The 48,547-nt window shown below is 66.8% G+C and carries 37 protein-coding genes; 30 read left to right on the forward strand and 7 right to left on the reverse strand.

What is annotated here, in order from left to right:
- The first annotated feature begins 139 nt into the window (after positions 1–139).
- From N5D20_RS21555 to N5D20_RS21605, 11 genes are all read left to right on the forward strand, one after another.
- Positions 140–1,078: a nucleoside hydrolase gene (locus tag N5D20_RS21555; protein WP_043400344.1), complete on the forward strand. Its 939-nt coding sequence runs from the start codon at positions 140–142 to the stop codon at positions 1,076–1,078.
- 88 nt (positions 1,079–1,166) lie between these two features.
- Positions 1,167–1,409, forward strand: coding sequence for a type B 50S ribosomal protein L31 (locus N5D20_RS21560; protein ID WP_010484049.1), 243 nt, complete (start codon positions 1,167–1,169; stop codon positions 1,407–1,409).
- A gap of 296 nt (positions 1,410–1,705) precedes the next feature.
- On the forward strand, positions 1,706–2,983 hold the full coding sequence (locus N5D20_RS21565; protein WP_019338763.1) for a citrate synthase: 1,278 nt from the start codon (positions 1,706–1,708) through the stop codon (positions 2,981–2,983).
- Between the two features lie 291 nt (positions 2,984–3,274).
- Positions 3,275–4,339 (forward strand): hypothetical protein, encoded by a 1,065-nt coding sequence (locus tag N5D20_RS21570; protein WP_197579280.1) that lies wholly within the window; start codon positions 3,275–3,277, stop codon positions 4,337–4,339.
- 440 nt (positions 4,340–4,779) lie between these two features.
- On the forward strand, positions 4,780–5,145 hold the full coding sequence (locus tag N5D20_RS21575) for a NirD/YgiW/YdeI family stress tolerance protein (RefSeq protein WP_026347019.1): 366 nt from the start codon (positions 4,780–4,782) through the stop codon (positions 5,143–5,145).
- A gap of 340 nt (positions 5,146–5,485) precedes the next feature.
- Positions 5,486–5,992, forward strand: coding sequence for a CS1 type fimbrial major subunit (locus tag N5D20_RS21580; protein ID WP_019338759.1), 507 nt, complete (start codon positions 5,486–5,488; stop codon positions 5,990–5,992).
- Positions 5,993–6,043: 51 nt separating this feature from the next.
- Positions 6,044–8,767 (forward strand): TcfC E-set like domain-containing protein, encoded by a 2,724-nt coding sequence (locus N5D20_RS21585; protein WP_197579279.1) that lies wholly within the window; start codon positions 6,044–6,046, stop codon positions 8,765–8,767.
- A gap of 206 nt (positions 8,768–8,973) precedes the next feature.
- Positions 8,974–9,894, forward strand: coding sequence for a CfaE/CblD family pilus tip adhesin (locus N5D20_RS21590; protein WP_279915040.1), 921 nt, complete (start codon positions 8,974–8,976; stop codon positions 9,892–9,894).
- 17 nt (positions 9,895–9,911) lie between these two features.
- Positions 9,912–10,619 (forward strand): pilus assembly protein, encoded by a 708-nt coding sequence (locus N5D20_RS21595; protein WP_197579278.1) that lies wholly within the window; start codon positions 9,912–9,914, stop codon positions 10,617–10,619.
- 61 nt (positions 10,620–10,680) lie between these two features.
- Positions 10,681–15,012 (forward strand): ESPR-type extended signal peptide-containing protein, encoded by a 4,332-nt coding sequence (locus N5D20_RS21600; protein ID WP_197579277.1) that lies wholly within the window; start codon positions 10,681–10,683, stop codon positions 15,010–15,012.
- 69 nt (positions 15,013–15,081) lie between these two features.
- Complete coding sequence (locus N5D20_RS21605) at positions 15,082–15,825, forward strand: hypothetical protein (RefSeq protein WP_049432669.1); 744 nt, start codon at positions 15,082–15,084, stop codon at positions 15,823–15,825.
- 176 nt (positions 15,826–16,001) lie between these two features.
- On the opposite strand, the gene N5D20_RS21610 is transcribed toward N5D20_RS21605, so the two are convergent.
- Both N5D20_RS21610 and N5D20_RS21615 read right to left on the reverse strand, forming a co-directional pair.
- Positions 16,002–16,646, reverse strand: coding sequence for a hypothetical protein (locus tag N5D20_RS21610; RefSeq protein WP_012511978.1), 645 nt, complete (start codon positions 16,644–16,646; stop codon positions 16,002–16,004).
- Between the two features lie 236 nt (positions 16,647–16,882).
- A complete protein-coding gene (locus N5D20_RS21615) occupies positions 16,883–19,306 on the reverse strand; it encodes a penicillin-binding protein 1A (RefSeq protein WP_049486874.1) in 2,424 nt (807 codons plus the stop codon).
- 219 nt (positions 19,307–19,525) lie between these two features.
- Between N5D20_RS21615 and N5D20_RS21620 the strand changes: the two genes are divergently transcribed.
- The 13 genes from N5D20_RS21620 to tkt all read left to right on the forward strand — a co-directional run bounded on the left by N5D20_RS21620 (position 19,526) and on the right by tkt (position 35,376).
- Entirely contained in the window at positions 19,526–20,584 is a 1,059-nt protein-coding gene (locus N5D20_RS21620; protein WP_010484061.1) for a pilus assembly protein PilM, read from the forward strand.
- Positions 20,584–21,474 carry a PilN domain-containing protein gene (locus tag N5D20_RS21625; protein WP_010484062.1) on the forward strand — a complete coding sequence of 297 codons (891 nt, stop codon included), beginning with the start codon at positions 20,584–20,586 and terminating at the stop codon, positions 21,472–21,474. The genes N5D20_RS21620 and N5D20_RS21625 overlap by 1 nt, the downstream gene beginning before the upstream one ends.
- Complete coding sequence (pilO, locus tag N5D20_RS21630; protein WP_049410131.1) at positions 21,471–22,127, forward strand: type 4a pilus biogenesis protein PilO; 657 nt, start codon at positions 21,471–21,473, stop codon at positions 22,125–22,127. Before N5D20_RS21625 ends, pilO begins: the two co-directional genes overlap by 4 nt.
- Before the next feature lie 26 nt (positions 22,128–22,153).
- Positions 22,154–22,660: a pilus assembly protein PilP gene (locus N5D20_RS21635; RefSeq protein WP_010484064.1), complete on the forward strand. Its 507-nt coding sequence runs from the start codon at positions 22,154–22,156 to the stop codon at positions 22,658–22,660.
- Between the two features lie 21 nt (positions 22,661–22,681).
- Positions 22,682–24,655: a type IV pilus secretin PilQ family protein gene (locus tag N5D20_RS21640; protein ID WP_197579276.1), complete on the forward strand. Its 1,974-nt coding sequence runs from the start codon at positions 22,682–22,684 to the stop codon at positions 24,653–24,655.
- Between the two features lie 173 nt (positions 24,656–24,828).
- The gene (locus tag N5D20_RS21645; protein ID WP_019659996.1) at positions 24,829–25,854 is read left to right on the forward strand and encodes a MoxR family ATPase; all 1,026 of its coding nucleotides are present in this window, start codon (positions 24,829–24,831) and stop codon (positions 25,852–25,854) included.
- An 8-nt stretch (positions 25,855–25,862) separates the two neighbouring features.
- Positions 25,863–26,792 (forward strand): DUF58 domain-containing protein, encoded by a 930-nt coding sequence (locus N5D20_RS21650; RefSeq protein ID WP_010484067.1) that lies wholly within the window; start codon positions 25,863–25,865, stop codon positions 26,790–26,792.
- Positions 26,789–27,238 (forward strand): DUF4381 family protein, encoded by a 450-nt coding sequence (locus N5D20_RS21655; protein WP_197579275.1) that lies wholly within the window; start codon positions 26,789–26,791, stop codon positions 27,236–27,238. The genes N5D20_RS21650 and N5D20_RS21655 overlap by 4 nt, the downstream gene beginning before the upstream one ends.
- Complete coding sequence (locus tag N5D20_RS21660; RefSeq protein ID WP_057501393.1) at positions 27,235–28,239, forward strand: VWA domain-containing protein; 1,005 nt, start codon at positions 27,235–27,237, stop codon at positions 28,237–28,239. Before N5D20_RS21655 ends, N5D20_RS21660 begins: the two co-directional genes overlap by 4 nt.
- Positions 28,236–30,074: a tetratricopeptide repeat protein gene (locus N5D20_RS21665; protein ID WP_197579274.1), complete on the forward strand. Its 1,839-nt coding sequence runs from the start codon at positions 28,236–28,238 to the stop codon at positions 30,072–30,074. The genes N5D20_RS21660 and N5D20_RS21665 overlap by 4 nt, the downstream gene beginning before the upstream one ends.
- Positions 30,071–31,786 carry a BatD family protein gene (locus N5D20_RS21670; protein ID WP_197579273.1) on the forward strand — a complete coding sequence of 572 codons (1,716 nt, stop codon included), beginning with the start codon at positions 30,071–30,073 and terminating at the stop codon, positions 31,784–31,786. Before N5D20_RS21665 ends, N5D20_RS21670 begins: the two co-directional genes overlap by 4 nt.
- 57 nt (positions 31,787–31,843) lie before the next feature.
- Positions 31,844–33,163 (forward strand): dicarboxylate/amino acid:cation symporter, encoded by a 1,320-nt coding sequence (locus N5D20_RS21675; RefSeq protein WP_005410848.1) that lies wholly within the window; start codon positions 31,844–31,846, stop codon positions 33,161–33,163.
- Between the two features lie 215 nt (positions 33,164–33,378).
- Positions 33,379–35,376 (forward strand): transketolase, encoded by a 1,998-nt coding sequence (tkt, locus tag N5D20_RS21680; RefSeq protein WP_010484072.1) that lies wholly within the window; start codon positions 33,379–33,381, stop codon positions 35,374–35,376.
- Between the two features lie 126 nt (positions 35,377–35,502).
- On the opposite strand, the gene N5D20_RS21685 is transcribed toward tkt, so the two are convergent.
- The gene (locus tag N5D20_RS21685) at positions 35,503–37,455 is read right to left on the reverse strand and encodes an acetyl-CoA hydrolase/transferase C-terminal domain-containing protein (RefSeq protein WP_197579272.1); all 1,953 of its coding nucleotides are present in this window, start codon (positions 37,453–37,455) and stop codon (positions 35,503–35,505) included.
- A gap of 34 nt (positions 37,456–37,489) precedes the next feature.
- On the reverse strand, positions 37,490–38,047 hold the full coding sequence (locus tag N5D20_RS21690; protein ID WP_197579271.1) for a flavin reductase family protein: 558 nt from the start codon (positions 38,045–38,047) through the stop codon (positions 37,490–37,492).
- Positions 38,048–38,165: 118 nt separating this feature from the next.
- Between N5D20_RS21690 and N5D20_RS21695 the strand changes: the two genes are divergently transcribed.
- The 3 genes from N5D20_RS21695 to N5D20_RS21705 are packed head-to-tail and all read left to right on the forward strand — an operon-like array spanning position 38,166 to position 40,325.
- The gene (locus N5D20_RS21695) at positions 38,166–38,531 is read left to right on the forward strand and encodes a BlaI/MecI/CopY family transcriptional regulator (RefSeq protein ID WP_010484077.1); all 366 of its coding nucleotides are present in this window, start codon (positions 38,166–38,168) and stop codon (positions 38,529–38,531) included.
- Positions 38,524–39,765, forward strand: coding sequence for a TonB family protein (locus tag N5D20_RS21700; RefSeq protein ID WP_197579270.1), 1,242 nt, complete (start codon positions 38,524–38,526; stop codon positions 39,763–39,765). Before N5D20_RS21695 ends, N5D20_RS21700 begins: the two co-directional genes overlap by 8 nt.
- Complete coding sequence (locus N5D20_RS21705; RefSeq protein ID WP_049481686.1) at positions 39,762–40,325, forward strand: hypothetical protein; 564 nt, start codon at positions 39,762–39,764, stop codon at positions 40,323–40,325. Before N5D20_RS21700 ends, N5D20_RS21705 begins: the two co-directional genes overlap by 4 nt.
- Positions 40,326–40,382: 57 nt before the next feature.
- On the opposite strand, the gene N5D20_RS21710 is transcribed toward N5D20_RS21705, so the two are convergent.
- The 3 genes from N5D20_RS21710 to N5D20_RS21720 form a co-directional block, all read right to left on the reverse strand.
- Positions 40,383–41,183: an MBL fold metallo-hydrolase gene (locus N5D20_RS21710; RefSeq protein ID WP_049453725.1), complete on the reverse strand. Its 801-nt coding sequence runs from the start codon at positions 41,181–41,183 to the stop codon at positions 40,383–40,385.
- An 11-nt stretch (positions 41,184–41,194) separates the two neighbouring features.
- A complete protein-coding gene (locus N5D20_RS21715) occupies positions 41,195–42,013 on the reverse strand; it encodes a S1/P1 nuclease (protein ID WP_164193057.1) in 819 nt (272 codons plus the stop codon).
- A 419-nt stretch (positions 42,014–42,432) separates the two neighbouring features.
- Positions 42,433–43,062, reverse strand: coding sequence for an OmpW family outer membrane protein (locus N5D20_RS21720; RefSeq protein WP_049437095.1), 630 nt, complete (start codon positions 43,060–43,062; stop codon positions 42,433–42,435).
- Between the two features lie 193 nt (positions 43,063–43,255).
- Here N5D20_RS21720 and gap point away from each other — a divergent pair, with 193 nt between their 5' ends.
- The 3 genes from gap to N5D20_RS21735 all read left to right on the forward strand — a co-directional run bounded on the left by gap (position 43,256) and on the right by N5D20_RS21735 (position 48,434).
- A complete protein-coding gene (gap, locus tag N5D20_RS21725) occupies positions 43,256–44,260 on the forward strand; it encodes a type I glyceraldehyde-3-phosphate dehydrogenase (RefSeq protein WP_197579269.1) in 1,005 nt (334 codons plus the stop codon).
- 125 nt (positions 44,261–44,385) lie between these two features.
- The gene (locus N5D20_RS21730; RefSeq protein ID WP_197579268.1) at positions 44,386–47,061 is read left to right on the forward strand and encodes a DUF2339 domain-containing protein; all 2,676 of its coding nucleotides are present in this window, start codon (positions 44,386–44,388) and stop codon (positions 47,059–47,061) included.
- Complete coding sequence (locus tag N5D20_RS21735) at positions 47,058–48,434, forward strand: DUF3999 domain-containing protein (RefSeq protein WP_197579267.1); 1,377 nt, start codon at positions 47,058–47,060, stop codon at positions 48,432–48,434. Before N5D20_RS21730 ends, N5D20_RS21735 begins: the two co-directional genes overlap by 4 nt.
- The last annotated feature ends 113 nt before the right edge of the window (positions 48,435–48,547 follow it).

The raw sequence follows: 48,547 nt of genomic DNA on the forward strand, positions 1-48,547 counted from the left end.
CTTTTGCCGTTGCTGTTGATGTTGCCTCTGCTGTTGCCTCGGCGGGTGCAGGGCGCAGCCCTGCCGAACCCCAACACCCCGTACTTGCAACGGTCATCATCCCGGTCCACACTTCGTTGCCGATCTGAAGACGGCAACGATGACCCACAAGATCCCGCTGTTGATCGACACCGACCCCGGTGTGGACGACGCCCTGGCCCTGCTGATGGCCTTCGCCGATGAACGGCACGACGTGGTCGCCCTGACCATCGCCGCCGGCAATGTCGGCCTCGAATACACCGTCCGCAACGCCCTCAAGCTCTGCGACATCGTCGGCCGCGCCGACGTGCCGGTGTTTGCCGGCAGCCCGGATCCGCTGCTGCATCCCTCCGTTGACGCTGCCCACGTGCATGGCCGTGACGGCTACGGCGACGTGGACCTGCCGCCGCCGAGCCGCCAGGCCGAAGCCGAGCACGCCGCGCTGGCCATCCTGCGCCTGTCGCACGAGCACGCCGGCGAACTGATGCTGGTGATGCTCGGCCCGCTGACCAACCTGGCGTTGGCGCTGAAGCTGGACCCGACCCTGCCACAGCGCATCAAGCGCATCGTGGTGATGGGCGGCGCGGTCACCTGCCACGGCAACATCACCCCGGCGGCGGAATTCAACATCGCCTTCGACCCGGAAGCGGCGCACGTGGTGTTCACTTCGTTCAAGCACCTGCTGGTGTCGGACTGGGAGGCTACCGTCGCCCACGGCCTGCCGCTGCAGGACGCCGAGAAGTGGCTGCAGGCCGATTCCGATCGCGCCCGTTTCTACGAGCTGATCTCGCGCAAGACCCGTGGCCTGTCCGAAGACAGCAAGGGCGGCCGCTGGTACACCGCCGATGCGGTGGCCATGGCCTGGGCGCTGAACCCGGAAGGGCAGCTGCAGGTGGAATCGCGTCCGCTGAACGTGGAACTGAACGGTACGTTCAGCCGCGGTGCCACCATCGTCGACTGGAACCGCCAGACCGGCCAGCCGGACAACTGCGATCTGCTGATGGCCTACGACCAGCAGCGTTTCGAGGCCCTGGTGCGCCAGGCCCTGGGCGCGGACTGAAGCCGATTGACCCGCACCGGTTGCCCCGAGCGGCAACCGGTGCTTATAATGCCGCTCTTGACCACCAGCCCATTTACGGTGTGAGCCCATGAAGGCCGATATCCATCCGAACTACCGCGACGTCGTCTTCCATGACGTCACCTCCGATTTCAAGATCCTGACCCGCTCGACCATGGCGACGAAGGAAACCATCAAGTGGGAAGACGGCAACGACTACCCGCTGGTGAAGGTTGAAATTTCCTCGGCTTCGCACCCGTTCTACACGGGCAAGCACAAGGTCATCGACACCTCGGGCCGTATCGACAAGTTCCAGAAGCGCTACGCGCGCTGATCTGTCGATCCAGCTTCGAACCGACGGCCGCGCTCTGCGCGGCCGTTTGTTTTTCCCCAACGCCAACCCAACGGGCGTTTGGATGGACGGAACACTGCGTTCGTGTGACAACACTTTTGCCGATCCGGGCCGCTCAACGACCGGCGTCTGGCCGCCTGTCGTATACGACTTCTGTCTAGCGCCGGGCAAATGCTGCTGTGCGATAATGACCTGATCCCCGGCACAGGCCGAGGACGTCATTCACGTGCCTGACCAATGCGCTTGGGCAGGCGCCTTCCCATGAAGGAGCGCACACAGTGTCCGATCTTGATCAGGTCACGCTCAACGCCGGCGATAAGTCGGTCGTTCTGCCCGTCATCAAACCCACCCTTGGCAACGACTGCGTCGACATCGCGAAGCTGACCAAGGAAACGGGGTATTTCACCTACGATTCCGGCTTCACCGCGACGGCCAGCTGCAAGTCCGCCATCACCTACATCGACGGCGACAAGGGCGTGCTGCTGTACCGCGGCTACCCGATCGAACAGCTGTCGGAAAAGTCGAGCTACGTCGAAGTGGCCTACCTGCTGATCAACGGCGAGCGCCCGAGCGCCGAGCAGCTGAAGGCCTTCACCGATGAGCTGGCTGCCGAAGCCAACGTCGACGATTCGATCAACACCCTGATCGGCAGCTTCGCCAAGGATGCCCATCCGATGGCGATCCTGACCGCCGCCATCGCGCAGCTGTCGGGCATCTATCACGCCTCGCTGGACCTGTCCGACGCCGAACAGCGCCGCCAGGCTGCCGTGCGCCTGATCGCCAAGGTGCCGACCCTGTCGGCGCTGATCTACCGCCACGGCAAGGGCCTGCCGGCCAACAAGCCGGACACCTCGCTGGACTACGTCAGTCGCTTCCTGAAGCAGACCTTCGAGTCGGCTGACGGCCAGTACGATCTGAACCCGGACGTGGTCAAGGCGCTGGACCTGCTGTTCATCCTGCACGCCGACCACGAGCAGAACGCCTCGACCTCGACCGTGCGCCTGGTCGGTTCGACCGGTGCCAACCCGTACGCGTCGGTCGCCGCTGGCGTCACCGCGCTGTGGGGTCCGGCCCACGGCGGTGCCAACGAAGCCGTGCTGAAGATGCTGGAAGAGATCGGCACTGCCGACAACGTCGAGTCCGCCGTGGTCAAGGCCAAGGACAAGACCTCCGGCTTCCGCCTGATGGGCTTCGGCCACCGCGTCTACAAGAACTTCGACCCGCGCGCCAAGGTCATCGGCGAGATGACCAGCAAGGTGCTCAAGCAGCTGGGCGTGCAGGATCCGCTGCTGGACGTGGCCGTGAAGCTGGAACAGGCCGCGCTGCAGGACGAGTACTTCGTCGCCCGCAAGCTGTACCCGAACGTCGATTTCTACAGCGGCATCATCTACAAGGCGCTGCAGATCCCGACCGAGATGTTCACCGTCATGTTCGCCCTGGGCCGTACCTCCGGCTGGGTGTCGCATTGGCTGGAACAGCAGGTTGATCCGGAAATGAAGATCGGCCGTCCGCGCCAGGTCTACACCGGCAGCGACGTGCGCGACTACCAGGGCTGATCGCCCGCGTAGGTTGTGCTGAGAACGCCCCGCATCCGCGGGGCGTTTTTTTTGCGCGGACCTGGTAGGTGCGGACCGTTGGTCCGCACGATTTCGGCGCCCGCGAAAAACCATCCACGCATGGCGTGGATCTACCACCGCATCCGCCTTCGGTAGGTGCCAACCTTGGTTGGCACGCGCTTCATCGCGCAAAGACCGCGTGATTCAAGGGTCTCGCCAGCTTCACGACCGCTCGCGCAGCCTCAGGACGCCAGCTGCATCCGCAGCACTTGAAATGGAGCGTCCATCCCGATGAGTACCCGATTCGACCCACCCGAGCGCGGCCCGCTTGGTCCCGACGTCGCCACTGTCGTCACCGCCCCCATCGTCGCCCCTCCCAGCGAAAGCGCCGTTTCCTGGGGCGCCATCTTCGCAGGTGCCGCCGCTGCCGCCGCACTCTCCCTCATCCTGCTCATCCTCGGTGTCGGCCTTGGCCTCTCCTCGGTGTCGCCGTGGTCGTTCGAAGGCGTCAGCAAGGAAACCTTCGGCTGGTCCAGCATCGCCTGGCTTACCTTCACCGCACTGGCCGCTTCCGGCCTGGGCGGCTACCTGGCCGGGCGCCTGCGCACCAAGTGGACGCAGATCCATGGCGATGAAACCTATTTCCGCGATACCGCGCACGGCTTCGTGTCGTGGGCGGTGGCCACGCTGCTGACTGCGGGCCTGCTGACCTCGGCCATCGGCGGCGTGCTCGGCACGGGCGCGAAGGTGGCGGGTGCCACTGCAGGCGCTGCCGCATCCACGGCCGGCGTTGCCGCCGCAGGTGCCGGTAGCGCCGCCGCGGCCGCACCGGAAGGCGACCTCAACTATTGGGTGGATTCCCTGTTCCGCAATGCCACCAACGCCGGTGCTGCCGATCCCGCGGCGCCGCCACCGCCGGGCGCGCCGTCGGATCCGAACGCGGCTCCGCCGCCGGCACCGAATGGGGGCCCGCGCGAGGCCGGCATGGCGCAGCCGCGCCCGATGCCGGGCCGTGCACCGGCCGGCGACCGTCGCGAACTGCGCGCCGAAGTGAACCGCATCATCGTCAACAGCCTGCAGGGCGATGGCCTCGACCCGGCCGACACCCAGTACCTGTCGCAGCTCATCGCGCGCGAAACCGGCATGAGCCAGGCCGAAGCGCAGGCCCGTGTGACCGATGTGCAGACGCGCATGCGTGCCGCGCTGGAGAAAGCCAAGACCACCGCCAAGCAGGCGGCCGACGATGCCCGCAAGGCCGCAGCGTATGCCGCGCTGTGGCTGTTCATCACCCTGCTGATTGGCGCGTTCTTCGCCAGCCTCAGCGCCACCTGGGGCGGCCGCCGCCGCGACCTGTAACCCGCATTCCATGCAAGGAGACCTGCCATGAAAATGATTCTGCTCTGGCTGTTGGGCGTGCCGATTCCGCTGCTGATCCTGTACGCAATCTTCTTCTGAGATTGCATCGTTGAGTGGGACCCGTCAGGCCGCCGTAAGGCGGCCTGATGCCATCCCGTCGTGCGTGAGCATGTGTCTGCAGCGTCGAGTCCTGCTCGACGCTACAAAAGCAAGACGCGGCAGCTGAACTACGACTCCGCGTACCGGCTCGGCGAACATCCCAGCACACGCCGGAAGGCCGCAGAAAATGCGCTCGGAATTGATGCTGAAAGAGGCGTCGGGTCCGCGATGAATGGTTTCTGACGTCGGATGTCGTTTTCACATCTTTTCGGAGTTATTGCATGGGCGTCACTATCGAGGCGAGGGAAGCTGTGGGCATTTATCCCTGCATGGACAACACCATGAACCGACGACTCACCCTTGCGCTCATCGCCACCACGTTGAGCCTGCTCAGCGCTGGGGCCTTTGCCCAGTACACCGGCCCGGGCGCCACCCATGCCGTCACCACGGTTGCCGAGGCGCGCGCTCAGCGTGACGACCAGCCGGTGGTGCTGCGGGGCACGCTGGTGGCCAGGATCGGCCACGAGCGCTACCGCTTCAAGGACGCCACCGGCGAGATCGATGTGGAAATCGACGACAAGGATCTGCCCAGCCACCAGGCCGTCAGCGCGACCACCGTGGTGGAGCTGCACGGTGAGGTGGATACGCACCGCTTCAAGCCCACCGACATTGATGTGGAGCACGTCGCCGTGGTGCCTGCGCATTGAAGGTCGTTCGCGATTTCTACACGTAGCGTCGAGCCGTGCTCGACTCATGCGCACACGGTGCGCCTCAAGCGACAGTCGAGTATCGCTCGACGCCACAAATGCAACGCAATGAGGTTTCTTGCATTCAAGTCGTGAGGAAATTTGCATAATCCTCAAACATTGAAAGCCCTCAAGAATTCTTCTTAACGTCCAGCTATTTAGGAATTGTTGCATGGCCTGCGTGCGGTAGGCCTACCTACCATTCTCTCGTCGCCCGTGACCACCTCCACGGGCGGCGCCTCCCTCCCTTTCTCCTTGGGGAGGGGGGCTTTCAAATTCCCCCTGTCCGAGAGAGACACACATGCACGCCATTCTGAAGAAGGCCACGCTCGCTGCAGCGCTGGCCACCGTTTCGCTGTCCGCCAACGCGTTCGACGCCGACATCAAGGTCTGGGCCAACGTCGACCCGACCCTGGCCCTGCTGAAGGCCGATGGCACCGCGCTGGACTCCGTCGTGAACCTGGTCCACAACCCGGTCAGCGGCCTGGTGCCCTGGACCCAGCAGGTGCGCATCTACTCCAACGACGAAGACAAGGACATCGAAGTGCGCGTCGGCAGCGCCCCGCAGCTGCTCAATACCGATGGCAGCGGCGCCCCGGTACCACTGACCGTCAGCCTCAACGGCAAGGCGCTGACCGTGGCCGCACAGGACTTCACCGCCTCCGACCTGTTCGACGGCGCGCTGCCGGGCGCATCGATCCCGATGCCGCTGCGCATTGCGCAGACCAACCAGGCGCCGATCACCAAGGGCGGTACCTACGAAGGCATCGTCACCATCGCCATGCAGCAGAAGACCACCAGCCCGTAAGGCGCCCGCGCCGGCCCGCATGCCGGGCCGGCCGCTTCCGGTAACACCCCCATGAAATCTCCCGCACCCGCCGTCACCCGGCTGGCGGTCGCGCTCGCCCTGTCGTTGGCCACGCCCCTGGTCGCGGCGCGAGGCGTTCCCGCCGGTTTCGAGGATCTGGTCGAAGGCCAGACCGAACAACTTGAGGTGCGCCTGTTCGGTCGCTCGACCGGGCTGGTGCCGGTGCGCGTGACTCTGGAACACGTGCAGCTGGAAGCCCCGGCCGAGGCGCTGCAGGCATTGCAGCTGCCCGCCGAGGCACAGGCCGCGTTGTTGCCAGCGCTGTCGCAGCCGCTGCCGCGCAACAGCCACCTGGCCTGCCGTTACGGCGGCGCCAGCGCCGGTTGCGGTTACATCGATCCCCCCGAGGAGCCCACCGCCGTGCGCGCGCTGTATGACGAAGGCGAGGGCGCCGTGCGCCTGTTCGTCGCCCGCCAATGGATTCCCGGCGAACCGGCCGCCGAGCGCTACCACCAGGTCAGCGCCAATGCCGAAAATGCCTTCCTGCACCAGCACACGCTCAACGTCAGCGGCGGCCGCGGCTACCAGTCGCTGGCCGCGCAGGGCATGGGCGCGCTGGGCGTGTTGCAGCGCGGGCACCTGTCTGCCGATTGGACCTTCAGCCAGCAGCACTATCGCGGCGGCCACGCCAACCGCGACTTCCAGCTGGACAACGCCTATTACCGCCATGACCTGGGGCAGCAGCACTACCTGCAGGCCGGGCGCATGGACCGCCGCAACCTGAGCAGTCCGCAGGGCGGCACGTTCAGCTTCAGCATGCTGCCGATGGACCGCTTCCAGGGCCTGCGCCTGGGCACCACGCAGGCCTACGTGGATTCGGCGGCCGCCGTACAAGCCACGCCGCTCACCGTGCTGCTGGCACGCGATGCACGGGTGGACGCGTTCGATGGCGAGCGCCTGCTGCAGACCTTCTACCTGCAGGCCGGCATCAACCAGCTCGATACGCGCCGGTTCCCGCTGGGCAACTACACCGTCACCCTGCGCATCTACGAAGACGGCGTGCTGGTGCGCAGCGAGGATGCGCCGTTCGACAAGGGCGGCGACTGGACCGACAGCAGCGTGCAGTGGTTCATGCAGGGCGGCCGCCGTAACGAGCGCCGCAGCGACCGTTTCAACGACGAGCTGGCAGCGATGGCCGGCCTGCGCGTGCCGGTGTCGCGCAACGTGGCAGTGACGGCCGGTGTCGCCGACCTCGGCGGCTTCAGCTATGGCGAACTGCGGCTGGACCTGCGCCATGTGTTCGCCACCCAGGAGATCCGCGGCACCTTCAGCGGCATGCACGGCAGCGACGGCAGCCGTGGCCAGCAGCACCAGCTGTCCTACCGTCGCCGCGCCTCGTGGAATGTGTACCACCAGCGCATGCGCGGCCGTGCCTGCCAGTTCGAGGACGACGCGCGCGACCGGCTCGGCTGTGCCGACTCGCTCAGCGCCTCGATGGCGCTGCCAGTGGCGGGCGGCAATGCCTACGTGGCCTACACCCGCCGCCAGACATGGCGCGCAGGCACCGTGCAACCAGGGCTGGGGGATGACCCGCTGGCCGGGCTCGACCCGCTGTTGCCGCCGTGGATTCCGCAGCCCACGCGCGTGCCGCAGCTCAGCCGCACCTGGCAGGCCAGCTACAGCCGCAGCCAGCGCTGGGGCGAGTTCAGTGTCTCCAGCCGCATCGGCGTATGGCAGCAGACCAATGGCGGCGGCCTGCGCGATGGTCGTGACCGCGGCATCTATTTCAACGTCAGCCTCAACCGCCTGCAGCGCGGTGACCGCGGTAGCTCGCAGCGGCGTTACGGCCTGGATGTGCGCCAGCCGCAACATGCACGACCGGACGTCAACTACAGCGCCGGCCAGACCCTGCGCCAGGAATACGAAGACCAGTACCGCGAAGTGTCTGGCGAACTACGCGGCAACAACAACGAACGCTACAGCGCCACGCTGAGCGGGCAGCTGCAGAACCGCATCGGCCAGACCGGCGCTACGGTATCGCGCTATCAGCACCAGGGTGGCAACGAGGTGGCGTACAGCGCCACGCACAGTTCCGGCCTGGCCATCGGCTCGCGCGGCCTGTACTGGGGCGCAGGCGTGGGCGCCGATGCCGGGCTGGCGGTGCAGGTGGATGGCACCGACGATCTGGACCTGACCGGCGTGGCCGCCGAACTGCAGGTGGGTGGACTGCGCCGGCAGCGGCTGAAGCTGGGCGAACGCCGCCTGCTGCCGATTTCCGCCTACCAATCGCACCGCGCCGAAGTGCAGGACGCTAGCGCACTGGACAGCATCGCCGCCGTGCGCGTGAGCGGTGTGGGCGGGGCGCGCCCGCTGTTCCTCTCGCCGGGGCGCCTGGTGCGCATGCCGGTGCCGATTGAAGTGACCTACACCTTCATCGGCAACGCCCACGACATCGCCGGTGCACCGCTGCGCGGCGCCCGCATTCTCAACGCGCCGGTGCCGGGCACCGGCAGCAATGGAGGCTTCGTGGCCGACTTTCCACGACGCGAAAAGACCCTGTACCTGCTGCAGGACGACCGCCTGCTGCACTGCCCGCTGCAGGTGCGCGAGCGCCGCAGCGTGGTGATGCTGGTGGGCGCCGTGCAGTGCGAACCGCTGGCCGTGGCCCAGCTACCCGCCGACATCCGCCACCAGGCGCGGGTGACCCGGCTACTGCAGGAGCAGGCGTTGATTGCCGCCACGCCGCAGACCGCGGCCGCGGGAGGTGCGCAGTGAACCGCCGGGTGTGGTGGGTGATGGCGGTGCTGTGTGCGCTGGTGGTGCTGGCGCCGCAGGCGATGGCGCAGCAGCCGCCGGAGACCGATCCGCCAAGTGGAGACATTGTTCAGCACATTGCCCAGCGCTGGGACAGATCAGCACTTCCCGTCGAAGTTGAATTGCTTGCCCCCAAAACACTACTTGGCTATAGCAAACGGCCCGAAATGGGCTTGGGCGAGCTACATCTTACTTGCAGATCCAACTCGGATCCGGCGACAGGTAGCTGTCCTGTAAGTGATACCGGTGAGAACGGCTCGTATAGGAGTCGCGTCCCCCTTCGATTCGTTGAGCAACGGAGTGGACTACCAACTGAAGTGAATGTGGAGGGATGGCTTGACCGCGCTGAGTCCGGGCGAGGATGTAATGACTACTGGCAGCCTCATGTGCGGCCTCTCTGGACCACGTTCTCGGCAGCCTGCGTTACGCCCGCAAGTGGCACGGCTCTGTCACTCCGGATTCCAGCTGCTGAACTCCGTCAGCTCGTTGCTGGCCGCTGGAAAGCAAATCTTGAGCTGTCGCTGAGAGATGGCTCCGGAGGATCGCTCGCGCGCTACATATTCGTGTTCGACTTCACCATCACCGACTACAACGCGGTCTCCATCTACTTCCCGCTCTTCGACCAGGTCACCCCGCACGTCGGCCTGAACCTGCAGTACGACCCGCTGGCACAGACCGTCGGTGGTCGGACTCAACTCGATATGTGCCTGTACGACGGACTGGGCTCGCAGAGCCAGTACCTGGGCGTCACCGTGCGCGACAGCGGGCCGCGTCCTCCGGGGCCTTCCGGCTACTCGGTCTGGCATACCGACGGCGGCAGCGACGCCACGCAGCGCGTGGACTACACCGTCACCCTCGATCACAACGGCAGCGCCATACCGCTGCGCAACGGCGTGGAGCAGCTGCTGCACGGCATCGATACCGCAAAGCTGCGCTTGGTGCTGTTGCCCGGCATGACGCAGCCGGTGTTCTGCGTGCCCACGCCATTGACGCTGGACACCCCTCGCGTGCCGGTCAGCAGCAAACGCCCCGGCTACTACGACGGCGACCTCAAGGTGGAACTGCGCGTTCCCACTGTCACGCCCTGATTCCCATGGAGCCCCCGATGAAGCCTTTCATTCGCTGCCTGCTTCCCTTGTCGCTGCTGATGGCGATGCCTGCCCACGCCAATCTCACCGTGCACCCCATGCGCACGTCGGTGGACGTAAAGAAGGGTGCGCAGATCCGCATCTATTCGCAGTCCACCCAGCCGCAGTACGTGCAGGCCTCGATCAAGCGCATCGTCAATCCAGCCAGCGCGGATGAGCAGGAGGTCGAGGTCGAGCCCGGCGAAGCGGCCATCGCCATCACCCCCGGTAAGTTCGCGCTGGCAGGTGGCGGCAATCACCTGATCCGGGTGATTCCGCTGCAGCCGGTCGAGAAGGAAACCGCCTACCGCGTGTACTTTGAAGGTGTGCGTGGCCCTGAAGGGATCGAACGCCCAGGCGAGGGCGAGCGCGCACAGGCCAACATCGGCGTCAGCCTGGTCTGGGGCGCACTGGTCAATGTGCTGCCTGCGCAGCCCGCCATGGCGGTACAGGTGGAAGGCAATCGTCTGCGCAACACCGGCACGGTGCGCGTGGGCATCACCAGCATTGCCGACTGCGATGGCGCGCGCTGCACCGCGTACGACGTGTCGCGAAGCCTCTACCCGGGCAGCGCGCTGGAACTGCCTTTTCCCGTGCAACCGGGACACACGTTGCAGATGCGTTACCGCCTGACTCGCGATGGCTATCGCGAGCACGTGCAGACCCTGGCGCCCAGCGCCGGCTGATTCCCCAGCCCCGCCAGCGGTGCTGGTGGGTTCTTTCTGACGTTCCTGTTAAGGAGATCCAATGAATCGTATCTATCGCCGTCTGTGGAGTCGCGCCCGTCAGTGCTGGGTGGTGGCCAGCGAACTGGCGCCATCGCGCGGGAAAGCGTCTTCCACGGTTCGTGCAGGGAGTCTTGTGCTTCTTTCGTTGCTGGTGGTGCCGGCTGCTGGCGCGCGCGAGGATGACGAAGATGACACAGCCTGGTGGGCACGACAGACAATGAGTGCCTTCGTCGCAACGGCTGGCGACAGTGGGCGCGCATTCGAGACCCGGGCAGTCAATCGTGGCGATGTGTACAGCAACACGTCGCGGGCCAACTGGAGTGTCATCGACGGCAAGGAGTCCATGGCACTTGGGTCGGAAGCACGTGCCAGCGGTGAACATAGTCTCGCGGCAGGTATCAGCAGCCGTGCCGCGGGTGCGAGAAGCGTGACACTTGGGAGTCTCTCGGAGGCATGGGGAGATAACAGCATTGCGCTCGGTCACTATGCGGTCACCGAGAACGGTGGATATGGCACTGCTGTAGGCACCTACAGTAGGGCCAACGGGATTGGAGCAACGGCGCTTGGGCAGAATGCCAAGGCTCAAACCGAAAACTCCATTGCCGTGGGAAGTGGTTCCATGACAAATCCCGGCGCAGGCATCTCCAAGATTGCCATCGGTGGTGATGCGTACGCGGGCAGTAGTGGCTGGACGGGTGCAATCGCACTGGGCGGGGAATCGCTCGCAGAGTACGACGGTGTGGCTGTTGGTTATGGTGCAAAGACATCGGCAAATGGCACTGTGGCACTTGGTCGTGGATCGCTTGCCACAGAGGCCAACACCGTTTCGGTCGGTAGCGCCAGCGTGAAAAGGCGGGTAGTCAATGTGGCCGATGCGGGGCTGAACTCGACCAGCAGTGATGCAGTCACGGGCAAGCAGCTGTATGCCACCAACTCCAACGTGACCAAGGCCCAGGCCGCGGCCGATGGGGCGAAAACGACGGCCACGGCGGCACAATCCACCGCCAACACGGCCAACAGCAATGCCAACTCGGCGCTGGCGAAGGCCAATGCGGTCAGTGGCCTGGTCAGCCAGGTATCGGCCGCTGGCAACGTAAGGCTGGGTGGTGAGAACACCGGTACGGTGCTGGATGTGCGCAACAAGTCCAATGCCAACCGCCGCATCACCGGTCTGGCTGACGCATCGCTCACGACAACCAGCACCGAGGCTGTGACGGGCAAACAGCTCACTGCTACCAACACCAATGTGACCAGTGCCAAAACTGCGGCCGATGCAGCGAAGACAACTGCCACGGCAGCGCAGTCCATGGCCACTACGGCCAATACCAATGCCAACACAGCGTTGGCCAAGGCCAATGCGGTCAGTGGCCTGGTCAGCCAGGTCTCGGCCAGCGGCAACGTGCGTATTGGCGGCGAGAACACCGGCACCGTGCTGGATGTGCGCAACAAGTCCAACGCAGTTCGCATTATCTCTGGTTTGAAGGATGGGGCGCTGAGCACGACCAGCACCGAGGCAGTCACAGGCAAGCAGCTCAACGCAACCAATACCAATGTCAGCAAGGCGCAGGCAGCAGCCGACGCAACGGCTGCGCGGCTGAACGCCAGTGCCGTGGCCCTGGGCGCGGGAGCTGTCGCGGAGCAGGCCAGCTACGGCATCAGTACGGCGCTGGGTAACAACGCCAAAGCCTACAACGGCAAGAGCGTCGCCATGGGCGCAGACGCTCGCGCGACAGTGGATGACGCGGGCAACAAGATCAGTGGCAACGCGGGTGTGTCCATCGGTGCTGGCACCCGCAGTGGCAACGGTGCGGTGGCGCTTGGATTGGATGCCGTCGCAACGGGTGATCGAGGCGTTGCCGTCGGCCATGAGGCGTCTGGTAAAGGCACGCACGCCACCGCTATGGGCTTCCAGAGCAACGCATCGGCCAACCAGGCCACGGCGGTCGGGCGCGGCGCCCTAGCCAGCAGCCTGTATGCCTCGGCAGTGGGCAATCAGGCCAGTGCCACGGCACAGAGCGCGTTGGCCCTTGGTGATCGCGCCAATGCGGCACACGCGGGCGCTGTTGCGCTCGGCAATGGCTCAGCCACGACTGGGACCAATCAGGTCTCGGTGGGCAACGGTTCGTTGAAACGCAAAGTGGTCAACGTGGCGGATGCCGCCCTGAGTACGTCCAGCAGTGAAGCGGTGACCGGCAGGCAGTTGCATGCCACCAACACCAGCGTGGCTGCTGTGAAGGCGACCGCGGACGGTGCGCAGGCGCGCGTGGCGGTGTTGGATGGCCTGGTGGGGCAGGTATCGGCAGGCGGCAACGTGCGCCTGGGTGCAGACAACACCGGCACCGTCGTCGACGTGGCCAACAAGACCGGCGCCAAACGCAAGCTGCAGAATCTGGCCAATGGCGTGCTCAGTACGTCCAGCACGGATGCAGTGACCGGGCAGCAGCTCAATGCCACCAATAGCGAAGTGACCAGCGTGCGCACGGCGGCAACCGCGGCGAAGACGGCGGCCGACGCCGCCCGTGGCGTGGCTGATGGCGCTGTGCAGAAGGCTGATGCCTTGGGCGGACTGGTGGGTCAGGTGTCTGCCAGTGGTAATGTCCGCCTGGGGGCAGAGAACACCGGCACGATTGTGGATGTCGCCAACAAGAGCGGTGGCAAGCGGCGCATCTACAACATCGCCAACGGCACGCTGAGTACGGGCAGCACCGATGCGGTGACCGGGCAGCAGCTGTTTGCGACCAATGCCACGGTGGAGACACAGCGACAGGCTTTGGCTGGGCACGCGCAGCAGCTGACGGATCAGGACGGGCGTATCACCGACAACCGGGTCGAGCTGGATGCGCTGCGTGAGGACTTCGATAACTTCGATCCGGATCTGGATGGCGTGGTCAAGTTCAGTGCTGATCGTCACCTGGTGGACATGGAAGGTGCACGCGTATCGGGGGTGGCAGCGGGGGATATCAGTTCTGCGGCCAGTACGGATGCAGTGAATGGTGGGCAGTTGTTTGCGACCAACTTGGCTCTACGCAAGATTGAAGAGCGTGGCGAGTTCGTTCAGGTGGGTTGGGACGCGCAAAGCAGCAGTGCTGAGGCTGGGAGTCTGGCTGTGGCAATTGGCAGTGACGCTAAGGCAATCGGGAGTGGTGCAACTGCCATTGGCGCGTACTCACTTTCTTCTGGAATCAACTCTGTCGCTATCGGTAGGGGTTCGCAGGTTGCTCTTGGTGCTGAGGGCGGATTTGCGCTGGGGAGTGGAACAAAGGTTGCTGCTACATCGGGCGTGGCAATTGGTGTAGCAAGTCAGATCGCCAGTGGTGCGGATGGGGCAGTTGCATTGGGAGCGACGTCGATTGCCACCGAAGCGAATGTCGTTTCAGTGGGCAACGATACTTTGCGCCGGCGTATCGTGAACATAGATAGGGGGCGTGGAAGTAGTGACGCAGTAGTCGTTGCGCAACTTCGCGAATCTTTGGCGTTTCTTGGTGGTGGAGCCACATTGGACCAGCAAGGCAACGTCATCGGCCCTATGTACAATATTCAAGGAGGGGTCCATAGCACTGTCGATGAGGCCCTCACCGCCTTAGACTCCGCCGTAGTCACCACCGGTTCCCGCGTAGACCGCGTCGAAACCCAGCTCCGCTCGGTCTTCCAGGAAACGCCCTCCACCCGCAGCGACGGCACTGCCCAGCTCACCCTGGCCGGCGCCAATGGCATGGTCATTTCCAACGTGGCCAACGGCCTGATCGCTGCCGGTAGCCGCGAGGCCGTCAACGGTGGCCAGCTGCACGCCGTGCAGCAGCAGCTCAATGGCCGCATGGACGGGCTGGAGCAGCGCGTGGATGGCCAGCCGCAGTCGCGTGCGCTGTCCACGGCTTCGGCCGCGCCCACCGAGCAGGTCACGCCAACGCCGGAAGCCAGCGATTCACCGCAGGTGGCTTCGACAGGCGAGGGCACGTCGCCAATGCCGCAGCCGAAGTCGAAGAAGGACGACACGCCGTCGCCCACGCCGCAGGTCGATACCGCCGAATTGGAGAAGATGCTGGCCCGCGCCAACGAGTACACCGATGGCGCCATCAGCAACTTCGAGCGTCGTCTGGACAAGATGGACAAGCGCTTCAACCGCATGGCCGCGATGAGCAGTGCGCAGACGGCCATGGCCATGAACACCGCTGGCCTGGCCACCTACAACCGCCTCGGCGCGGGCGTGGGCTATGCCGAAGGCGAATCGGCCATGGCGGTGGGCTACCAGCGTGTGCTCAACGAAAAGGGCTCAGCCACCTTCAGCCTCAATGGTGCGTTCACCAACAGCGGTGAACGCAGCATGGGCGTGGGTGTGGGCATCGGCTGGTAAGCGATGGAGCCCCGGCGTGACGCGCGTAATCCACCCCGTCGCGCCGGGGTCCTGGCCAAGGAGATGGCAATGTACAGATGGGTAAGCGGATTCATCAGCTATCGCACGTTCTATATCTGGCGGGCGCGCTATCGCTACTACACCCGGAACCTGGATCTGTGGACGCTGATGAGCGGTCTGTGCATCGTCGGTCTACTGCTGGTCCTGTGGTACATGTGGCAGATGCTGGGCGTGCCGCCGCCGCGCATACATCCGGATACAGCGGCGCTGCGCATCGAGGGCGTCACCCACGAGGCGATCCATCGCATCGTGCTGGTGCGCCACGCTGGCAGCACGCGGGGGGCCGAGTTCACCACGCCGGAGGACGTGCGGGCGAGTACGCTGCGCACGATGCGGGTACGGCAGGTGATGGACAGCGAGGTGGTGTGGCGGCTGAAGGCCGACATGCTGGCGGACATCGCTGACTACATCAACGTCACAGGCGGGTGCTTTCCCTACGACTGCCGGCAGATTCGGGATCGGTTGGATCCCGTGCGCAAGGCCGCTGTGGAGAATGCGCAGATCAACGCCTCACTGGCGACGATCCTGGACGTGCCGCTGGACCAGATGCCGCTCTTGAAGGGCGGCGAGCGTGAGCGGGTGAAGAGTGGGTGGTCGGATACGTTCAACGACGTCTACTTTCAGGCCGGCTTGCTGCGGGACCTGCAGGCCATGCATGCGCAGATGATGCGGGAGTATCCGCAGCGAGCCCCCGCGCCCTGGTTGCCGCGGTTGCTCAGCGACCCGCTGCGCGATACCCGTTTCGTCTGGTAGCGGGAGCATGATGGGCGCCATCTGCCAGAGCAGGTAGCGCAGCTTTTGTAGAGTCGAGCCGCGCTCGACTGCTCTTCGGTCGGCAATCGGTTGCCTGAAGCACGGTGCGGACCAACGGTCCGCACCCACCAAAGACAGGTACCGCTACGCTCGCCGGCCATGGGCCGGCGCCACCGTCATCCGCCGATGTACGCGGTGATCTCCGCCTCGGCCAGCACCTGCCGCAACTGCGCGACAGACGCGCGCCGCATCGGCTTCTCATCCACGGGTGACAGCGGTGCTTGGCGCAGGGCGTCGTACGGCAGTACGGCCAGGTCGAAGGTCAGTTCCTCGGCACTGAACACCCACACCGGTACATCCAGGCAGCGTTCGCGGTCCATGCGCAGGCGGCGCGTCCGTGATTCGGCGGGGATGCCGTGCTCGTCCAGGAAGCGGTGCACGGCTTCCGGGTCGTCGCTGTGCAGGTGCAGCTGCACGGGGCTGTTGGCGTCGGCGGTGCCGTCCAGCACCGGGCCAGCCAGGCGCGGCGCGAAGCCGTGCAGGAACTCCAGCGCACGCATTGCAGCTTCGCGGCGGCGCTGAAGCTCGTTGCCGTGCTGGGGCCCGGAGAACAGCCGCTGGTACTCGCGCAGGGCGTCTTCGATCTCGGTGTTGCGGGGCAGGGAGGCATCGTCGTGGATGCCGAGCCGGCTGGCGGCCTTCAACTTGGCCTGGTGGTAGTCGCGGATGCCGCCTTCGGCCATCAGGCGGGCGGCTTCGTGGGCGAGGCGGTGGCGACGCTCGCGGGTCTGGCTGGCAGCATGCTGACGGGCGCGATGCATGCGATGACTCCCTGTTGCGACCTGGGTACAGAGTAGCGCAGGGATGTGACATCTGCGTGGGTATGGCGCGGAGATGCCAACCAACGGTTGGCACCCACCACGGCAATCGGGTGCCGTTGATCCTGTAGAGCCGAGCCCATGCTCGGCTGCTCTACCGCGGGCGCCCGGAGCCGAGCATGGGCTCGGCTCTACAAAGGGCAGTGCCAACCAACGGTTGGCACCCACCGAATCCTTCCTCAGAAGATATCGAACGCGGCGGCGTCGGCCTGCGGCGTATTGAGGTTCAGGTCGTAGTCGGTCAGGCGGTCCATGTCTTCCACCTTCACCCACTCGGTCGCGCCGTTGAGGGTGGCCTGGACCATGCCGCTGGGCGGCTCGTTCTGCGCGATCGGGGTGTCCTTCAGCGCGGTGCGCATGTAGTCGATCCAGATCGGCAGGGCGGCCTTGCCGCCGTATTCGCGGTAACCCAGCGAGCGGAAGTCGTCGCGGCCCACCCACACGGTGGTCACGTACGGGCCGCCGAAGCCGGAGAACCAGGCATCGCGGTGGTCGTTGGTGGAGCCGGTCTTGCCGCCCACGTCCTCGCGGCCGAGCACCTTGGCCTGGGCGCCGGTACCGCGCTGGACCACGTCGCGCATCATCGACACCAGCTGGTAGGCGGTGCGGGCGTCGATCGCGCGCGGGGCGGTGCGGGCATCGGGGTTGACCGGCGCGGCCGGGGTCTCGGCCTTGGCTTCGGCCTTGGCCGCAGCGGCCGGGTCCACCTTCGGGGCCGGGGCGCCGAAGTTGAAGCCGTCCACCACCTGGTTGACCGGCTGGTCGCTGCTGCCGGCGCAGTCGCGGCAGGCCATCGCCGGGTTTTCCTTGAACACCAGGTTGCCGTCGCGGTCGTTCACCTGGTCGATCAGCCAGGTGTCCACGCGCGAGCCGCCGTTGGCGAACACGGCGTAGCCACGGGCCACCGACAGCGGGGTGAGCGAGGCGGTACCCAGCGACATCGACAGGTTCGGCGGCAGCTCGGATTCGGCGAAACCAAATTCGCTGATGTACTTGCGCGCGTAGTCCACGCCCATGCCATCGAGCAGACGCACCGAGACCAGGTTGCGCGACTGCACCAGCGCTTCGCGCAGGCGCATCGGGCCGCGGAAACCGCCGCCGTCGTTCTGCGGGGCCCAGGTCTTGCCGCGGCGGTCGCGGAACACGACCGGGGCGTCGAGCACGATCGAGGCCGGGTTGTAGCCCTTGTCGAAAGCGGCCGCGTAGACGAACGGCTTGAAGCTCGAACCCGGCTGGCGACGTGCCTGGGTGGCGCGGTTGAACTTGTTGCCGGAGAAGCTGAAGCCACCGACCAGCGCCTTCAGGGCGCCGCTGTGGGCATCCAGCGAGACCAGCGCGGACTGGCCGCGCGGAAGCTGGTCCAGCAGCCACTCACCTTCCTTGGCACCGGCGCGCACGCGCACGATGTCGCCGCGCTGCACCAGCTTGCCCGGGGTCTTGTTGGTCCACTTGGCGGCGCCGGCCGGCAGCACGATCTCGCTGCGGTTGGCCAGCACCACGGTGGCGCTGCCATCGGCACCGGTGCTGGCGACGATGGCCGGCAGCAGGCCGGCCTGGCCGAACAGACCGCGCAGGTGCTCGGCCAGGGCGGCGGCATCTTCGCCGGCACCGACCTGGACCTGCTTCTCCACGCCGTGCCAGCCGTGGCGGTGGTCGTACAGCAGCAGGCCGTCGCGCACCGACTGGTTGGCGGCGGTCTGCAGGGTGGCGTCGATGGTGGTGGTGACGTGGTAGCCCTTGTTGACCACATCGCCGCCGAAGCGGGCGATCATTTCCTGGCGCACCAGCTCGGCCACGTACGGGGCATCGACCTGCACCGGCGGCTCATGCGCGGTGGCGTGCATCGGCACGGCCTTGGCCGCGTCGGCCTCGGCCTGGCTGACGAACTTCAGGTCGGCCATGCGCTGCAGCACATAGTTGTCACGACGCTGGCGGGCGCGCTCCGGGTTGGAGATCGGGTTGCCTGAGGAGGGGAACTTGGGGATGCCGGCCAGCGAGGCCATCTCGTCCAGGTCCAGCTCGTTCAGCTTCTTGCCGTAATAGAACTCGGCGGCGGCGGCGACGCCGTAGGCGCGGTTGCCGAAGAAACTCTTGTTCAGGTACAGCTCGAAGATCTCGTCCTTGCTCAGCTCGGACTCGATCTTCCGCGCCAGCAGGATCTCGGCCAGCTTGCGGGTGTAGCTGTACTCGGAGCTGAGGAAGAACTGGCGGGCCACCTGCTGGGTGATGGTGGAGCCACCGGGCACGCGCTTGTCGTTGGTGGTGGCCAGCAGCCACACCGCACGGCCGATGCCCATGTAGTCCACGCCGCCATGCTCGTAGAAGCGGGCGTCCTCGGTGGCCAGGAAGGCCTGCTTCAGGCGCTCGGGCACGTCCTTCATGGTGATCGGGGTACGCCGGGTCTCGCCGAACACCGCCATCAGCTTGCCGTCGGCAGCGTAGACGTACATCGGCTCCTGCATTTCCACGTCGCGCAGGGTCTGCACGTCGGGAAGCTTGGAGGACACGGCGTAGTACAGACCGCCTACGGCGGCCGCGCCGATCAGCGCCAGGACCAGGACAATCAGGAAGATCCAGCGCAGCCAGCGGCGGAGTCGAGTCATCGGGTTCAGATTCCGATTGCGAATTTCGTGGTCGCAGAGTATAGATTACGCAAGGTGGCGGCTGGGGTCGTCGCCGGGGAGCGCAAGGGGAACAGTCAGGGGCTGCATGGTGAATCCGTGAGGGACTTCACAGCAGGGCCGTTGCCATTTGCTAAGAATACGTTATTAATGCTCGGGCGCAGGTCTTGCGTCCAAGTGCCCGTCGGCAGGGGAGAAACCGTGGGGCTCATCCCAAAAAGTCAGTCGCCGCTTGTAGGCGTCGACATCAGTTCGACTGCGGTAAAGCTTTTGCAGCTGTCCCGCAGTGGCAACCGTTTTCGTGTGGAACATTACGCCGTGGAACCTCTTCCGCCGAACGCGGTGGTGGAGAAGAACATCGTTGAAGTGGAGGCCGTGGGTGAGGCCATCCGCCGTGCGATGAACCGCTCGGGGAGCAAGGCCAAGCTGGCCGCTGCCGCCGTCGCCGGTTCGGCGGTGATCACCAAGGTGATCCCGATGCCGGCCGAGCTCGACGAAAACGACATGGAAGCCCAGATCGAGCTGGAAGCGGTCAACTACATTCCGTACCCGATCGAGGAAGTGAACCTGGACTTCGAGGTGATCGGGGCGATCCCGAACAACCCGGAGATGGTCCAGGTGCTGCTGGCCGCGTCGCGTTCGGAGAACGTGGAACTGCGCCAGTCGGCCCTGGAACTGGGTGGCCTGCAGGCCAAGGTGATGGACGTGGAGGCCTTCGCGGTCGAGAACGCCTATGCCCTGGTGGCCAGCGAGCTGCCGGTGTCCATCGAGGGCGTGGTCGCGCTGGTCGATATCGGCGCCACCATGACCACCCTCAACGTCCTGCGCGGCGGCCGCAGCCTGTACAGCCGCGAACAGGTGTTCGGTGGCAAGCAGCTGACCGACGAGATCATGCGCCGTTACGGCCTGAGCTACGAGGAAGCCGGCCTGGCCAAGCGCCAGGGTGGGCTGCCGGAAAGCTACGAGATGGAAGTGCTGGAGCCGTTCAAGGAAGCCACGGTCCAGCAGATCAGCCGCCTGCTGCAGTTCTTCTACGCAGGCAGCGAGTTCAACCGCGTTGACCACATCGTGCTGGCCGGCGGCTGCGCCGTGCTCGGCGGCCTGCCGGAAATGGTCGAGGAACAGCTGGGCGTGCCGACCGTGGTCGCCAACCCGCTGGCGCAGATGACCCTGGGGCCGAAGGTGAACGCACATGCGCTGGCCCAGGATGCCCCCGCGCTGATGATCGCCACCGGTCTGGCGCTGAGGAGCTTCGACTGATGGCACGCATCAATCTATTGCCCTGGCGCGCCGAGCGGCGCAAGCAACGCCAGCGCGAGTTCTACGCAATGCTGGGCATGGCCGCTGTAGGTGGCCTGCTGCTGTCGCTGGTGATCTGGTTCTATTACGACCGCCAGGTGAGCGGCCAGATGGACCGCAACGCCTATCTGGAAGCCGAGATCGAAAAGGTCAAGGAACAGAACAAGGAGATCGACCGCCTCGACGCGCAGAAGGAACGCCTGCTGGCCCGCAAGAAGGTCATTGAGGAACTGCAGGCCAAGCGCTCGCAGATGGTGCACCTGTTCGATGCGCTGGTGCGCACGATTCCCGATGGCCTGGTGCTGACCGCGCTGAAGCAGGAAGGCGACGTGCTGACCCTGGAAGGCCGCACCCAGTCCAACGCCCGTGTTTCGGCGTACATGCGCAACCTGGAGACCTCCGGTTGGATGACCAACCCGGAACTGTCGATCATCGAAGCGCGTGATCCCGAGAAGGACAAGGACGGCAAGGTTGGCCCGTTGGCCGACATCAAGGCGCTGCCCTATGTGTTCGTGGTCAAGGTGAAGCTGCCGGCACAGAGTGAGGAAGTGGCCGGAACGCCAGGCCTCAACGCCGATGGTTCGGTGGCAACGCCGGCTCCGCCCGCAGTGGCCCCGCTTGCCGCCGGCCCGGATGCAGCGGCGCCCGCTGCACCGGCCGCAGGCCAGCCCGCTGCTGCTCCGGCTGCACCCGCCCCCGCCGCCGCTCCGGTCAACGCACCTGCTGCCACCCCGGCCGCGCCGAACCAGCCGGCAGCCCCGGCTGCCAAGCCTGCGCCGAAGCCCGAGGGCAGCCGCCTGGCGCAGCCGCCGCAGGCCTTCAACGCCCCGCTGCAGGGGGATCGCGCATGAGCCAGAAAATCGATCTGAAGAACCTGGATTTCAACGACATCGGCAACTGGCCGCAGAAGGCCAAGATCGTCTTCTGCTCGCTGTTGGCGCTGGTGATCATGTTCGTTGCGTGGATGCTGCTGATCAGTGGCAAGCGCGAGGAACTGGCCGGCCTGGAATCGAAGGAAGTCGATCTGCGTGCAGAGTTCACCAAGCAGCAGGAGCGCGCGGTGAACCTGGCACCGCTGAAGCAGCAGCTGGCACAGATGGAACAGGTGCTGCAGCAGATGTTGCGGCAGCTGCCCAGCAAGACCGAAATGCCGGACCTGATCATCGACATCTCGCAGACGGCGTTGTCCAGCGGCCTGACCAACGAGCTGTTCGAGCCGGAGCAGGAGCAGGTCAAGGAGTTCTACGCAGAAAAGCCGATCAAGCTGCGCATGGTGGGCAGTTACCACCAGTTCGGTGCGTTCGTCAGTGGCGTGGCGTCGCTGCCGCGCGTGGTCATCCTGACCATGCACGACATCAACCTCAAGCCCAAGGACAAGGCCAGCGGCAACGCCCGCAGCGGTGCGCTGGAACTGTCCGGCACGGTCAAGACCTATCGCTATCTGGATGAGACCGAGGTGCAGGCACAGCAGGCGGCTGACGCCGGCAAGGAGGAGAAGAAGTGATCCGTTCCCTCTTTGCGCGTTGTGGGATGGCAGCCGTCGTGCTGATGCTGGCCGCGTGCGGCCGCGATGTGACCAGCACGCCGGGTGATGCGCCGAACCTTGAAAAGTGGGTGGAAGGCGAGCGTGCCCGACCGGCGCAGCCGCTGGAGCCGCTGCCGGTGATGCAGCAGTTCGAAACCTTCGAATACTCCGCACAGGGTCTGCGCGACCCGTTCACCGATGCCTGGACCAATCCGCAGCAGGGGAATGGCGGATTGCGTCCGGATCCGAACCGGCGCAAGGAGCCGCTGGAAGGCTTCCCGCTGGATGCACTGGACATGGTCGGTACCATCGGCACCGGCGCCGCTACCGTGGCGCTGGTGATGGGGCCGGACAAGGTGACCTACCGGGTACGCCCGGGTGGGTACCTTGGGCAGAGCGACGGGCGGGTCACGGCGGTCTTCGAGGACCACGTGGAGCTGATCGAACTGGTGCCGGATGGCGCGGGCGGCTGGCTGGAACGGCCGGCAACGCTCTCGCTTGAAGATCAATGATCGTTTACTGGGGATAGCACGATGACCTTTCACCAAGCCAAGGGGCTGCGTCCCATCCGGCGCTCTACCTTGAACCGTGTCAGCGCGTTGGGAGTCGCGCTGATGCTGGCCTGCGCTCCGGCGCTGGCCGCCGCACCGGCCGAGAAGCCGGTGGGCGCCACCGTGGCACCGGCGGCAGCGCCGGCGGGCCTGTCGGTGGCCAAGATCGATTTCAAGCGCGGCGATGATGGCGCCGGGCGCCTGATCGTCCAGTTCGACGGCCAGGGCGCGGTCCCGGACCTGCGTACGCAGGGCAACAGCGTGGTGGTCGATGTCGGTAACGCCCGACTGCCGGCCAACCTGCAGAAGCCGATGAACGTCACCGACTTCGCCACGCCGGTGCAGCGCATCGACGCCAAGCCGTCCGGTGCCGGTACCCAGCTGGTGCTCAGTACCGGTGGCGCGGTGGAGTCGCTGGCCTACCAGAGCGGCAACGAGTACGTGGTGGAGATCAGCCCGCGGCAGGCGCCCGCCGCGGTGGGCGCGGTCACCGCCGGCAGCGTCACCCAGGCCGCCAAGGCGGTGGGGCAGCGTGGCTTCACCGGCAAGCCGGTGACCTTCAACTTCCAGGACGTGCCGGTGCGCACCGTGCTGCAGTTGATCGCCGAAGAATCCAATCTCAACGTGGTGGCGTCCGATTCGGTACAGGGCAATGTGACCCTGCGCCTGGTCAACGTGCCGTGGGACCAGGCGCTGGACATCGTGCTGCGCGCCAAGGGCCTGGACAAGCGTCGCGATGGCAGCGTGATCTGGGTCGCTCCGCAGGCTGAGCTGGCCAAGTTCGAGCAGGAGAAGGAAGACGCGCGCATCGCCATCGAGAACCGCGAAGACCTGGTCACCGATTACGTCCAGATCAACTACCACAGCGCCACGCAGATCTTCAAAGCGCTGACCGAGGCCAAGGGCATCGGCGGCGGCAGTGGCGGCGGCAATGGCGGTGGTGGCGGTTCGTCGCAGGAAGACAGTGGTTTCCTGTCCTCGCGCGGCCGTATCGTGGCCGACGAGCGCACCAACACGCTGATGATCAGCGACATCCCGAAGAAGATCGCGCGCATGCGTGAGCTGATCGGTGTGATCGACCGTCCGGTTGACCAGGTGCTGATCGAAAGCCGCATTGTCATCGCCACCGATACCTTCGCCCGCGAGCTGGGTGCGAAGTTCGGCATCAGCGGCAGCCGCGACAACGTGTACTTCAGCGGCAGCCTCGCTGCCAACGAGGAAACCCGCAAGTCGCAGGTCGATACGGCACTGGCCAACGCCAAGGCGGTCCGTGAGTGGCAGGCGGGTGGCAGCGTCGGCCCGGCGCCGATTCCCAGTGGCCCGACCATCAAGCGCGGCCTGAACTGGAACCTGCCGGTGGCTACGGCCAGCAACCCGGGTTCGTTGGCGCTGTCGATCCTCAACGCTGGCTACCTGCTGGACGTGGAGCTGTCGGCCATGCAGGAAGAGTCGCGAGGTGAGGTGATCTCCAACCCGCGCGTGGTCACCACCAACCAGCGCGAGGCGATGATCAAGCAGGGCAAGGAAATCGGCTACGTCACCATCAGCGGCACCGGTGCTGCCGGTGGCGCCGGTTCCACCCCGAACGTGCAGTTCAAGGAAGTGGTGCTGGAACTGCGGGTGACCCCGACCATCACCAACGACAACCGCGTGTTCCTCAACATGCAGGTGAAGAAGGATGAAGTCGACCGCCTGATCGAGCTGCAGGGCTACGGCACGGTGCCGTCGATCAACCGCCGCGAGGTCAACACCGCGGTGCTGGTCGAGGATGGGCAGACCGTGGTCATCGGTGGTGTGTACGAGTTCACCGACCGCAGCAGCATCAGCAAGGTGCCGTTCCTGGGCGACGTGCCGTTCCTGGGCAACCTGTTCAAGAAGCGTGGCCGCAACAAGGACAAGGCCGAGCTGCTGGTGTTCGTGACGCCGAAGGTGTTGCGCGTGGCCAAGCAGAACTGAGCCCGCGCCACCCGCGAAACGAAGAAGGGCCGCCATGCGCGGCCCTTCTTCGTTTCCACCCGTAGATCCACGCCATGCGTGGATGGCCCGTTCAGCCGTTCTTGATGCCAATCGCAGGGCACCCTGCGATGATGTCGGGAACCCGTGCCGTCCCGCGCCGGTCAAAGGCCCCCATGAACCTGCCACCGCCGATGCCCGAAACCGTCTCGCCGCCGCCCGCGCCGGCCACCTCCCGCCTGCATGGCGCCTTCACCCAGCTGCGCGATGCCCTGTCGGCCGAGATCGTCGGCCAGGCGGCACTGGTCGAACGCCTGCTGATCGCGCTGCTGGCCGATGGCCACCTGCTGGTGGAGGGCGCTCCGGGCCTGGCCAAGACCACGGCGATCCGCGCGCTGGCCTCGCGCCTGGAAGCTGACTTCGCCCGCGTGCAGTTCACCCCGGACCTGCTGCCGGCCGACCTGACCGGCACCGAGATCTGGCGCCCGCAGGAAGGCCGCTTCGAATTCGTACCCGGACCGATCTTCCACCCGATCCTGCTGGCCGATGAAATCAACCGCGCGCCAGCCAAGGTGCAGTCCGCATTGCTGGAAGCGATGGGCGAGCGCCAGGTTACCGTTGGCCGCCACACCTACGCGCTGCCGCCGCTGTTCCTGGTGATGGCCACGCAGAACCCGATCGAACAGGAAGGTACCTTCCCGCTGCCGGAAGCACAGCTGGACCGCTTCCTGATGCATGTGCGCATCGGCTACCCGGACCAGGCCGCCGAATCGGAGATCCTGCGCCTGGCCCGCGAGCGTGCCCGCGGCGCGTTGGGCGAAGCCGCACCGGCGCCGGAAAAGCTGCCGATGCAGGATGTGTTCGATGCCCGCCGCGAAGTGCTGGACCTGCACATGGCGCCGGCGCTGGAACGCTACCTGATCGAACTGGTGCTGGCTTCGCGTGATCCGGCGCGCTATGACGCTGGCCTTGGCCGCCGCATTGCCTGGGGCGCCAGCCCGCGCGGTTCCATCGCACTGGAACGCTGCGCGCGTGCGCGCGCCTGGCTGGCCGGCCGCGATTTCGTCACCCCTGATGATGTGCGTGCGGTCGCTGCCGACGTGCTGCGCCATCGCGTGCTGCCCAGCTACGAAGCTACTGCCGAAGGCTGGGATGGCGAACGCCTGGTGCAGGAGCTGCTGGCCCGGGTGCCGGCACCCTGAGCCTGCGCATGACCGATCCATCCCTGCACCACGCCTCTTCCGTCAGCGACGGTGACGGGCTGCGCCCGCAGCTGTCCGAACTGGTGGCCTTGCGCCGCCTTGCACAGCGTCCGCCGCCGCCACGCCGTGGCCGTGCCGGCAACGCCGGGCAGGCGCCGTCGCCGCTGCGTGGGCGTGGCATGGAATATGCCGAGTCACGCGAGTACGTGGCCGGTGATGATGCGCGGCATATCGACTGGCGGGTGACCGCACGGACCGGTCGTGCCCACACCAAACTGTTCCAGGCCGAACGCGAGCGGGTCAGCCTGATCGTGGCTGATACCTCGCCGGCCCTGTACTTCGGCACCCGCGTGCGCTTCAAGTCGGTGCAGGCCGCACGTGCAGGCGCCGTCGCCGCGTGGTCGGCGCAACGTCGTGGCGATCGCATCGGTGCCCTGCGTGGCAGCGACCGTGAACCACCGATCGCACCGGCAGGAGGCCCGCGCGGCGTGCTGCGCGTGCTGGATGCGCTCACCCGCTGGTATGCGCAACCCCCGGCCGATGACCTTGGCCTGGAACGCGCGCTGGACCATGCCGGTCGCGTCCTGCGCCCGGGTGCACGTGTGCTGGTGCTGGCCGATCCGCAGCAGGCCATCCGTATTCCGCCTGCGCGCTGGAGTGCGCTGGCCCAGCACCATGACCTCAGCCTGGTGCTGCTGGTCGATCCATTGGAACTGCAGCCTCCGTCGGCCGCGCTGCAGTTCCAGACCCTGCACCAGCGCATCGGCCTCGACCTGCGGCGCAGCGAGGTGCAGGCTCATTGGCAGGCCCACTTCGTCGAACCGCTGCAGGAACTGCGGCGCCAGCTGGGAGCGCGTCGCGTCGATGTGCAGGTGCTGTCCACCGATGCGCCCAGCGATGCCTGGCTGGCACCATCCCCCACCGAGGTGCCGGCATGAGCGCGAACCTGCCGCTGCGCGATGTGCAGCTGCCGCCGGCGCCATCATGGTGGCCACCGGCGCCGGGCTATCTGATGATCGGCGGCGTGGTGCTGCTGTTGCTGCTGGCGATGGCCTTCCTGTGGTGGCAGCGCCGCCGACGCCGCCAACGCTGGTTGCAGCTGTTTGATCAGGAGCTGGCAACCACCGCCGATGCGGCTGCAGAACTGGCGGCGATCGCAGGGCTGCTGCGTCGCGCTGCACGCCAGGCACAGCCCGGCAGTGAATCCCTGCGCGATGACGCCTGGTGGCAGCGCGTGGATCCGGAAGGCACGCTGCCCGCGGCACGTCGCAGTCTGCTGGCCGAAGGTGCCTATCGCCCGCGGGTGGACGCCAACGATGTGGCGGCGCTGCGCAGCTGGGCGCGCGAGCGCTACCTGGCCATGCTGCTGGAGCGCCGCCGATGAACCTGCTGGCAAGTTACTGGCCATGGCCGGACCTGCAGCTGGCGTGGCCGCTGGCCCTGCTGGCGCTGCCGTTGCCGTTGCTGATGCGCTGGTGGAAGCGTCGTGCCGACCCCGGCGCTGCGCTGCGCGTGCCCTATGCAGCGACGGAACTGGAAGCGCTGGCCGGCGGCGGCCGCGTTGATGTGTCGTGGCTGCGCACGCTGCTGTTGTGGCTGGGCTGGTGCGCGCTGTGCGTCGCACTGGCTCGCCCGCAACAGCTGGGCGAAGCGATCACGCCACCGCAGCAGGGCCGGCAGATGATGCTGGCGATGGACGTGTCCGGCAGCATGGGCGAGGGCGACATGGTGCTGGGTGGGCAGGCGGTGGATCGCCTGACCGCAGCCAAGGCCGTGCTGGCCGATTTCCTTGATCGTCGTGCAGGTGATCGCATCGGCCTGCTGATCTTCGGCGACCGCGCCTACACGCTTACGCCGCTTACTGCCGATCTGGCCAGCGTGCGCGACCAGCTGCGCGACAGCGTGGTCGGCCTGGCCGGGCGCGAGACGGCCATCGGTGATGCCATCGGCCTGGCAGTGAAACGCCTGCGCAGCCAACCGGAGGGGCAGCGCGTGCTGATCCTGCTGACCGACGGCGTCAGCAACGCCGGGGTGCTGGAGCCGCTGCGTGCGGCGGAAGTGGCCCGCGCCGAAGGTGTACGCATCCACACCGTCGCGTTTGGTGGCGATGGCAGCATGCGCCTGTTCGGCATTCCCATTTCCGCCGACCAGGATCCGGTCGACGAGGCCACGTTGAAAAAGATTGCCAGCATGACCGGTGGCCAGTTCTTCCGCGCCCGCGATACCGCGCAGCTGGCCGGCATCTACGCCGAACTGGACCGGCTGGAGCCGATCGCGGCGAAGGGGCCAAGCCTGCGACCGCGCGAGGAGCGCTATGCCTGGCCGTTGGGCCTGGCGTTGTTGCTGGGTGCGTTGGCATGGGTGTGGCCGGAGCGCCGCCGATGATCGCGTTGGCATCCCATCTTCCCGACTGGAATGCGCTGCACTTCCTGCGCCCGGAATGGCTGTGGGCCTTGCTGGCATTGCCGCTGATCCTCGCGCTGGCGTTGTACCGGCAGCGGCGCAGCGATGTGTGGCGAACAGCAGTCGATGCCCACCTGTTGCCGCATCTGCTGGCTGCGGGCACGCGCCGCCGTGCACGCCTGCCCTGGGCCGTGCTGCTGGGCTGGACGCTGGCCTCGCTGGCCATGGCCGGGCCGAGCTGGCGCCAGCAGGCACAGCCGATGTTCCAGGCCAGCGCACCGCTGCTGGTCGTGCTGGATCTGTCCAGCCGGATCAATGCCACCGACCTGCCGCCGTCGCGCCTGCTGCAGGCGCGGGCGAAAGTGGGTGAGCTGCTGCGTGCCCGCCAGGGCGGACAGGTGGGCCTGGTGGTCTACGCCGAGGATGCCTACACCGTGGCGCCGCTGACCGACGACGGCAGCAATGTCGCGTTGTATCTGGACGCGTTGTCGCCCGATGTGATGCCACGTGACGGCCAGCGTGCCGACCGCGGTATCGACTGGGCGACGCGGTTGATGCGCCAGATCGGGGCATTGCGGGGGCAGATCCTGCTGGTGAGCGATCAGGCGGATGATGAAGCGGCACTGGCCGCCGCGCAGGCGCGCAGCCTCGGCCTGCAGGTGTCGGTACTGGGCCTGGGCACAGCTGCCGGTGCGGCGTACCGGGATGGCAGTGGGCAGATCCGCCAGGCTGCGCTGGATGAAGGCAGCCTGCGTGCGGTGGCTACCGCCGGTGGTGGCCGTTATGCACGCATCGCCGCCGATGACAGTGATCTGCGCGCACTGGGTGTACTGGATGCACGCGAAGGTACTGCGGCGCAGCGGCCCGGCGAGGGCAAGCAATGGCGTGATGAAGGGTTCTGGCTGCTGCCACCGGTGATGCTGCTGGCGCTGCTGGCCTTCCGCCGCCGCGCGCTGCTGGCGGCGGTGCTGGCGGTGGGCCTGCTGCCGTGGATGAGTGATGTGCAGGCGCAGGCACCCGCCGTGCCGGCTTCACCGCCAGCGCAGGGCACACTGTGGAAGCGCGCCGACCAGGTGCAGCACCAGCGTCTGGCCGAAGGTGCGCAGGCGTACCGCAATGGCGATTTCGCCAGTGCCCGCAAGCAGTTCGAGGGCATCGACAGCGATGCGGGCTGGTACAACCTGGCCAATGCACTGGCCCGCCAAGGCAACTACGACGAAGCCATTGCCGCCTACGACCGCGCGCTGGCACTGCATCCCGGCATGGCCGACGCGGTCGCCAACCGTGCCGTGGTCGATGCCGCGCGCAAGCGCAAGCAGTCGGGTGGCAAAGGCCAGGATCAGCAGAAACCACCGCAGAACGGGCAGCAGAAGCCACCGCAGAACGGCCAGGGGCAGCAGAATCCGCAGGGCCAGCAGCCGCAGCAGGGTCAGCAGAATCCCGGCCAGGGCCAGCCGCAACCGGGCCAGCAGGGGCAGCCCAGGCCCGGTGACGACAAGAACCCGTCGAGCCCGCAGCCCGGCGAGCGCGGGCGCGATGGACAGCAGGCGCCACCACAGGTGGAGGATGCCAAGGCGCAGGCGCAGGCGGATGAGCAGCAGCGCCAGCGCATGCAGCAGGCAATGCAGCAGGCACGTGAGGGCAAGGGCGAACAGGATGGCAAGCCCGTGCCAGGCAGCGACGGCACCACCCCGCGCCAACGCGAGGAGCAACAGGCGGTGGAGGCGTGGATGCGGCGCGTACCGGATGATCCGGGGGCGCTGCTGCGGGCCAAGTTCCAGCTGGAAAACGAACGCAGGAAGAGGGAAGGGCGATGACGCGGGCGATCAACATGCACGGGCGCTGGCCACTGCAGGTACTGGCAGCACTGCTGCTGTGGCTGCCGCTGCTGGCGTGGGCGCAGCCGCGCGCGTGGCTGGACCGCGACCGCATTGCGATGGGGGAGACGGTCACCCTCAATGTCGAGAGCGATCAGGGCGCACCAGATTTCACGCCGTTGCGTACCGACTTCGATCTCAGCGGCCAGACCAGCAGCCGTCAGGTGGAGTGGAGCAATGGCAGCATGCAGCAGCGCAATCTGTATGGCGTGGCACTCACGCCGCGGCGTAGCGGTGCACTGGTGGTGCCGGGCCTGCAGGTGGGCAGCGTGCGTACCGCGCCGCTGACCCTGCAGGTGGATGCCGCTGCCGTGGCCGGCCCCGACAGCAACGCGGTGGCCTTCATCGAAACCGTTGTCGATGACCAGACGCCGTATGTGCAGCAGAGCGTAGGCGTGGTGGTGCGGTTGTATTTCGCCTCGCAGCTGGCCTCCGGCGAACTGGTGCTGGATACCCCGGCCGGTGCGTCGTTGCAGCGGGTGGGCGATGACCGCACCGATGTGCGGCAGGTCAACGGCCGCCGCTACAACGTGGTCGAACGGCGCTTCCTGCTGATTCCTGAGCGCAGTGGTGCACTTCGGCTGGCCGGTGCGCGTTTCAGTGGGCGCAGTGCCGGTGGCTTCTTCGACGACTTCTTTGGCGGCGGCGACGGGCGGATGAATGCCACCGGCGCCGACCGCACGTTGCAGGTACAGGCACAGCCGGCACAGGCGCCGCAGCCGTGGCTGCCGCTGCAGGGCCTGCAGCTGCGCTACACCAGTGCACCGACCAGCGCCCGTACCGGTGAGGCGGCCAACGTGGTGGTCGAGGCGATTGCCGACGGTGCCACCCGCGCGCAGTTCACCGACCTGCCGGTGCCCGACGTTGGCAGCGCCGCGCAGGTGTTCGCCGAACCGGCGCAGTACGAAGAGACCTTCAACGGCAGCACGCCGCGGCTGAAGATCACCCGCCGTTACTCGATCGTGCCGCGCCAGCCGGGTTCGCTGGTGGTGCCGGGGCCGCGCCTGCCGTGGTGGGATGTTCGTGCGGGCAAGCCACAGGAAGCGAAGCTGCCGGACCTGACACTCGCCGTCGCAGCCGGTAATGGCGGTGGCAGTGCTTCACCTGCGCCGCTGCCGCCGATCGACACAGATGCTGCGCTGCCGGGGGGCGATGGCCAGGACAGCCGTATCGCGGCCACCGATCCGCGCGCCAGCGGCCTGGCCGAGCGTCCGTGGCCATGGATGGGCGCCGCTATCGGCCTGGCGCTGCTGTGGCTGCTGACCCTGCTGTGGGGCTGGCAGCGTGGCCGTCGCCCGCGCGTGGCGCCGCCTGAGGCGGGCAGGGGGGCTGTGCCGCCTGTGGCGACTGGACGTGCCGGCCTGGCCGAACTGCGCCGCGCGCTGGATGGTGAAGGCTTCGATCAGGTAGAAGCTCAGCTGTGCGCGATGGCCGGCGTTGAACGCATCGAGCAGGTCATCGCGCGGTTGGATGACCCGGCCCAGCGCCAGGTGCTGCAGGACCTGCAACAGGCCCGCTGGGGCGGGCAGGGTGATCTGGCGCCGCTGCGCACGCGCCTGCGCGGGGTCTTCCGTGACGGACCGCACTGGTCGGCGGCGGCGATCACCGCTGACACTGGCCTGGCGCCGCTGTATCCGCCGCGGCGAACCTGAACCGGCGCCGCTTGCGCGCTTTGTTAGAGTGCATTCATTTTTCGAGGAAACCCGCGCATGACAGCAGCTGCTGCCGACAAGAAGAAGTTGCCCCTGCATTGGAAGATGGGCATCGGCTTTGCGATCGGCCTGATCCTGGGACTGATCGTGCACGCCCTGGGTGGCAGCGTCGATGGTCTGCAGGCCGGTGCCAAGTGGGTAATGGACTACATCACCACCCCGGCGTCGGGCCTGTTCCTCAACCTGATCTTCATGCTGATCGTGCCGCTGATCTTCTCGGCGCTGATCATGGGCGTGTCGGAGATGGGCGACATCCGCGCCCTCGGCCGCATCGGCTGGAAGACCCTGGCGTATACCGTGCTGCTGTCCGGCATTGCCGTGGGCATCGGCCTGGTGCTGGTCAACCTGCTCAAGCCGGGCGCCGGCGTCGACCCGCAGGTCGCCGCGATGATGCTGTCGGAGAACGCAGAGCGCAGCAAGGAAATCGTTGCGGGCATCCACGGCACGCCGAAGGGCATGGACATGCTGCTGTCGATCGTGCCGAGCAACGTGCTGCAGGCGGCGTCTGACAACGGCGCGATCCTGTCGCTGATGTTCTTCGCGCTGATGTTCGGCATCGGCATGGTGCTGACTGACAACGAGAAGGTCGCACCGCTGCGCCGCGCCATCGAAGGCGTGTTCGAAATCTCGATGACCCTGATCAACCTGGTCATCCGCCTCGCCCCGTATGCGGTGGCCTGCTTCATGTTCAACCTGGCCGCGCTGTTCGGCTTCGAGCTGATCATCCGCCTCGGTGCCTACGTGGGCGTGGTGGTGCTGGCGCTGGGCCTGCACATGATCGTGACCTACGGTACCGCCGTGTGGCTGTCTGGCCGTTCGCCGCTGTCGTTCTTCCGCGATACCCAGGAAGCGACGGTGATGGCGTTCTCCACCGCCTCCAGCAACGCCACCCTGCCGACCGCGCTGCGCGTGGCCGACCAGATGGGCCTGCCGCAGCGCGTGTCGCGCTTCGTGCTGACCGTGGGCGCCACCGCCAACCAGAACGGCACTGCGCTGTTCGAGGGCGTGACGGTGATCTTCCTGGCCCAGTTCTTTGGCGTGGACCTGAGCATCGGCCAGCAGATCATGGTGATGGCGGTCTGCATCCTCGGTGGCATCGGCACGGCTGGCGTGCCCTCGGGCTCGCTGCCGGTGGTGGCGATGATCTGTGCGATGGTGGGCGTGAACCCGCTGGGCATCGGCCTGATCCTGGGCGTGAACCACTTCCTGGACATGTGCCGTACCGCGCTGAACGTGACCGGCGACCTGGCCCTGACCACGCTGGTGGCCAAGGGCGAGTCCCACGATGGCCCGGCGCTGGGCCCGCAGCAGGACTGAGTCCGGAGCCACTGCCGGTGGCCTGATCGGGGTCGGATCCCTTTCCGCAAGGAAAGGGATCCGGCCCCTTTTCACATGCGGAATCCGGTAGAGATCACGACGCTGCCGGCCAGCGGCCAGCTCTACCGGGCAAGTGGAACTGACCCCCCGCCCGGCGACTATGGGACAATAGGCCGCCCGCACGTCCGCGGCCGCCTCCCGATTCCGACAGAACCATGACGCAGCCTACCCGTCGCCAGTTGGCCAACGCCATCCGCTTCCTTGCCGCCGATGCGGTTGAAACCGCAAAGTCCGGCCACCCCGGCATGCCCATGGGCATGGCCGACATCGCCGAAGTCCTCTGGAACGACTACCTCCGCCATAACCCGAGCAATCCGCACTGGTTCAACCGCGACCGTTTCGTGCTGTCCAACGGCCACGGTTCGATGCTGCAGTACGCGCTGCTGCACCTGAGCGGTTACGACCTGCCGATCGAGCAGCTGAAGCTGTTCCGCCAGCTGGGCAGCCACACCGCCGGTCACCCGGAACGCCACGAGACCCCGGGCGTGGAAACCACCACCGGCCCGCTGGGCCAGGGTTTCGCCAATGCCGTGGGCTTCGCTCTGGCCGAGAAGCTGCTGGCACAGCGCTTCAACCGCCCGGAGCTGGAAGTGGTCGACCACCGCACCTGGGTGTTCATGGGCGATGGCTGCCTGATGGAAGGCGTGTCGCATGAAGCGGCGTCGCTGGCCGGTACCTGGGGCCTGCACAAGCTGGTCTGCTTCTGGGACAACAACCACATCTCCATCGACGGCAACGTCGAGGGCTGGTTCACCGACAACACCCCGGAGCGTTTCGAAGCCTATGGCTGGAACGTGGTCCGTGACGTCGATGGCCACGACCCGGAAAGCATCAAGGCCGGCATCGAGGCCGCGCTGTCGCAGAGCGACAAGCCGACCCTGATCTGCTGCCGCACCACCATTGGTTTTGGTTCGCCGAACAAGGCGGGCAAGGAATCCAGCCACGGCGCACCGCTGGGCAAGGACGAACTGGAAGCCACCCGCAAGCAGCTGGGCTGGGAGTACGGTCCGTTCGAGATCCCGCAGGCGATCTACGACGGCTGGCGCGCCAATGGCGCCGGCACCCTGCGCCAGGCCGAGTGGGAACAGCTGTTCGACAAGTACGCCAGCCAGTACCCGGGCGAGGCCGCCGAACTGACCCGTCGTTCGCACGGCGAACTGCCGGCCGACTTCGTTGCCAAGGCCGATGCCTACATCGCCCAGGTGGCGGCTGAAGGCCCGACGATTGCCTCGCGCAAGGCCTCGCAGCTGGCCATCGAAGCCTATGCCCCGCTGCTGCCGGAAATCGTCGGCGGCTCGGCCGACCTGGCGCACTCCAACCTGACCCTGTGGAAGGGCAGCAAGTCCGTCGCCAGCGACGACGCCAACGCCAACTACGTGTACTACGGCGTGCGCGAGTTCGGCATGACCGCCATTGCCAACGGCCTGGCCCTGCACGGTGGCTTCATTCCGTTCGACGCCACCTTCCTGGTGTTCAGCGATTACGCCCGCAATGGCGTGCGCATGAGCGCGCTGATTCCGGCCCACGCCATCCACGTCTACACCCACGATTCGATCGGCCTGGGCGAAGACGGCCCGACCCACCAGCCGGTGGAGCACCTGGCCTCGCTGCGCTACATCCCGAACAACGACGTGTGGCGTCCGTGCGATGCGGTCGAGTCGGCGGTGAGCTGGAAGGCCGCGATCACCCGCCAGGACGGCCCGAGCTGCCTGGTGTTCAGCCGCCAGAACCTGCCGCACCAGCCGCGCAACGCCGAGCAGATCGCCCAGATCGAGCGCGGTGGCTACGTGCTGGCCGATGCCGCCGGTACCCCGGACGTGATCCTGATCGCCACCGGTTCGGAAGTCTCGCTGGCCACCGAAGCCAAGGCCCAGCTGGACGCGGCCGGCCTCAAGACCCGTGTGGTCTCGATGCCGTCCACCGACGTGTTCCTGCGCCAGGATGCGGCCTACCGTGAATCGGTGCTGCCGAACGCCGTGCGCAAGCGCGTGGCCGTGGAAGCCGGCGTGACCGGCTTCTGGCGCCAGTTCGTTGGCCTGGACGGTGCAGTGATCGGTATCGACACCTTCGGTGCCTCGGCCCCGGCCGACCAGCTGTACAAGCACTTCGGCATCACCACCGCCCACGTGGTGGAAGCGGCCAAGGCGCTGTAAGCAGCATCGCAGCGTGATGAAGGAAAGGCCGGCGCACGCCGGCCTTTTCTTTGCTGCAAGAAAAAGGGGACGGAGGGGATCAAGTCGTCTGTGCATGAACGACTTGATCCCCTCCGTCCCCCTTTCTCAGGCAGTGCGTGCCAGCGCCAGGCGCAGCAGTCGCGCGTCCAGGCGCTCTGCGAAATCCGTCGGGGCCTGTAGACCCATGCGCTGCAGGTACACCGCATCGCCGTCGCCGGCCGGTTGCCGCAACGCTGCCCAGACGGTACGCAGCTTGTCGCCGCGGGTCTGCGTGTTGGCCTTCAGCCAACCCAGCGCTTTCACCAGTACCTGCTCGATCTCGTTGAAGTCGCTGCCCAACGGATAGTCCGGCAGGCTGCCATCGGCGCGGAACGGTGCCAGCGCTGCCGCCAATGCCTGCGGCGTATTGCGCTGCAGGCGCACCGGGTGCGGTTGCGCGGTCGCCAGCAGCTTGCGCGCGGCATGTGCCTGCTGCAGCAGATCGCCCTGGAACGGGGCTTCGGTGATCGCGGTCATCGCATGCACGCAGTCCTCGTCGGTCAGACCGCGCAGGTCGGCGATGCCGTACTCGTTCAGGTAGATGTCGCGCAGGTGGCGCGGGATGGTGGTGTGGCCGTAGTTCCAGCGCACGTTGGATTCACGCCGGCCCTTGTCATCGCGCGCGGCGCGGAACATCAGCACGCTGCGCGCTTCCGGCAGGGCATGTGCCATCGCCACGAAGTTGTACTGGCCACCCACGCCGGACACCACGCGGCCATCGTCCAGCGCATCCGATACCGCCGCGCCCAGCGCGGTGGCCATCATGCAGGAGTTGAAGAAGCGCGCGTGCCGGCGCTGCAGGCGTTCCAGCGTCTCGTTGCCACCGTACAGCTGGTTGATCTCGCTGATGCGGCGCATGCCGATCGCCCGGCATTCATCTTCCGGCAGCGTGCGCAACCACTCGTAGAACTCCGGCGAGCCCAGGTAGAACGCGCCGTGCAGGTACTCGCCCTCGGCGGCCAGGGTGGCGTGGTCGATGGACAGCGTGCTGCCATTTTCGATGCGCTGCATCAGCGCCAGGTCGTCGTGCACCTTGCGCTTGATCACCCCGGTCTGCACCAGCCGGCGGAAGCCCTCGTTGAGCATCTCGCTGCAGCCGTACAGGCCCACTTCGAACGGATCCAGCCCGCCGATCTCCTGCACCAGCGGGTGGCTGGCCAGCTGCGGATCCAGCGCGTGCAGCACGCGGCGGTAGCGGGCGTTGTCGGTGTGGCGCAGCACAAGCGCATGGCTGAGTGCATCGGCCAGCGTGCCGATACCGATCTGCAGGGTGCCGCCGTCGCGCACCAGCGTGCTGGCGTACAGGCCGATGGCGTAGTCGGCATCGCCGACCGGCTGCCGCGGCAGCCCGAACAGCGCCGGGTACGGCGGTGGCGGAGTGATCACCAGATCGAAGAACGACACATCGACCGTCGCCGAGCCGCCCAGATAGGGCAGCTGCGGGTCGATCTCGGCGATCAGCAGGGGCCGCGGCAGGCCGCGCGCGGTCATCGCATCCAGCGTGTCCTGGGTGATGTCGTTGTTGCACGACAACGACAGCCGGCGGTCATCCGGCCGCATCGCCACCTTCTGCACGATCACCTGCGGCGCGCGCTGGGCGACCGCATCGGCGGCGTGGGTGTAGTTCAGGCTGGTGTAGCTGGACTGCGCCTGCCGCGAACCGAGCAGGGCGCCGGACTGCATGTAGAACTCTTCCACCTGCACATGTGCCGGCAACGCGTCGCGCGCGATCGCATCGGCATAGGCCAGGCGCGGGAAATCGTCGCCGAAATGGCGCTGCGCGAACGGTGCCATGAAGCGCGCTTCCAGACCGTTGCCGCGGGCCTTCGGCGGATTCAGCGACAGTGCGGTATACAGCTGCAGCGGCCGCGAAGGGTCGTGCTCGACGCGTGCGTAGAGGGCATTGAGCAGCCGGTGTGGCTTGCCCAGTGCCAGCGGTGCCCCGATCCGCAGCGGCCCGTCCACGCGCGCAAACAACCAGTCGACGGCGGCGTCCAGGTCGGTGAGGTGTTCGGTCATGCGCGGCGGTCCTGCGTGTGGGGGAGTGCTGGCATTACAGCATGTCGGGCTTGAACCGCCGTCGACGCGAGACTTCGGCGCCGGACACCATGAACTGCCCATCGCCGCGGTAGTGCACCGTGCGCGGCAATCTCGGCCGTGGCGCCACGTGTGCACGCACGATTTCCCAGATGAACAGGTTGCTCGATTGCACCTGGCTGTCGTCGTAGAGACGGCATTCGAAGCAGGAATGGCATTGTCCGACCAGCGGCGCGCCAACCTCGCGCGCAGGTACTGCATCCAGCCCGAAACGCGCGAACTTGTCGACCTCGCGGCCGCTGCAGTTGCCGATGTCGACCACGGTATCGAGCAGCTCCACGCCGGGTACGTTGATCACGCACTCGCCACTACTGACGGCCAGTGCATGGCTGTGGTTTTCATTCCACAGGTAGGTGGCGACCAGCGACGGCGAAAAGCCCATCACCATGTGCCAGCCCATCGTCATCAGGTTGCGCTGGCCCTGCCACGCGGTACTGACCAGCACGATCGGGCCGGGTTCGAGGAAGCGGCGGGCCTGCTCGACCGGGAAATCCTTCTTGGGCAGCGCTTTCATCCAGGGCCTGGGGCGGGAGGAATCGATGCTGGCGCACGTGCGATGAACCTGGAGTAGAGGGGCTTGACAGACGATTCGATTACGCGCGTAATCGGTATGTCGATTACGGATGTAAACCATGACCCCGATCAGCGAAGCCGAAGCCGTTGTGATGGAGGTGCTGTGGCAGCAGGCACCGCGTAGCGCCGATGACGTGGTGGCCGCGCTGGCCCACCGCGACTGGGCCGAGCCGACCATCAAGACCCTGCTCAACCGCCTGCTGACCAAGGGCGCGATCGCTGCCGAGCGCGATGGCCGGCGCTACCTGTACCGGCCGCTGCTGCAGCGCCAGGCATGGGTGGAGGCGCAGAGCCAGGACTTCATCGGGCGTGTTTTCGAGGGGCGCGTGGCGCCGCTGGTCGCGCACTTCAGCGAGCGCGGCCAGTTGAGCGCGCAGGACATCGCCGAACTGAAGAAGCTGATCCAGGAGCTGGACCATGACTGAGCTGCTCGACGGATTGTGGCAGGCCAGCCTGTGGCTGGCGGTGGGCGCGGTCCTGCTGGCGGTAATGCGACCGCTGCTGGTGCGGATGGGCGGCGCGGGGCTGGCCTACCGCAGCTGGTGGCTGCTGCCGATGCTGCTGGTGGCACTGATGCTGCCGTTGCCGCAGGTTGCGTTGTTGCAGCAGGTACCCACGCTGCCGCTGAAAGTGATGCCCGGTGCCATCGATGCCCTGAACGGGCCGTCGTTGCCATGGGCCGGGCTGTTGCTGGTGCTGTGGGCACTGGGCACGGGCCTGTGCCTGCTGCGCGACCTGCGCGCACAGCGTCGTTTCGAACGACGGATGGGCCCACTGAAGCCGCGCGCCGATGGCAGCTGGCAGGCCAGCGGCGACCCCGGCCTGCCGGCGCTGGTTGGCCTGTGGCGGCCGCGCATCGTGGTCGGCCCGGCATTCGACCAGCAGTTCAGCGCACAGGAACAGGGGCTGATCCTGCAGCACGAGCGCAGCCATCGCCGCCATGGCGATCACTGGGCCAACGGCGCGTTGCTGCTGGCGCGCGCGGTGTTCTGGTTCCACCCGCTGCTGCCATGGGCCGCACGCCGCTTCCTGCGCGATCAGGAATTGGCCTGCGATGCCCGCACCATCGGTCCGCAGCCTTCGCTGCGCGGCCTGTATGCCAGCACGCTGCTGAAGGCGCAGCTGGTCCACCCGGTTGCGCCCGCGGTCTGCCATTGGCGCAGCCAACCCGTGTTGAAGGAGCGTATCGCCATGTTGAAGCAGTCCAAGCGGAAGGCATTGCCGTGGGTGTCCGGGCAGGTGCTGGTGGTCGGGTTGTGTGTGGGCATGGGGGCGGTGGCATGGGCCAGCCAGGGCGGTGCGGCCGGTGGCACCCGGATCGGTGTCGAGCCGTTCGAACATGCGCAGGACGATGCGGCCAAGGCGGGGTTGGACCGGCCGATCCAGGTGGACAAGATGCCGCCGCCGTCCTATCCGAAGTCCGCCGTCGAGCAACGCCAGGTAGGCGTGGTCAATCTGCGCATCGAAGTGGACGCACAGGGCCATCCGACCGATGTGCGGGTACTCAGTGCGACCAATCCGGGGGTGTTCGACGCCGTCTCCGTCGCCGCCGCGCGCAGCTGGACCTATCGTCCCGCGGTGAAGAACGGCAAGCCGGTGGCCGGTGCCGTACGCATTCCGATCACCTACGCCATGGATGACACCGAGGACGCGAAGTGAAGTCCGCGCCGCTGTTGATGATGGCGGCGCTGCTGGTGGGGTGTGCAACCCAGGATCGCCTGACCACCGTCGATACCCGCAGCGAGAATGTCGGTCACCAGCGCCTGCAGCCGCAGACGGGCGGCGGCAGTGGGCAGCTGCAGGTGTATTCGCTGGGTGCGACCGAGGGCTACCGGATGCCGCAACTGTACGCGGCACCGGACCCGGAGGTCGGTGATCGCGACCCGCGCGCGGAACTGGCGCCGACCACCATCTGCCTGCAGGTGGTGGTTGATGCCAACGGCGACGTCGAGCGCAGCCTGCCATTGACCGATCGCCCGGAGTGCGCGGCAGGTGCTGCGGGCGAGAATGCGCCCCTGCTGCAGGCAGCGCAGGAAGCCGTGGCGATGTGGAAGTACTCGTCCGCAGCGGTCTGCCACTTCGCGGCCGGCAAGGTGCCTGCCAATCGCGGTGACTGCCGGGGCGCCGAGCGTGTCGAACCGGTGGCCGTCACCCTGCAATATGCCTTTACCTTCGAGATCGTGAAGGGCCAGCACGTGGTGCGCACGCAGGGAAAATGATCGCTCGCGATGACCGGGGTAGCGCCGGGCCATGCCCGGCGGGCCCAGCGGCGTGGATCAGGCCCCGCCCTGGATGTTGGCCTTCACTGCGGGCTGCATCAGCTTCGGTTCTTCCAGCGTCGCATCGCGGGCCTGGCGCACGCTGACGAACTCTGCCTCGGCTACGCCGTCGTGCACGTGGATGTTGTGCGCGCGCTGTTGGCCGATGGTGGTTTCGTTGGCGAACCCGCGGCCACCGGGGCCGTAGTCGTGGCAGACAAACACGCGCGTCGCATCGGGCAGGGCCAGCAGGCGCTGGATTGAGCGGTACAACTGCGCGGCATCGCCGCCCGGGAAATCGCAGCGGGCAGTGCCGCCGTCGGGCATGAACAGCGAGTCGCCGGTAAACAGCGCATTGTCGATCAGATAGGCGATGCTGTCGCTGGTGTGGCCGGGCACGGCGATCACCTGGCAGCGCAGTTCACCCAAAGCGAAGGTCTCGCCATCGCTGAACAGGTGGTCGAAGATCTCATCGGCCGCGGGAAGCTGCAGGCCATAGCGCGGTGCGAACGTGGCCTGCACCGCGCGGATGCCTTCACCGATGGCCAGCGTGGCCTGCGGGAAGCGCTGCTTGAGCCGGCGCCCGGCCGACACATGGTCGGCGTGGGCATGGGTTTCCAGCAGCCAGCGCAGCTGCAGGCCCTGGTGTTCGATGGCCTGCAACGCGGCCTGCAACGGCGCTTCACTGCTGGCATCGGTATCCGGGTCGTAGTCCAGGACCGGGTCGATCAGCGCCGCCTCGCCGCTGGCCGGGTCGCTGACCAGGTAGCTGAAGGTGTTGCTGTCACGGTGGAAGAACGACTGCACCTGGACCGACATCGGAACTCTCCTCAGCGCGTGCCGAGCACGCGGTTCAGCAACTGCGCCAGGTTCTCACCGGCCAGTCGCAGCTGCGCTTCGGCCAGCGGCCGGTAGCGTTCGGTGTATTCGTCACCGATTTTACGCGTGGCCGGATAAACGCCAGCTTGCATGGAGATGCGGCAGCTGGCCTCGGCCCACGTCTGCGGGTCGCGCTGCGGGTTGGACTGGCGCGCCAGCTTCGGCGCGCGCTGGCTCTGCAGCAGCGGCAGATAGCCCGCATCGTCCAGCTTGCGGGTATTGAGCATGCCGCTGTCCCACAGCGAGTGCAGGTTGGTACCGCGGTTGCCGAACTGCAGCTGGAAATCGTTGCCGCCCTTGTCGTGGGCGTAACCGGCGTGCATCGGTTGGTGGATGTCGCCGACCAGATGCACCACGAACTTCAGCGCCTGCAGGCGCTCGCCGTCGGTCAGGCTGCGATCGCCGAGGATGGCGCTCTGTGCCTTCAGGGCCTCGACGATGCAGTTGCCGTTTTTGCAGTGCTTCGGTGCTTCGTAGTGGCAGTTGTCTTCGGCGATGTTGACGTAGTGCCAGCCGGCCGAGCGGCGGCCCAGGCCCGGGTCCTTGGCGCGCAGCTGGTCGGCCCACGGCGCGATGCTGGCCAGCGTGGCGTCCGGTTCGGTGGCCAGCAGGCGGCCCACTTCGGCGCGGGCGGCGGGGCTGAGGCGGGCGTCGGCGACTTCGGCGACAAGGCGGTGGCCTTGCGCGCCCCAGGCATGTGCGGGGGCGGAGACGGACAGCAGGGCCGGCGCCAGGGCGGCGGCGAGGAACAGGGAGTGCAGGGCTTTCATGCGCACATTCTAGCGGGGTAGGTGGATTGAAGAGCGGCGCGTTCCTGTTCCGAAGTGGGAGCGCAGAGGGAGGGGCGGCGGGACACGCCGTGAATCCGTCCCTGGAGGCTCGATGGCGCCATCCATGGCGCCAACGGTCCCGCCGCCCCTCCCTCTGCGCTCCCCTCCAAACATGGCCGCGGAGGCGGATGCAAACGTCAAAGGCAACATCAAGAACAAATGCAGGATCAAAATCCGCCTTCTGCAATTGCAGGCAACCATTACGCCTCGGATGTGCAGGCTCCCCGCCTTGCCCCAGCTCCGGAACCGCTTCAGTCCCAGGCACAAAAAAGCCCCGGCAATCACCGGGGCAACATGCTGCGAGGGTTTTGCGTGCGGCGGGGGAGCGGGGGCGAAGCCCCCGCGCTCAACACACCGCTTTAGAACTTGAAGACGTACGAAGCGCCATAGACCAGCGGATCGATGTTGACCGTGCCGATCTTCTCGCCGTTCAACTTCACCTTGCTGTCGATGTCGATCCAGCGCATGTCCACGCGCAGCGCGCCCTTCTCGCCGATCGCGAAGTCCACGCCCGCATGCGCGGCCAGGCCCCACGAATCCTGCAGCTTCAGGCGGCTGTCCTTCAGCGCACCGGTGGTGTCTTCGCTGAAGAAGGTCGTGTAGTTCACGCCCGCACCGATGAACGGCGACACCTTGCCCTTGCTGTTGAAGTGGTACTGCACGGTCACCACCGGCGGCAGCTGCTTGGTGCTGCCCACGCGGCCCAGGCCATTGATGTTGATGTCGTGCTTGAACGGCAGCGCGGCCAGTACTTCGATGCCGAGGTTGTCGGCGATGAAGTACTCACCGGTGATGGTCGGCTTGACGTCGTTGTCGACGTCGACCTTCAGGGTGTGGTTGGCCAGCCAGCCATTGTTCGACTTCGGGGCCACCTGGTGCACGCCGGCGGAAATGGTCCAGTCGCCCTTGGACTGGGCCATGGCCGGGGCGGCGGCGAGCGACAGGGCGGCGGCCAGGCTGGCCACGATCAGGGGGGAGGTCTTGCGCATGGGGGTGATCTCGTTGCTGGGTGGATGTGGCCAGTCTCGGCCTCACATCGCGCTAACGCTTTGATCCGGATCAAATCCTGTCTGCCGGCCCGCTGCCCGCCGGGGCTGGCCCGCGGTGGCCAGCCCCGGTTTGCTAGACTTGTGGGCCCTATCCATCCCGCCGCACCCGTCGCGGCCGCAGGAGCTTGAGAACATGGCAATCAAGGTTGGTATCAACGGTTTCGGTCGCATCGGGCGTAACGTCCTGCGCTCGGCGGTGCTGAACTTCGGCGACGACATCGAAATCGTGGCCATCAACGATCTGCTGGAGCCGGACTATCTGGCCTACATGCTCAAGTACGACTCCGTGCACGGTCGTTTCAAGGCCGACGTATCGGTGCAGGGCAACGACCTGCTGGTCAACGGCAAGAAGATCCGCCTGACCCAGGAACGCGATCCGGCCAACCTGAAGTGGGACGAAGTCGGCGCCGATGTGGTGCTGGAAGCCACCGGCCTGTTCCTGACCAAGGAAACCGCGCAGAAGCACATCGATGCGGGCGCGAAGAAGGTGATCATGTCGGCCCCGTCCAAGGACGACACGCCGATGTTCGTGTTCGGCGTGAACGACAAGACCTACGCCGGCCAGGCCATCATTTCCAACGCGTCGTGCACCACCAACTGCCTGGCCCCGCTGGCCAAGGTCATCAACGACAAGTGGGGCATCAAGCGTGGCCTGATGACCACCGTGCATGCGGCTACTGCCACCCAGAAGACCGTCGATGGCCCGTCCAACAAGGACTGGCGCGGTGGCCGTGGCATCCTGGAAAACATCATTCCGTCGTCCACCGGTGCGGCCAAGGCCGTCGGCGTGGTCATTCCGGAACTGAACAAGAAGCTGACCGGCATGAGCTTCCGTGTCCCGACCTCGGACGTGTCGGTGGTCGACCTGACCGTCGAGCTGGAAAAGGAAGCCACCTACGCCGAGATCTGCGCTGAAGTGAAGGCACAGAGCGAAGGCCCGCTGAAGGGCATCCTGGGCTACACCGAAGACAAGGTCGTGGCCACCGATTTCCGCGGCGAGACCTGCACCTCGGTGTTCGACGCCGAGGCCGGCATCGCCCTGGACGGCACCTTCGTCAAGCTGGTCACCTGGTACGACAACGAGTGGGGCTACTCGAACAAGTGCCTGGAAATGGCCAAGGTCGTCGCCGCCAAGTAAGGCCGGCCAAGATCGCACGCGGACCCCGGCCTGGCCGGGGTTCGTCGTTTATGGGGCCAGCCCTGTCGTAGCATGGGCCGGTCGACCGCTGCCGCTGGGGCGCGGGATTGCAATGGAAGCATGCAATGGAAGCATTGATCGCCCTGGTGGTACTGGTCCTGCTGGCCATCCCGCTGCTGCTGGTGGTGGCGCTGGTGATGATTGCCGGCCTGCGCCGCCGTGTGGCCGCGCTGGAAGGTGCCCTGGCCGCCGCGCCGGCCGCCCGGCCGGTTGCAGCCGAGCCTGCGCCAGAACGGGCTGCGCCCATGCCTGCGGCCGGCGCCGATCCGCCGTTCCTGCGGCCGGTGGCGGCTGCCGCACCGCCTCCGCCCCAGCCAACGCCGCCGCCGGTGCGCGAAGTGGTGCCTGCGGCAACGGAGGCGCTGCGCCCGGTCGCACCACCGCCGGTGCCACACGCGCCGGTGCAGCCGCCGTTGCCTTCCGAACCGGCGCTGCCCAACTTCATCGAGCGCGGCATCGGAGCGGTCAAGCACTGGTTCACCGAGGGCAACGTGCCGGTCAAGATCGGCATGCTGGTGCTGCTGGCCGGTGTTGCCGCGCTGTTGAAGTACGTCAGCGACCAGGGCTGGCTGGTGCTGCCGATCGAGCTGCGCCTGGCCGGTGTCACCGTGGGTGCGCTGGGCCTGCTGGCGTTCGGCTGGCACCAGCGTGAGCGCCGGCGTCTGTTCGCACTGGCGCTGCAGGGCGGTGCCATTGGCGTGTTGCTGCTGACCATCTTCGCCGCCTTCAAACGGTTCGAGCTGCTCAACCCCGGGTTTGCCTTCGCCAGTTCGATCGCGCTGGTGGCTGGCCTGTGCGTGCTGGCGGTGGTGCAGAACTCGCGCACGTTGGCGGTGCTGGGCATCCTCGCCGGCTTCATGGCGCCGCTGTGGCTGTCCACCGGCAGTGGCAACCACGTGGGTCTGTTCAGCTACTACGCGGTGCTCAACGCTGGCATCTTCGCCATCGCCTGGTTCCGTCCGTGGCGTGCGCTGAACCTGCTTGGCTTCGCTTTTACCTTCGGCATCGGTACGTTCTGGGGCGTGTTGCAGTACGCGCCGGACAAGTTCAGCAGCACCGAGCCGTTCCTGCTGCTGTTCTTCGCCTTCTACCTGTTGATCCCGCTGCTGTACGCGCGCCGGCAGCCCGCCGGGCGACGTGACCTGGTCGACGGCAGCCTGGTGTTCGGCACGCCCTTGGTCGCCTTCTCGATGCAGGCGGGCATGCTGCACGAGCAGCCGATGACGCTGGCGCTGTGCGCGCTGGGCCTGGCGGCGATCTACGCCGTACTGGCGCGGGCACTGATCGCGCGCGCGTCTTACACCGTGCTGGCGCAGTCGCATGCGGTGCTGGCGGTGGGCTTCGCCACGCTGGCGGTGCCGCTGGCATTGTCTGCGCGTGCCACCGGCGCGGTGTTCGCGCTGGAAGGTGCGGGCCTGGCCTGGCTGGGCCTGCGCCAGAAACGCTGGCTGCCGCAGGTGTCCGGCGCGTTGCTGCAGATCGGTGCTGCGTTCGCCTTTGTGGCCGGCGCCGACCACTGGCTCGAAGACGCACGCTTCCTGCTCAACCCGACCGCCATCGGTGCACTGCTGCTGGCCATTGCCGGTTTCGCTTCGGCATGGAGTTACCAGCGCAGGGAGCGCCATGAGATCGCACTGGTCTACTACCTGTGGGGCCTGCTGTGGTGGCTGGGCGGCCTGGTGCACGAGATCTTCCGCTTCTTCCCGCACCGCACGCAGGCCGATGCGTTGCTGGTGCTGGTCGCGGCCACGGCCTGGCTGGCGGCTGAAATGCAGCGCCGCCAGCCGGCACGCGCGCTGGGCGTAACCGCCCTGGCGATGCTGGCCCTGGGCTTCCCGCTGGCGCTGATGCAGAGCGATGCGCACCAGCAGCCGTTCGCCGGCTATGGCGCACTGGCCTGGGCGGTGTTTGCGGCGCTGGGCGTACGTACGTTGCTGTGCCTGCGCCAGGGCGGCAACACCGTGGCACGCATCGCGCAGTTCCTGTGGTGGCTGCTGTGGCCGTCGCTGCTTTCGTTGCTGGCCCTGTGGGGCGGTGGCGAGGCCGGGCTGGCACAGGGCTGGACGCTGCTGTTGTTCACGCTGCCGTGGCTGCTGATGGCGGCGCTGTCGTTGTGGCGCTGGGATGCACTGCGCTGGCCGCTGGGGGCTGCCTTCGACAGCGTGCGCCTGCCGTTGCAGTGCGTGCTGTTCGGCCTGCTGTCCGCAGGCTGGCTGTTCGGCCAGTTGCTGCCGGGTGACGCAGCGCCGCTGCTGTGGCTGCCGGTGTTGAACCCGGCCGAGCTGGGGCAGTGGTTGAGCCTGGCGCTGCTGGCGCGCTGGCTGTACAGCGGGCAGGCGCCGCAGGCACTGGTGAAGATCCGGCTGCCGCTGTTGGCATTGGCCACCTTCGTCGCGCTGACCAGCCTGGTGCTGCACGGCGTGCATCAGTGGGGCGGCCTGTCGTGGAGTTCGTCGATGATGCGTTCCAGCCTGGCGCAGACCAGCCTGACCGTGCTGTGGAGCGTGCTCGGCGTGATCGCCTGGGTCTGGGGTTCGCGCCGCGGCCAGCGCGTGCTGTGGATGGTGGGTGCGGTGCTGATGGGCGTGGTGCTGGCCAAGCTGGTACTCATCGATCGCCAGCACCTGGGCAACCTGTTGGGTATCGCATCGTTCATCGCCTACGGCCTGCTGTGCACGGTCGTGGGTTATCTGGCACCGGCACCGCCGAGCGCGGCGCCGACCGTGGAGGAAAAACAATGAGGACGTGGAGCAGGGCGCTGCTGCCGGCGATGTTCGGCATGCTGGCCGTCGTCACCGCACAGGCCGCCGATTACCGTACCCAGTACGCCGAACAGTGGCCGCTGACGTTGTCCAGCGCACAATCGGGTGCCTACCGTGTTGTGCTGGAACCGGCGATCTACCGTCGCGCCGGCAGTGCGGACCTGGGCGATGTGCAGGTGTTCAATGCCGCCGGCCAATCGTTGCCGTCGGCCTTGCTGGCGGCGGATCAGCCGCTGGCGCAGCCGCCGGTGCAGCGTGAGCTGCCGTGGTTCGCGTTGCCGCCACTGGCCGAAGCACAGCGCAACGACCTGCAGTTGCTGACCGAGCGCGATACCGATGGCCGTGTGCGTCGCGTGGAAGCCCGCGTGAGTGGCGGTGCGGCGGCGAGCGGGCAGGGTGGCTGGCTGATCGACGCCAGCGTGCTCGGCCAGCAGCCGCTGGCGGCGCTGGTGCTGGATTGGGCCGACAGTGGCCAGCCGTTGCAGGCTCAGGTGCAGCTGGACGTCAGCGACGACCTGCAGCACTGGCGTGCGATTGGCCGCGACATTCCGCTGGTGGATCTGCAGCGCGCCGGCAAGCGCCTGCTGCAGCGCCGCCTGCAGGTGGATGGTGAAGCGCGCTATCTGCGCGTGCTGGCGCAAGGCGATGCGCGTCTGCCGACGCTGCGCAGCGTACTGGCCGAGCTGCCGCCGGCACCGGCCACACTGCCGTGGGAATGGTTGTTGCTGGAACCGACCTCGAAGGGCAAGGGCGAGTACACCTTCGAGATGGATGGCCGCTTCCCGGCCGCACGTGCCGACGTGGCCAGCACCGACAACAGCCTGGTGCAGTGGACATTGTTCAGCCGCGATGACCAGAGCGCGGAATGGCAGCGCCGCAGTGCACCGTGGATTGCCTATCAGCTGCAGCAGGGCGCGCAGGGCCAACGGCAGCAATCGGCCGCGCAGCCGCTGGGCGGCGTGCATCGGGATCGTTATTGGAAGCTGGTGGCGAACCCCGCCGAAACGGCCACCGCACCGACTCTGCGCCTGGGTTACCAGCCCGAAGTACTGGTATTCCTGAGCCAGGGCGCGGCGCCCTACGCATTGGCGGTGGGCAGCTCGACCGCGCGCCGCACGGAGGCGCCGATTGGCGTGCTGATCGAGGAACTGCGCTTGCGCAACGACCCGTCGTGGCAGCCGACGCTGGCACGACTGGAAGGCAGCCCTGAGCCGCTGGCCGGCGACGCGGCGCTGAAGCCGCAGCATGATTGGAAGTCGTGGTTGCTGTGGGCGTTGCTGGGTCTGGGTGTGCTGGTAGTGGGCGGCCTGGCGGTCAGCCTGCTTCGGCAGAAGCCGGCGCCTTCGGCGTAGGTTCCGGCGAACGGCGCAGCCCCTCGTGGGTGGGGGTGGTCGTGCAAAGCAAAAGCAAAAGCCGCGCTTGGCCGGGCGGGGTGGGTTCGCGGCGGACGCCGCAAGTACGTCCT

The sequence above is a fragment of the Stenotrophomonas sp. GD03877 genome, assembly GCF_029840555.1.
Taxonomy (GTDB): Bacteria; Pseudomonadota; Gammaproteobacteria; order Xanthomonadales; family Xanthomonadaceae; genus Stenotrophomonas; species Stenotrophomonas geniculata.

What these genes read in the sequence shown, in the direction of transcription:
- N5D20_RS21555 (WP_043400344.1), top strand. Translation starts at nt 140, where the DNA reads ATGACCCACAAGATCCCGCTGTTGATCGACACCGACCCCGGTGTGGAC.
- N5D20_RS21560 (WP_010484049.1), top strand. Translation starts at nt 1,167, where the DNA reads ATGAAGGCCGATATCCATCCGAACTACCGCGACGTCGTCTTCCATGAC.
- N5D20_RS21570 (WP_197579280.1), top strand. Translation starts at nt 3,275, where the DNA reads ATGAGTACCCGATTCGACCCACCCGAGCGCGGCCCGCTTGGTCCCGAC.
- N5D20_RS21575 (WP_026347019.1), top strand. Translation starts at nt 4,780, where the DNA reads ATGAACCGACGACTCACCCTTGCGCTCATCGCCACCACGTTGAGCCTG.
- N5D20_RS21580 (WP_019338759.1), top strand. Translation starts at nt 5,486, where the DNA reads ATGCACGCCATTCTGAAGAAGGCCACGCTCGCTGCAGCGCTGGCCACC.
- N5D20_RS21585 (WP_197579279.1), top strand. Translation starts at nt 6,044, where the DNA reads ATGAAATCTCCCGCACCCGCCGTCACCCGGCTGGCGGTCGCGCTCGCC.
- N5D20_RS21590 (WP_279915040.1), top strand. Translation starts at nt 8,974, where the DNA reads ATGGGCTTGGGCGAGCTACATCTTACTTGCAGATCCAACTCGGATCCG.
- N5D20_RS21595 (WP_197579278.1), top strand. Translation starts at nt 9,912, where the DNA reads ATGAAGCCTTTCATTCGCTGCCTGCTTCCCTTGTCGCTGCTGATGGCG.
- N5D20_RS21600 (WP_197579277.1), top strand. Translation starts at nt 10,681, where the DNA reads ATGAATCGTATCTATCGCCGTCTGTGGAGTCGCGCCCGTCAGTGCTGG.
- N5D20_RS21605 (WP_049432669.1), top strand. Translation starts at nt 15,082, where the DNA reads ATGTACAGATGGGTAAGCGGATTCATCAGCTATCGCACGTTCTATATC.
- N5D20_RS21610 (WP_012511978.1), bottom strand. Translation starts at nt 16,646, where the DNA reads ATGCATCGCGCCCGTCAGCATGCTGCCAGCCAGACCCGCGAGCGTCGC.
- N5D20_RS21615 (WP_049486874.1), bottom strand. Translation starts at nt 19,306, where the DNA reads ATGACTCGACTCCGCCGCTGGCTGCGCTGGATCTTCCTGATTGTCCTG.
- N5D20_RS21625 (WP_010484062.1), top strand. Translation starts at nt 20,584, where the DNA reads ATGGCACGCATCAATCTATTGCCCTGGCGCGCCGAGCGGCGCAAGCAA.
- pilO (WP_049410131.1), top strand. Translation starts at nt 21,471, where the DNA reads ATGAGCCAGAAAATCGATCTGAAGAACCTGGATTTCAACGACATCGGC.
- N5D20_RS21635 (WP_010484064.1), top strand. Translation starts at nt 22,154, where the DNA reads ATGGCAGCCGTCGTGCTGATGCTGGCCGCGTGCGGCCGCGATGTGACC.
- N5D20_RS21640 (WP_197579276.1), top strand. Translation starts at nt 22,682, where the DNA reads ATGACCTTTCACCAAGCCAAGGGGCTGCGTCCCATCCGGCGCTCTACC.
- N5D20_RS21645 (WP_019659996.1), top strand. Translation starts at nt 24,829, where the DNA reads ATGAACCTGCCACCGCCGATGCCCGAAACCGTCTCGCCGCCGCCCGCG.
- N5D20_RS21650 (WP_010484067.1), top strand. Translation starts at nt 25,863, where the DNA reads ATGACCGATCCATCCCTGCACCACGCCTCTTCCGTCAGCGACGGTGAC.
- N5D20_RS21655 (WP_197579275.1), top strand. Translation starts at nt 26,789, where the DNA reads ATGAGCGCGAACCTGCCGCTGCGCGATGTGCAGCTGCCGCCGGCGCCA.
- N5D20_RS21660 (WP_057501393.1), top strand. Translation starts at nt 27,235, where the DNA reads ATGAACCTGCTGGCAAGTTACTGGCCATGGCCGGACCTGCAGCTGGCG.
- N5D20_RS21665 (WP_197579274.1), top strand. Translation starts at nt 28,236, where the DNA reads ATGATCGCGTTGGCATCCCATCTTCCCGACTGGAATGCGCTGCACTTC.
- N5D20_RS21670 (WP_197579273.1), top strand. Translation starts at nt 30,071, where the DNA reads ATGACGCGGGCGATCAACATGCACGGGCGCTGGCCACTGCAGGTACTG.
- N5D20_RS21675 (WP_005410848.1), top strand. Translation starts at nt 31,844, where the DNA reads ATGACAGCAGCTGCTGCCGACAAGAAGAAGTTGCCCCTGCATTGGAAG.
- tkt (WP_010484072.1), top strand. Translation starts at nt 33,379, where the DNA reads ATGACGCAGCCTACCCGTCGCCAGTTGGCCAACGCCATCCGCTTCCTT.
- N5D20_RS21685 (WP_197579272.1), bottom strand. Translation starts at nt 37,455, where the DNA reads ATGACCGAACACCTCACCGACCTGGACGCCGCCGTCGACTGGTTGTTT.
- N5D20_RS21690 (WP_197579271.1), bottom strand. Translation starts at nt 38,047, where the DNA reads ATGAAAGCGCTGCCCAAGAAGGATTTCCCGGTCGAGCAGGCCCGCCGC.
- N5D20_RS21695 (WP_010484077.1), top strand. Translation starts at nt 38,166, where the DNA reads ATGACCCCGATCAGCGAAGCCGAAGCCGTTGTGATGGAGGTGCTGTGG.
- N5D20_RS21700 (WP_197579270.1), top strand. Translation starts at nt 38,524, where the DNA reads ATGACTGAGCTGCTCGACGGATTGTGGCAGGCCAGCCTGTGGCTGGCG.
- N5D20_RS21710 (WP_049453725.1), bottom strand. Translation starts at nt 41,183, where the DNA reads ATGTCGGTCCAGGTGCAGTCGTTCTTCCACCGTGACAGCAACACCTTC.
- N5D20_RS21715 (WP_164193057.1), bottom strand. Translation starts at nt 42,013, where the DNA reads ATGAAAGCCCTGCACTCCCTGTTCCTCGCCGCCGCCCTGGCGCCGGCC.
- N5D20_RS21720 (WP_049437095.1), bottom strand. Translation starts at nt 43,062, where the DNA reads ATGCGCAAGACCTCCCCCCTGATCGTGGCCAGCCTGGCCGCCGCCCTG.
- gap (WP_197579269.1), top strand. Translation starts at nt 43,256, where the DNA reads ATGGCAATCAAGGTTGGTATCAACGGTTTCGGTCGCATCGGGCGTAAC.
- N5D20_RS21730 (WP_197579268.1), top strand. Translation starts at nt 44,386, where the DNA reads ATGGAAGCATTGATCGCCCTGGTGGTACTGGTCCTGCTGGCCATCCCG.
- N5D20_RS21735 (WP_197579267.1), top strand. Translation starts at nt 47,058, where the DNA reads ATGAGGACGTGGAGCAGGGCGCTGCTGCCGGCGATGTTCGGCATGCTG.